This is a genomic window from Actinoplanes philippinensis (assembly GCF_900113015.1).
GTDB classification, from domain to species: Bacteria; Actinomycetota; Actinomycetes; order Mycobacteriales; family Micromonosporaceae; genus Actinoplanes; species Actinoplanes philippinensis.
The window spans coordinates 285,266-341,149 of the sequence record NZ_FONV01000001.1 but is presented as its reverse complement, the minus strand read 5'-3'; the positions used below and the strand labels follow the sequence as shown (position 1 = coordinate 341,149).

Here is a 55,884-nt window from a genome sequence, read left to right as displayed (position 1 = left end):
CGTCACCGGCAAGGTGGAGCGTGGCGAGCTGCGCGCCGGCGAGCCGGTCGAGGTGGTCGGCCTCGGACCGACCGTCGCCAGCGTCGCCACCGGCCTGGAGACGTTCGGCAAGGTGCTGGAGTCGGCGCAGGCCGGCGACAACGCCGCCGTCCTGCTCCGCGGGGTCAAGCGCGAGCAGGTGCAGCGCGGCCAGGTCCTTGCCGCGCCGTCCAGCGTGCGGCCCCACCGGGTCTTCACGGCACGGGTGTACGCCCTGACGAGCGCCGAGGGCGGCCGGCACACGCCGTTCGCCGCCGACTACCGTCCACAGTTCTACTTCCACACGACCGACGTGTCCGGCGGGATCGACCTGGGCGGCCTCGACCTCGTCATGCCCGGCGACACGCTGGACGAGGTGACCGTCACCCTCGGCAAGCCGATCGCCCTGGAAGCGGGCATGGGCTTCGCGGTCCGTGAGGGCAATCGCACGGTCGCCGCCGGCACGGTGCTCGCCGTGCTGGACTGATCCGGTGTGGAGGGGTGTGCCCGGGCTCCCGGGCACACCCCTCTCAGACGGTGGCCGGCCGCCGGGTCCGGGGCGCCAGGACGCGGTGGACGATGAAGTACTCGGCGACGGCGATGTTGCCGGCCAGCGACAGCCACGCGCTGGACGTGTAGATCTCCGCATACTCCAGGTCCGGCATCAGCGGCCACACCTGCAGCAGGATCAACTGGTAGATCCGCAGCGTCACGGCCGCGAACGTCAGCGTGTAGTTGCGGATCATCCACACCCGGTGCGCCTTCACGTCCCGGCGGCGGATGGTCCGGTACGCCTGCGCCGCCGTGTACAGCCAGGCCGCGATCAGGGCGAAGAACGCCACCTGCAACGCGAAGCCGCTCCTGGTGACCGCCGCCGACCAGGTCGCGGCGAGCGACGCGACGACGACGGCGATCAGGTAGACCCGCCCGGCGATCCGGTGCGCGCGGGGGAACCGGGTCCGTAGCCGGGTCACGAACTGGAACGGCCCGATCGCCAGCGCGGTGCCGGCCGGCAGAGCGTGGATCACCAGGCTCGTGTAGTAGCCGGGGATGCTCCGGTCGAGCCCGGGCACCGTGGTGCCGCCGACCAGGTACGGCGGCACGAAATAGGCGGTGATGCCGAGTGCCGAGACGGTCAGCAGCACCCAGAGGAACCGCTTCACCGGCCGGCCGCCGGCAGGGCCGCGACCAGGGCGGCGAGCTCGGGGTCGGCGGCGTAGCGGCGGTGGTGCAGGGCGGCGATCCGCGGGCCGAAGTCCGGGTCCTCGTCGTCCGACACGTCGTACGTCTCGATCCGCTCGGCCAGCGGCAGGCCCACCCGGTCGGTGTGGGTGTGTGCCGGGTGGATCAGGTACTCCCAGTAGCCGTCCAGGTCCTCGATGACGAACACGGCGCCGAAGTCGAAGCCGGTGCCGTGCTCCCGGCCCACGGTGAACGACGTCACCGCCGGGATGACCCGGCCCTGTTCACGCAGGCACGCCAGCACCTCGTCGATCTGTTCCGGTGTCACGTCCGCCTTGGGCTTCATCCGGACGATGTGGTGGATCATCGGTTTCTCCTCGATCTGCGGTTGCGGCACCGATCCTGTCCGGGCGGCGGGCCGCGTCCATCGGCACTCGTTGCCTAACCGCCGCGCCGCCCGCGATTAGGCAACGAGTGCCGACGCGGGCGGCGGCCGCCCGGATCGACAGTGGTGCGGTGTACGAACCACAACATTCGAGGAGTGCGGGGATGACCGTCACCGCGACGCAGATCGTGATGCCCGGCCCCGTCGAACCGCACGGGCTCCAGCAACGCGAGATCGACCTGCCGGCCCCGTCGGCCGGGCAGGTGACGCTGCGGATGGAGGCGACCGGCGTGTCCTTCGCCGAGCAGCAGATGCGCCTCGGCCGCTACTACGACCAGCCGCCGTTCCCGTTCGTGCCCGGCTACGACGTCGTCGGCACGGTCGTCGCGACCGGGCCGGGCGTCGACCCGGACCTGACCGGCCGGCGGTTCGCCGCGGTCACCAAGACCGGCGCGTGGGCCAGCCACCTGCTGCTGGACGCCGCCGACCTGGTCGCGGTGCCGGATGGCCTGGACCCGGCCGAGGTGGAGACCGTCCTGGTCAACGGGATCACCGCGTGGCAGATGCTGCACGGCCTGGCGAAGGTGCGCCGGGGCGGGACGATCGTCGTGCTCGGCGCCAACGGCGGGGTCGGCTCGACGCTGCTGCAACTGGCCCGGCACGCCGGGATCACGGTGATCGGCACCGCGGCGGAACGCCATCACGCCCTGGTGCGCGCGCTCGGCGCCACCCCGGTCGACTACCGGGACCCGGACATGTACGAGAAGATCCGGGCGCTCGTGCCGGGCGGCGCGGACGCGGTCTTCGACCACGTCGGCGGGCCGGGCCTGAAACAGTCCTGGCAGACGCTGCGACGCGACGGCACGCTCGTGTCGTACGGGGCGGCGTCCGCGAAGAACGACGACGGCAACGCCCGGCTGCCGTTCCTGACCGCCTACGCCCGGATCAAGCAGTGGCACTACTCGCCCAACGCGCGCCGCGCCCACCTCTACAACTTCTGGGACGGCGTCAAGCAGCGCGACACGTTCCGGGCCCGCCTGCGTGACGACCTCACCGCGGTGCTCGGGCTGCTGGCCGAGGGCGTCCTGGTCCCGCAGATCGCGGCCCGTCTGCCGCTCGGCCGGGCCGCCGACGCGATGGTGCTGGCCGAGTCCCGTACGGTGGCCGGCAAGGTCGTCCTGATCCCGGACGGCCGCTCATGACGCTCGCGCTCGTCTCCGTGCCCGGCGCCGGCGAACCCGTCCTGCGCGACGTGACAGTGCCCGCGCTGCGCCCCGGCGAGCTGCGCATCCGCGTGATCGCCGCCTCCGTCGACCCGATCGACCTGTTCCTCGCCGGCGGCGCCGGGCACGCGGCCTTCGGGCTGGCCGGCCCGGTCGGCCTGGGCGCGTCGCTGACCGGGACGGTCGTCGAGGTGGCCGCCGGCGTGGACGGGTTCGCGCCCGGTGACACGGTGGCCGCCGCGCATCCCGACTTCACCGCCGAGGCCCGCGCCCATGCCGAGGAGACGGTGGTCCCGGCGACGGCGGCCGCGCTGCTGCCGCTCGTGCTGGACCCGGTCGACGCGGCGTCGCTGCCGCTCAACGGCCTCACCGCGGCCCAGCTGCTGGACCGGCTCGGCCCGGCCGCGGGCCGGTCGCTGCTGGTGACCGGGGCGGCCGGCGGGGTCGGCGGGTTCACTGTCGCGCTCGCCGCCCGGGCCGGCTGGACGGTCACCGCTCTGGCTCGCGACGCCGACCGCGGCTTCGTGCTCCGGGCCGGCGCCCGCGACCTGCTCACCGTGCTGCCGGACCGGTCGTTCGACGCGGTGGTGGACGCCGCCGTGCTGGGCGGCGCGGCGCTCGGCGCGGTCCGCGACGGTGGCGCGCTGTCCGCTCTGACCTCGGCGAACCCCGCGTCCGCCGAGCGGGGCGTCACGGTCACCCACACCGGTTCCCAGCCCGACGGGGTACGCCTGGCGCAGCTGCTCACCCTGGCCGCCGAAGGCGTGCTGGAGCTGCGGGTGGCCGGCCGGCTGCCGCTGGCGCGGGCCGCGGCCGCCTACGCGAACGTCGCCGCGGGCGGGCACCGAGGTCGCTGGCTGCTGCTGGCATAGATCCTGGTGACGGTCGTGCGAGGGCGGCCGCTATCGTCACGACATGTCCGCATACGCCCCTGACCCCGGTCGCCTCGTCGGCCGGGCCGCCGAGAGCGGTCGGGTCACCGCCCTGGTCGAGACCGCCCGGTCCGGTCAGGGCGGGGCGCTGCTGCTCACCGGCGAGGCGGGCATCGGCAAGAGTGCCCTGCTGGAGCACGCCGCCCGGGCCGCCGCCGGGTTCCGGATCGCGGAGGCGTCCGGGTCGGAGTTCGAGCGGGAGTTCCCGTTCGCCGGGCTGCACCAGATGTGCGTGCCGATCCTGGGCCTGCTGGACGCCGTGCCCGCCCCGCACCGTGATGCGCTGCGGGTGGCGTTCGGCCTGACGACCGGCGCCCCCGACCTGCTGCGCATCGGCCTGGCCGCGCTGGAGCTGGCCACCGCGGCGGCCCGCGAGCAGCCGCTGCTGTTCCTGGTCGACGACGCGCAGTGGCTCGACCCGGCCTCGGCGCGGGTGCTCACGTTCCTGGCCCGCCGGCTGGCCGCCGACCCGATCGCGCTGATCGTCGCCGCCCGTCCTTCGCCCGCGCCGTATGTGGGAGACGGGATCCCGGCCGAGCTCGCCGGTCTGCCGGTCCTGACCGTCGCCGGGCTCAGCGACGACAGTGCCCGGGAGCTGCTGTCCGCCCGCAACCCGCTCCCCCTGGACGAGCGGGTCCGCGAACGACTGGTCGCCGAGGCCTCCGGCAACCCCCTGGCGCTGCTCGAACTGCCCCGCGCCGGCGGTTTCGCGCCCCCCGCCACCTCCTCCGCGCCCACCCTGGTCGAACGCGGCTTCCAGGCCCGGCTGGCCGACCTGACCCCGGGCGCGCGCCTGCTGCTGACCGCCGCGGCCGCCGACCCGACCGGCGACCCCGGCCTGCTCTGGACGGCCGCCGCCGAGCTGGGCGCCGACGTGTCCCGGGCGAGCGCGGAGGCCGCCGCCACCGGGCTCGCCGAGTTCACCACCCGGATCCGGTTCTGCCATCCGCTCGCCCGGTCGGCGGTCTACCGGGCCGCGCCCGCCGATCAGCTGCGCACCGTGCACGCCGCGCTGGCCGCCGCCACCGACCCGGCCGTCGCACCGGACCGCCGGGCCTGGCACCGGGCGCTGGCCTGCGGCGGCCCCGACGACGACGTAGCCGAGGAGCTGGAGCGCTGCGCCTCCCGGGCACAGGCCCGCGGCGGGGTCGCGGCAGCCGCGGTGTTCCTGGAGCGGGCTGCTGCGCTGTCGCTGGACCCGGAGCGGCGTGTCGCGCGCACCCTGGCCGCGGCCCAGGCACACGCCGACGCCGGACACCCGGACACCGCCGCGGAACTGCTGAGCACCGTCGACACCGCAGCCCTCGACGACCGGCGGCATGCCGAGGCCGACGTGCTGCGCGGCCGGATCGCCTTCACCCGGTCCGAGGACGACACCGGCCCGGCACTGATGGTGCGCGCCGCCCGCCGGCTGGCCGGAGCCGACCCGGACCGGGCCCGCGAATGTTTCCTCGACGCGGTCGAGATGGGCCTGGTCATCGGCCGGGCGGGCGGCCTGATCGGCCAGATCATGACCACGGTACGCGCGGAGGCGCCGGAGCCCACCGCACCGGACGTCCTGGAGGCGCTGATCGTGCTGGCCACCGAGGGCCACCGGGCGGCCGAGCCGCTGCTGCGGGCCGCCCTGGACGGGCTGTGGACCCGGCGGCCGGCGCTGGCCTCGATGATCGCCGCCGAGCTGTGGGACGTGCCGACCCTCACCACGATCGCCGACTGGCTGGTGGCGACCGGCCGGGAATCCGGCTCCCCGGCGGCTCTGCGGCTGGGCCTCGGGCAGACGGTGGTCACCGCGACCCTGGCCGGCGACCTCGGGCGGGCCCTCGCCGCGACGGCCGAGGAGCAGGCGATCGCCGAGGCGACCGGCGGTACCCCGCTGCTCTACCACCGGCTGCACCTGGCCGCCCACCGCGGCCGGCGCGACGAGATGCTGGCCCTGGCCGGCGCCGCCACCCGGGGCGCCGGGCACGTCACCAACCTGCACTGGACCCTGGCGCTGCTGCACAACGGCCTGGCCGACCACCCCGCCGCGCTGGCCGCGGCCCGCCGCACGGACGCCCACGGCGACCGTTTCCTCAGCGTGCCGGTGCTGCCGGAGCTGATCGAGGCGGCGGTCCGCTGCGACGAGCGGGCACTCGCCGCCGATGCCCTCGACGACCTGACCGAACGGGTACGCGCGACCGGCACCCCGTCCGGCCTCGGCGTCGCGGCATCGGCGCGGGCCCTGCTCACCGGGGTGGAGGACCACCACCGGGAGGCCGTTGAGCAGCTCGCCGACAGTCCGCTGATCCTGTACCGCGCCCGGGCCCACCTGCTCTACGGCGAGTGGCTGCGCCGCCGCAACCGCCGCCGCGACTGCCTGGTGCACCTGCGTGCCGCCCACGACATGTTCGCCCGGTCGGGCGCCGAAGGTTTCACCCGCCGGGCCGCCACCGAGCTGCGCGCCACCGGCGAGCGGGTGTCCGCCCGCCCGGCCGGGGCCGCCCACGAGACGCTGACCATGCAGGAGATCGCGGTGGCCCGGCTGGTCGCGGCCGGCGCCACCTCCAAGGAGGTGGCGATCCAGCTGTTCATCAGCAAACGGACGGTCGACGCACACCTGCGCACGATCTTCCGCAAGCTGGGCGTGACCGCGCGGTCCCAGCTGCGTGGCCATCCCGGCCTCTAGCCCAACCGGGCCGGCCCGCGCCGGCAAGCGATCGCCGTGGGCGGAAGGGGTTCCGCCGGCGCGGCACTGCCGAAGCCGGATGACCTCCTCCTCGCCCACTGCCGCCCGGCTGACCGTGGCCCGCCCATGGGACCATGTCGATGTGAAGAGTGACGAACTGCAGCATAGGTTCACCATTCCGGCAACGCCCGAGGCGGTTGTGTCCCATTTGATGCAACCGCAGAGCTATGTCGGGCTCAACGGCTTGGTGGTCGCCGTTCGTGACATTCGTGAGGAGGATGGTGCCACCGCGTACACCGCGATCGAGCGCCTGCCGTTGCTGGGCTTCCATTTTCACAGCCCGCTCAAGGTCCGCGTGCGCAGTGAAAAGGACGGCAGCCGGTTCATCATGGAGGTCGACACCCGCGGCGGAGTGCAGGTGCGGATCGTCACCGATCTGAGCCCGGCGCCCGAGGGGGCGACGGCCGACGACACCATTACGCTGACTGCTGCCGCGCCGGTGCGCTGGTACGCCCGTAAGCAGGCACGCGCTGGTCAGCTGCACCGGGCGCGGACACTGGCGGCCCGGTTCGCCTGAGCCGCACGCACGGTCGGTAATGACTCCTCAAGGCTCGTCGAGGCCGGCGCTCAAGGGACCGGTACCCGTGACCGCCGGCACGGCGCGTTCGTCCGTGCAGTTCCGCTCACTCCTCGGATGAGGCGATCATGAACCTGAGAGGGTGCCGGGTGGCCCGGTATCCCCTGCCTTCGGTTGGCTCGACGGTGATGGGGCGTCGTGTGGACGTCCGGAAGGGCCGCGGGCCCGCGGCCCTTCCGGAACGGGCGCTACTCCGGCGCGTGCTCCTCGGTGTACGGCGTGGTGACGCCCCGGTAGGCGAGGTGCATGATCATCCCGTTGGCGCCGTGCTGGAAGTTGTGGCAGTGGTCCATCCAGATGCCCGGGTTGTCGGCGCGGAAGACGACCTCGTAGACGTCGCCGGTGCTGATGTTGAGCGTGTCGGTCCACCACGGGCTGCCGGTGGCCGGCTCGCCGTTGCGGGCCAGCACCCGTACCCGGTGGCCGTGCAGGTGGAACGGGTGCTCGACGACGCTGCGGCTGGCGATCCGCATCCGGACGAGCTCACCCTCGGCGACCTCCAGCGTGGGCACGGCCGGGTAGAGCCGCCCGTTGATGAGGCTGCTGACGTAGGACAGCCGTCCCTGGCTGAACCCGAAGCCGTCGTCCAGCCGCAGGTCGTAGGTCCGCTGGTACGCGCCGGTCTCCGCGGCCGGGCCCGCGCCGTAGGTGAGCGGGTCGAAGCGCCCGCCCGCGTCCGCGGTCACCGGCCCGGACGCCCCACCGGGGCTGAGCGTGAGCGTGGCGCCGGGGGTGTCACCGACGGCGGCGGTGACCGGCCCGTCCGGCATGGTGAACGTGACGTCGTGACGGCCACCCGCGGCGAGCGGCAGCTCGGTGCCCGGCGCGAGCGGTGTGGCGCCCTGGACCTCGTTGCCGTCGATGGCGGCGACGGTGAACGGGGTGCCGGACACCTGGATGGTCTGCGGCTCCGCGGAGCTGTTGACCAGGCGCAGCCGCACGGTGCGCCCGGCGGCGGCGTCCTGCCGGGCCGGCCGGTCGTCGCGGTCGAGGGCGACGACCTCGGCGCCGCCGGCCGGCCAGGCGTGCACGAACGCCGTACGGTCCACCTGCTCGGCCACCGCGCCCGGCTCCTCGACGATCAGCGCGCCGAACAGGCCGCGCTCGACGTTGCGCAGGGCGTCCCGGTGGGTGTGGTACCAGAAGGTGCCGGCCCGGGTCGGGACGAACCGGTAGACGTGCCGCCCGCCCGGCGCGACGGCGTCCTGGGTGACGCCGGGCACCCCGTCCTCGGCGTTCGGCACGTCGACGCCGTGCCAGTGCACCGTCACACCCTCCGCGACATCGGTGTTGACCAGTGTCACCTCGAGCAGTTGTCCGCGGACCGCGCGGATCTCCGGGCCGGGGGAGGAGCCGTTGAAGGTCAGCGCGTCCACCGTCCGCCCGGAGGCGAGCGTCACCGTGGACCGGGCGGCGGTCAGCGTCACCCGTACCGCCGGGATCTGGTTCTGCGGCCCGGTGAGCTGAGCGACGCTGATCCGGCCGGCGTCGCCGTGCCGGTGTCCGCCCGCCGTCGCGTTCGCGCGACCGGCGACGACCAGGGTGACCGCCGGGACCAGCAGGAACGCGGCGGTCAGCCACGGCAGGCGGGCCGCCCGGGACCCGGTGTCGCGGCGGGCGGTGACGGTCGTGGACAGCGCGGCGACCACCCCGAGCGCCGCCGCCGACCCGGCGAGCACCGGCACGGTGTCCTGTGGCGCGAACGGCGCGAGCAGCCACCACACCGACAGCGCCGAGCCGGCCGCGGCCACGTGGGCGGCGGTGCGGCCCGGGCGCACGGCAGCCCCGGCGGCCGGGAGCAGCGCGAGCGGGATCTGCACGCTCAGCCGCGCGTCGGCCAGCAGCAGCCCTCCGGTCAGCAGCAGCAGCGCGGCGGCGAGGCGGGCCACGGCGAGCGCGGCCAGCGAGTACAGCCAGGGGCGGGTGGCCCGGACCCCGGCGACGGGCGCGACGATCAGGGTCGCGACGGCCAGGGTGAGATCGGTGAGGATGAGGATTCCGTACACCGTCTCACGATGTGCCGGAGGGCCGGTCGCGCGCGTCGGCACCGATTGCCTACTTCGGCACCTGCTGGTCCAGTACGGCCCGGACGGCGCGCATGGCGAAGAACAGGTCCGACTTGATTCGCGCGATCGGGACGCCCCGGCCGGCCGCCAGCTCCGCCAGGGAGGCGCCGCCGTAGTAGGTCCGCACGATGAGCTCCCGGTCGGCGGGGGCGAGTTCGCGCATCGCCGCGACGACGGCGGCGGGAGGCATGGTGGCCCGGCGGTTCCCGCCGCGGAGCACGGTGCGGGCGGTCAGCAGCAGCCACGGCCGGACCCCGAGGTCACGTCGCGGCTCGCGCGCGGCCCGGGACAGGGTCTCGTCGAGAACCTGTTCGGTGGCCGTCTCGTCACCGCCGGTGTGGCGCAGCACGTAGGCGTGCAGGGCCGGCAGGTGCGGCCGGACCATCCGTTCGAACTCCTCCGCCGCACGGTTCGACGCGGCGGCGTGGCGGCCCATGCCGGACTCCTTCAGCGATCGAGGACGCGTGCAGCCGCCCATGATGCTCGACCGGTCCCGCCGGGAACACGGGGAAACTACCCGGATCACTACGTGGATCTCCCCGGCCGACCCACTACCGTGCCTCTATGGGCACCGCCACGTCCGCGCGCGGACCGGCCGGAAACCTCCCCGCCGAACTGACCAGTTTCGTCGGCCGGCGGCAGGAGGTCGCCGGGATCCGGCGCATGCTGTCCACCAGCCGGCTGGTCACGCTGACCGGTCCCGGCGGCGTCGGCAAGACCCGCCTCGCGCAGCGGGCCGGCGCCGATCTGCGGCGCGCCTTCCCCGACGGGGTGTGGTTCGTCGGGCTCGCCGAGCTGCACGACCCGGACCTGGTCGCGGTGACCGTCGGCGAGACGCTGGGCCTGCACGAGGACATGACCGGCCTGGACCCGGCCGGGCTGGCGCGTTTCCTGGCCGACCGGCAGGCGCTGCTGATCCTGGACAACTGTGAACACCTGGTCGCCGCCTGCGCGAGCCTGGCCGAGACGCTGCTGCGGGCCTGCCCCGACCTGCGGATCCTGGCCACCAGCCGGGAGGCGCTGCGCGCCGACGGCGAGTCGGTCCGGACCGTGCAGCCGCTGTCGGTGCCCGGCCCCACCGACGCCTGTACCCCCGGCGACCTGCAGAGATACGAGTCGGCGGGGCTCTTCGTGGACCGGGCTGCCGCGGTCCTGCCGGATTTCCGGGTCACCGAGGACAACTGCGCGACGATCGTCCGGCTGTGCCGCGCCCTGGAGGGGGTGCCGCTGGCGATCGAGCTGGCCGTGGCCCGGCTGCGGGTGCTGTCGCTGGAGCAGATCCTGGAGCGGCTGACCGACCGGTACCGTCTGCTCACCACCGGCGCCCGGACCGCTCCGCCGCGGCAGCAGACCCTGCGCGCGCTCGTCGACTGGAGCTGGGACCTCTGCTCCGAGCCCGAGCGCATCCTCTGGTCGCGGGTGTCGGTCTTCTCCGGCGGTTTCGAGCTGGACGCCGTCGAGGCGGTCTGCGCCGACGACCGGCTGCCGGTCGACACGGTCCTCGACGTGCTCGGCTCGCTGGTGGAGAAGTCGGTGCTGATCCGGGCCGGGACCGGGACCGCCCGCTACCGGATCCTCGAGGTGACCCGCGAGTACGGCGCCGCCGAGCTGTCGGCCGCCGGGGAGGCCGCGGAGATGGCCCGCCGGCACTGCCGGTGGTTCGCCGAGCTCGCCGCGCACGCCGACCGGATCTGGGTCGGCCCGCAGCAGACCGCCGTGATGGAACGGCTGCGCCACGAGCGCGCCAACCTGCGGGTGGCGCTGGAGCACGCGACCACGCAGGGCCCGCCGGAGACGGCGCTGCGGTTCGCCGCCGACCTGCAGAACCACTGGTTCGTCCGCGGCTACTTCTCGGAGGGCCGGCACTGGCTCGACCGGGCCCTGGCGATGCCGGCGCCCCGGCACTGGACGCGGGTGAAGGCGCTGCGGGTGGCCGCGTGGATCGCCGGCATCCAGGGCGACGCCGACCGGGCCGGCCCGCTGCTGGCCGAGGCGGCCGCGCTGGCCGGCACGCTGCCCGCGTCACCCGAGCGGGCGTACCTGCCGCTCATCGAGGGGGTCTTCCACCTGTGGCCCGGCGACTACGGGCGGGCGCTGCCGCTGCTGGAGCGGGCGCTCGTCGCGTTCCGGGAGCTGAACATCCGCAACGGCGAGCTGTGGACGCTGATCGTTCTGGGCCTGTGCCGTGGCCTCGCCGACCGGCCGTCCAGCGGCTATCCGGACCTGATCGCGGCGAAGGACCTGGGCGCGGCCACCGGCGAGGTGTGGTGGCAGTCGTTCGGGCTGTGGGCGCTGAGCGTGCTGCGCTGGCGCGACGGCGACCACGCGGGCGCGACCGCCGCCGCCAAGGAGTGCCTGGCGGTCGGCGAGGCGGTCGACGGCGAGCAGTTCGCGGTCGGGCTGGGCGTGGAGTCGCTGGCCTGGATCGCCGCCCACCAGCACCGCGACGAGCGGGCCGCCACACTGCTGGGCGTGTCCCGGCGGATGTGGCAGGAGATGCACACGTCGCTGGCGCCGTTCCGGGTCCTGCAGGAGTGGCACGACCAGGTGGTGGAGCAGGTGCGGTCGCGGCTCGGCGCGGACGTGTTCTCGGCGGCCGTCCGGCGCGGTTCCGGGCTCTCCACCGCCGACGCGATCACGATGGCGGTGGAGAGCCCGTCCCGGGCACAGGCGCCGGAGCCGGCGGCCGATGTCGCCGCCGGGGCCGGGCTGACCAGGCGGGAGCGCGAGGTCGCCGTGTTGATCGCCGAGGGGCTGAGCAACCGGGACATCGCGGCCCGCCTGGTGGTGGCGCAGCGTACCGCCGAGGGGCACGTGGAGAACCTGCTGAGCAAGCTCGGGTTCACCTCGCGCACGCAGGTGGCCGGCTGGCTGGCCGGGCAGCAGGGGCCACCCGCGGGCTGACGTCGCTCAGCGCAGGCCGGGCACGTCGATGACGATCAGCTCGGTGTCGTCGGCACGGCCCGGGATGCGGCCGTCGTTGCCGGGGAAGTTGTTGTCGTTGGCGACCAGCACCCGGTCCCCGCCGAGCGGCAGCACCGACTCGACCGACTGCAGCGGAAACGAGAACAGCTCGCCCACGCCGTACTCGCCGGGCCGCGCCGGGGTGGAGACGCTCTTCGGGTCGGCGATGCGCATCAGGTCGGCGGCGGTACGCCGGGGCAGTGTCCCGTCCGCGGCGGCCTTGTCGAGATCGGTGACGACCAGACGCTTGACCACCGACTGCTGCCCCATGCCGTTGTCGCGCTCGATCAGCAGCAGCCGCCGCCCGTCGAGCACCGCCGCGTCACCGACCAGCAGCGACGGGTCGTCGACCAGGAACGACCAGGTCCGGCCGGTGTAGCGGTTCTTGCGTACGTCGAACTCATACACGATCCGGCGGCGCTGGTTCGTGTCGTCGGTGCGGGCGCCCTCCAGGATCGGGTAGAGCGTCCGGCCGTCCCGGCTCGCGGCGAGCGCCTCGAAGCCGCGACTGGCCGGCACGGTCGCGGTCTCGCCGGCGGCCAGGTCCGGCGACTGCGGCGACTTCCCGCCGTCGGGCAGCGGGATCGGCGCCTGCAGCACCTTGCCGGTCCGGTCCACCTTGATCAGGTACGGCCCGAACTCGTCCCCGATCCACAGGTTGCCCCGCGCGTCCCGGGCCAGCGACTCGATGTCGAAGTCTGCGCCGGTCAGCAGCCGGTCCCGGGTGTTCTCGTTGACGATCGGGAACGGCACCCTGTGGTCCGGGTCGCGGAAGCTGACGAACCCGTTGACCGTCACCCGGTGGCGGCGGTGGTCGGGGGTGATGTCGTAGGCCCGGAGCAGGAAGTCCGCCGAGTTGTTCTTCGCGCCGAACCCGTTGTCCGGCATGGCGAGCAGCCGGTCGCCGGCGAGCGGCAGCACCGCCGAGAAACCGGGGACGGGCTGTCCCGGGAACGGGGCGGCGATCCCGTTGACCGGCGCGGTCGGCAGCTGGGTGCCGGAGACCGGCCCCCGCTGATAGGCGGTCGCCGGCAGGATGGCCCGGCTCCGCAGGGTCGCCTCCGGCCGGATCGTCACGGCGAGCGTGTAGAGCCGGGTGATCTGGGTGGCGCTGCCGTTGTCGTCGGAGAGCAGCCGCAGCACCCGGCGGCCACCGGGCAGCGTCGCGCCGAGCGCGGCCGCCTCGATGTTGTCGAGCAGCGGGTTCGGCTGCGGCTGCTTCGCCGTCGCGCCGGCCGGCGGGCAGTTCGCGATGTCGGCGATCAGCCGTTTGCCCAGCCACGTCCGCGGATCGGTGACCGCCGACAGCGACGCGACGCCGGTGACGTCCGGGGCGCCGGTCGCCGACACCTGGTAGACGCGGACGGTGTTGCCGGCGCCCGCGGTGAAGCCCCGCTCCACCGACAGCAGCTGGTCGCCGCCGAGCGCCACCAGCTCGACCAGGCCGAGGCCCGGGTCGGGGCGGTAGGCGAGCTGCTCGGCGACGGTGTAGGCGCCGCCGGCCCGGCCGGTGTAGCGCAGGATCCGGTTGTTGCCGGCCCCGTCGGCGGCGAGCGCGCCCTCCATGCCCGCGAAGATCACCCGATGGTCGGGCGTCGCGGTCAGCGCCTCGAAGGTCTGGTTGACGGCGGCCTCCCCGGCCGGGGTGACCCGGAAACGCGACGGCACCGGCAGCGAGGCGATCTCCCGCCCGTCGCTGAGCCGGAACCGCCGGATCGACGGCTCCTTCTCCGAGCTCGCCAGGACGGTCCGGCCGCCCGGTTCGGCGATCAGACCTTCACCGTCAAAATCGCCTCCGGTGTACGGCGTGCCGTCCGCCCTGGTCAGCAGGGTGACGCCGGTGACCGCCGGGGTGGCCAGGTTCACCGAGTAGAGCCGCGCCGGGGTGGTCCCGATGTTGTCGACGAGCGCCAGGGCACGGTCGGCGCCGGTGGGCGCCAGCGCCGACAGCCCGGCCACCGGGGTGCCCGCGAAGGTCGTCTTGTCGAGCGCGTCGGAGAAGCCGAGCAGCGACGCCTCGGTCGAGCAGGCCCGGTCGGCAGGGGGAGGTGTCGCGTGTGCCGGGACCGCCGGAGCCAGGAGCAGCGCGGCGGCCGCGGACGCGAGAATCGCTTTGTCAGCCACGCACCGCACCATGCGGTGCCGGTCCGAACAGGACATGAACACCACGCCCGCCGCAGGCGTCGGTTCAGCTAACCGGGTGAACGCGGTGATCTGTGCCATAACCACTTGTCCGGGCCGATCGGCGCCCCGAAGAGTGCGGACATGCCGCAGACCGCCCCGCTCGTCCTCGTGTCGCCCGCCATGGGCATCGGCTCGCGGTATTACCGGCCGCTCGCCGAGGCGTTCCGGGCCCGCGGCTGGTCGGCGCTGGCCCTGCCCCGGCGCGGGTTCGAGCCGGAGGACGCCCGCGCGTCCCGGGCGCACGACTGGTCGTACGCCGATGAGATCGCCGTGATCGCCGGCGCGGTGGCCGCCGCCCGCGCCGAGGCCCCGCACCGGCCGGTGATCCTTCTCGGCCACAGCCTCGGCGCGCAGCTCGCCGCCGGCCACCAGCTCCACCACCCGCCCGCCGACGGCCTGGTGTCGGTCGGCGGCTGCCTGCCCCACCACCGCGACTACCCGCTGGGCGGCCTGCCGCTGCTGATCCAGGCCGGCGTGATCGTCCCGCTGCTCACCGCCCTCTTCGGCCACCTGCCGAAACCGGCCTTCGGCGGCCCCGGCGCCCGCACCCAGATGCGCGAGTGGGCGCGGATGGCCCGCACCGGCCGGACCCCGTTCCCCGCCCCCGGACCGCAGGCGGAGTGCCCGCCGATCCGTACCCCGGCCCTCATGGTCGCCCTGGAAGGGGACCGGCTGGCGCCGGAGAGGCCGGTCCGGAGTTTCGCCGCCCGGTTCTTCGCGCCGGAGTCGGTGACGGTGTGGCGTTACGCCCACGCCGACGTGCCCGCCGGGGCCAGCAACGGCCACACCGGCTGGGCCCGCACACCGGAGCCGGTCGTCGACCGCATCGTCACGTGGTGGGCGGATGTCGAGGCGAACAGGTTTGAGGGCACCGCCGCTCCGGACACCATGCGGGGATGACCTTCACGGACGGGCGCGCCGGGATCGACGCGGCGCTGGTACGACGGCTGATCCGGGCGCAGTTCCCGCAGTGGGCCGATCGTCCGGTGACGCCGGTCGAGGTGGACGGGTGGGACAACCGCACCTACCGGCTCGGCGACGACATGACCGTCCGGCTGCCGACCGCGCCCGGCTACGTGCCCGCGGTCGACAAGGAGAACACCTGGCTGCCCCGGCTGGCGCCGCACCTGCCGGTCGCGGTGCCGCCGATCCTGGCCACCGGTGTGCCGGGGGAGGGGTATCCGTACCCCTGGTCGGTCCGGGGTTGGCTGCCGGGAGACACCGCCTTGCGGGCGCCGATCGCGGACCCGGACCGATTCGCGGAGTCGGTGGCCGGATTCATCCGGGCGCTGCAGGGGTGCGACGCCGGCGGCGGCCCGGCGGCCGGTGACCACAGCTGGCATCGGGGCGCGCCGCCGGTCTTCTACGACGACGAGACCCGCCACTGCCTGCGGCTGCTGGACGGCCGGATCGACACCGCCGGCGCCGCCGAGGTCTGGGGCGCCGCGCTGGTGATGGAGCACCGCGGCGATCCGGTGTGGTTCCACGGTGACATCGCCGCCGGAAACCTGCTGGTGGTCGACGGCGACCTGGCCGCGGTGATCGACTTCGGCACGTCCGGTGTCGGTGATCCGGCCTGTGACCTGGTGATCGCCTGGACCATGTTCTCCGGTCCGGCCCGCACCGCGTTCCGGCGGGCGGTCGGCCAGGACGAGGGCACGTGGGCGCGGGCTCGCGGCTGGGCGCTGTGGAAGGCGATGCTGATCCTCGTCGGCGCGATCGAGAAGGGCGACCGGCCGGGCGCCGCCGAGCAGGAGCGGGTGATCGGCGAGATCCTCGCCGACCACGACCGCCGGGGACCGTGGGCCGGCTGACCTGTCTCAGGCCGGCCCGTGAATGGGGGCGGTCAGCCCGGTGAGCGGCGAGCCCGAGCCGCCCCAGGACGACGCGACGATCTCGGCCGCGATCGCCACCGCGGTCTCCTCCGGGGTGCGCGCGCCGAGGTCCAGCCCGATCGGCGCCCGCAGCCGGGCCAGCGCCTCCTCGCCGACCCCGGCCTCGCGCAGCCGGCCGGCCCGGTCCTCGCAGGTACGCCGGCTGCCCATCGCCCCGATGTAGCGGGCCGGGGTGCGCAGCGCGACCTGGAGCAGCGGTACGTCGAACTTCGGGTCGTGGGTGAGCACGCACAGCACGGTGCGCTCGTCGACATCGGTGGACTCCAGGTAGCGGTGCGGCCAGTCGACCACCACCTCGTCCGCCTCCGGGAACCGGGCCGCTGTCGCGAACACGCCCCGCGCGTCGCAGACGGTCACCCGGTAGCCGAGGAACTTCCCGATCCGCGACACGGCGGCCGCGAAGTCGATCGCCCCGAAGACGATCATGCGGGCCGGGGCGGCCCACGACTGGACGAACACCTCCTGCTCGCAGGCCGTCACGATGGCGCTGCGGCCGTGCGCGAGAAGGCCCCGGGCCTGCTCACCGGCGATCCGGTCCAGCTCGTCGTCGCCGAGCGTGCCCTCGATCCGGTCCGGCCGGACCACCAGCTGCGCGTCCGGGAGGGAGACGGTGGCGACCGGTGAACCGGCCGATATGTCGGACAGCACCGAGTCGAGAAGAGGGAGGCCGGCGGATGGCTGGATCATGATCTCGATGGTTCCGCCGCACGTGAGCCCGACCGAGAGGGCGTCACCGTCGCTCACGCCGTACGTATGCGATTGCGGTTTGCCGGTGTGGAGGACCTCCAGCGCGGCCGCGTGGACGGCGCCCTCGACGCAGCCGCCGGAGACACTGCCGATGACCTCGCCGTGCTCGCTGACCGCCATCGCCGCGCCCGGCTGCCGGGGCGCCGACCGCCAGGTGTGCACCACCGTGGCCACGGCGAAGGACGTGCCGGCGGCCCGCCAGGCCAGCAGGCCGTCCACGATCTCGCGCATACCGGCACCTTCCGTGATCCGCATCCGGATCGTCAACGGTGAGTTAAGACATCGCTTAGGTCGCTGTTGACATTGGACCGTGACGGCGGGAGGGTCTGCGCGACTTCACGGGAGGTGCAGGGTGCAGGTGCCGGCTCCGTTCGAGTACGAACGCGCCACGAGCGTGGATCAGGCCATTGGACTGTTGGAGCGGCTGGGCAGCTCGGCAAGGCTGGTGGCGGGTGGTCACAGCCTGCTGCCGATGATGAAGCTCCGGCTCGCCAACTTCGAATATCTCATCGACATCAACGATCTGCACGCCGAACTCGGCTACATCCGGCTCAGCGACGACGAGGTGCGGATCGGCGCCATGACCCGGCATCGGGAGCTTCTCGAGTCGGACGTGCTGGCCTCCGTCCTCCCGATCTTCTCCGACGCCGAGAGGGTGATCGCCGACCCGATCGTCCGCAATCGCGGCACGCTGGGCGGATCGCTGTGCCAGGCGGACCCGTCGGAGGACCTGTCGGCGGTGTGCACGACCCTCGACGCCAGCTGCGTCATCCGCGGCCCCGGCGGCGCGGAGCGGGTCGTCACGATGGAGGAGTTCCACGTCGGGCCGTACGAGACGGCGGTCGCCGACAACGAGATCCTCACCGAGATCCGGATCCCCCGGAAGAGCTTCCGGACCGGCAGCGCGTACGCCAAGGTCGAGCGCCGGGCCGGTGACTGGGCGGTCGTGTCCGCGGGCGCGGCCGTCTGGCTCGACGAGGGCCGCATCGTCGACGCGCGGGTGGGCCTGGCCGCGGTCGGCCCCAACACCACCGGCATCCCGGAGATCTCGGCGGCCCTGCGCGGCCACGAGCCCGGCGAGAGCCTCTACGAACTGGCCGGCGCGATCGCGGCGCGCAGCTGTGACCCGGTCACCGACACCCGCGGCAGCGCGGACTACAAGCGCCACCTGGCGGACGAGCTGACCCGGCGCACCCTGCGCAAGGCTGTGGAACGGGCGAGGAGCTGAACTGATGCAGGTCACGATGACCGTCAACGGGACCGAGCACACCCGTGAGATCGAGGGCCGCATGCTCCTCGTGCACTTCCTGCGGGACGTCCTCGGCCTGACCGGCACCCACTGGGGCTGCGACACCAGCAACTGCGGCGTCTGCGTGGTGTGGCTGGACGGCGAGCCCGTCAAGTCGTGCACCGTGCTCGCCGCCATGGCGGGTGGCCACGAGGTCCGTACCGTCGAGGGCCTCGCCGAGGGCGCCGAGCTGGACCCGATCCAGGAGGGCTTCCGGCAGTGCCACGGCCTGCAGTGCGGTTTCTGCACGCCGGGCATGCTGATGACCTGCCGTGCGCTGCTCGACCGGAACCCCGACCCGACCGAGGGCGAGATCCGCGAGGCCATCTCCGGCCAGATCTGCCGCTGCACGGGCTACTCGTCGATCGTCCGCTCGGTGCAGTGGACGGCCGCGCACGAGGCGGCGGCGGCCGCGACGAAGGAAGAGGCGGTGGCGCCGTGACCCAGGTCTTCGAGAACAACGACCTCCAGCCCGTCGGTTACGGCCGGATGCTGCGCAAGGAGGACGCGCGCCTGCTCCGCGGCCGTGGCCGGTTCGTCGACGACGTCCAGCTGCCCGGCATGCTGCACCTGGCGATCCTGCGCTCGCCGTTCGCGCACGCCACCATCGTCAGCATCGACACCTCCGCGGCGGAGGCGTCGCCCGGCGTGAGGGCGGTCGTCACCGGCGAGACCCTCAAGGGCCTCGGCCTGGCGTGGATGCCGACGCTCTCCAACGACGTGCAGGCCGTGCTCGCCACCGACAAGGTGCGCTTCCAGGGCCAGGAGGTGGCGTTCGTCGTCGCCGAGGACCGCTACCAGGCCCGGGACGCGCTCGAACTGATCGACGTCGAGTACGACGTGCTCGAACCGGTCGTCGACGTGCGCAAGGCGCTGTCGCCGGACGCCCCGGTGATCCGTACCGACCTGGAGGGCAAGACCGACAACCACGTCTTCGACTGGGAGACCGGTGACGAGGAGGAGACCAACCGGGTCTTCGCCGCGGCCGACGTGATCGTCAAGGAGGACATCGTCTACCCGCGGGTCCACCCGGCCCCGATGGAGACGTGCGGCTCGGTCGCCGACTTCGACCCGGTCGAGGGCCGGCTGCGGCTCTGGTCGACCACCCAGGCGCCGCACGCGCACCGCACCCTCTACGCGATCGTCGCCGGGATCCCCGAGCACAAGATCCAGGTGATCGCGCCGGACATCGGCGGCGGCTTCGGCAACAAGGTGCCGATCTACCCCGGTTACGTGCACAGCATCGTCGGCTCCATCGTCACCGGCAGACCGGTGAAGTGGATGGAGGACCGGTCGGAGAACCTGATCAGCACCGGCTTCGCCCGTGACTACATCATGCGCGCGGAGATCGCCGCCACGAGCGAGGGCAAGATCCTGGCCATCCGTACGAACGTGCTGGCCGACCACGGCGCCTTCAACGGCACGGCCGCCCCGGTGAAGTACCCGGCCGGCTTCTTCGGCGTGTTCACCGGCAGTTACGACCTGCAGGCCGCGCACTGCAAGATGACCGCCGTCTACACCAACAAGGCGCCCGGCGGTGTCGCGTACGCCTGCTCGTTCCGCATCACCGAGGCCGTCTACCTGGTCGAGCGGATCGTCGACGCGCTCGCCTACGAGCTGCGGATGGACCCGGCCGAGCTGCGGCTGAAGAACTTCATCCGGCCCGAGCAGTTCCCGTACACCACCAAGACCGGCTGGGTGTACGACTCCGGCGACTACGAGCCCACCATGCGCCTGGCCATGGAGATGGCCGGCTACGACGAGCTCCGCAAGGAGCAGGCGGAGAAGCGCGCCCGTGGTGAGCTGATGGGCATCGGCATCGCGTTCTTCACCGAGGCGGTCGGCGCCGGCCCGCGCAAGAACATGGACATCCTCGGCCTCGGCATGGCCGACGGCTGCGAGCTGCGCGTCCACCCGACCGGCAAGGCCGTGGTCCGGCTCTCGGTGAAGACGCAGGGACAGGGCCATGAGACCACGTTCGCCCAGATCGTCGCCGAGGAGCTGGGCATTCCGCCGGCTGACATCGACGTCCTGCACGGCGACACCGACAACACCCCGTTCGGGCTGGGCACCTACGGGAGCCGGTCCACACCGGTCTCCGGTGCGGCCGCCGCTCTGGTGGCCCGAAAGGTGCGCGACAAGGCGAAGCTGATCGCCTCGGCGATGCTCGAGGTGTCGGTCGCCGACCTCGACTGGGTCAAGGGCTCCTTCCAGGTCAAGGGCGACCCGGGCCGCTCGGTGACGATCCAGGAGATCGCCTTCCGGGCACACGGCGCGGGCGACCTGCCGGACGGCGTCGAGGGCGGTCTCGAAGCGCAGATCTGCTACAACCCGTCGAACCTCACCTACCCGCACGGGGCGTACATCTGCGTCGTCGACATCGACCCGGGCACCGCCGAGGTCAAGGTCCGCCGGTTCATCGCGGTCGACGACTGCGGAACCCGGATCAACCCGATGATCATCGAGGGCCAGGTGCACGGCGGCCTCACCGACGGCGTCGGCATGGCCCTGATGGAGATGATCAGCTTCGACGAGGACGGCAACTGCCTCGGCGCGTCGCTGATGGACTACCTGATCCCGACCGCCCTCGAAGTTCCCGACTGGGAGACCGGCTTCACCGTCACCCCGTCGCCGCACCACCCGATCGGCGCCAAGGGCATCGGCGAGTCCGCGACCGTCGGCTCCCCGCCGGCGATCGTCAACGCGGTCGTCGACGCGCTCAAGCCCTTCGGGATCCGGCACGCCGACATGCCGCTCACCCCCAGCCGGGTGTGGGACGCCATGCGCGGCCGGGCCACCCCGCCGATCTGACCGACCCAGGGGAGTACGTGATGACGACGAGCACCGCCGAGCGGGCGCGGGAACTGACCGCCCTGCGCCGGCCCTTCGTGCACGCCACCGTGGTCCGGGCGCAGGAACCCACCTCCGCCCGGGCCGGCGACGACGCGGTGATCCTCGCCGACGGGTCCATCGAGGGCTTCGTCGGCGGGGTCTGCGCCGAGACGTCGGTGCGTGCCGCCGCCATGGAGACGCTGCGTGACGGCAACTCCATGCTGCTGCGGGTGCTGCCCGGGGACTCGGCCGAGTTCCCCGAGACGCCCGGCGCGCTCGTCGTCGTCAACCCCTGCCACTCCGGCGGGGCGATCGAGATCTTCCTCCGGCCGGTGCTGCCGAAACCGCTGCTCGCGGTGGCGGGGGAGAGCCCGATCAGCCGGGCCGTCGCCGAACTCGCCGCCTTCCTGGACTTCGAGGTGGCCGGCTCCTACGACGGCGTCACCGCTGTCGTCGTGGCCGGCCTGGGCCGCGACGAGGAACGCGCCATCCGGTCCGCCCTCGACGCCGGCGCCGGCCTCGTCGCGCTCGTGGCCAGCCACACCCGCTCGGCGATCCTGCTCGACGCCATGGGGCTCACCGCGGACGAGCGCGCCAGGATACGTCCGCATGCCGGCATCGACATCGGTGCTCGTACCCCCAAGGAAATCGCCCTGTCGGTCCTGGCCGAGATCGTCCGTGAGATGCGCACCGGCGGCCTCACCGCCACCCTCCCCCCGGCGGCACCGTCGGCCTCGGTCTCGTCCGCGGCCTCGTCCTCCTCCGCGGCCGCCTCGCCGGCCGTGTCCTCAGCCTCGGCCGCGCCGTCGGTCGCGTCTCCGGCACCGGCCGTGCCCTCGGCCGCCTCGCACGCCGAAGCCGCCGCCTTCGCGCAGGCCGAACCCGAGTTCGTGGCCGGCCCGGCCCTGCCCGTCGGGCCGGCCACGTTCACCGTCGAGACACCCGCCGCCACCGCGACCGACCCGATCTGCGGCATGACCGTCGTGGTGGGCCCGGACACCCACCACGCCGTCGTCGACGGCCAGGACTTCTGGTACTGCTGCCCCGGCTGCCTGAAGAAGCACACCCGCGGCCGCAACTCATGAGTGTCACCGGCCTGGTGCTCGCCGCCGGTGGCTCACGGCGGCTCGGTGAGGCAAAGCAGCTGCTGCCGTTCCGCGGCCGCACCCTGCTCGACGCCACACTCGACATGGCCCGGTCCTGCCACCTCGACGACCTGGTGGTCACCCTCGGCGGTTCGGCCAAGGAGATCCGCGACAACGTCGACCTCTCCGGCGTACGCGTCGTCGAGAACCGTTCCTACCAGGACGGATGCGGGTCGTCGATCCGCTCGGCGATGCCCCACATCGACACCGACCGGCTGGTGCTGCTCCTCGGCGACCAGCCGCTGGTGTCACCGTTCGACGTGCGGCGGGTGGCCCTGGTCGACACCCCGATCGGCGTGTGCCGCTACGCCGACGGTCTCGGGCATCCGTTCGTCTTCCACCGCCCGGTGTACGACGACCTGGCCACCCTGCACGGCGACAAAGCGGTGTGGAAGCTGCTGCACTCGGGCCGGCACCCGGTCCGCGAGATCGCCACCGCCGGCACCGTGCCGGTCGACGTGGACACCCCGGAAGACTACGAGCGGCTACTGGCGAATGAAGAGTCCTGAAGAGGTCGGCCGGCGTCTGGACGCCGTCGACTACCTGGCCGACGAGGGCCTCGCCATGGCCGTCTTCCTGGCCCTGCGTCTCGGCAAGCCGCTGCTGCTCGAAGGCGAGCCCGGAGTCGGCAAGACCGCCGCCGCGAAAGCCCTGGCCCAGGCCCTGGACACACCGTTCATCCGGCTGCAGTGCTACGAGGGCCTGACCGCCGGCGAAGCCCTCTACGAGTGGAACTACCAGCGGCAGCTCCTGCACATCCGGCTCGGGCAGGCCACCGACGACGCGTCCCTGTTCACCGAGGACTTCCTGCTGGAACGGCCGATCCTGCGCGCCGTCCGGCACGACGGCCCCACCCCGCCGGTGCTGCTGATCGACGAGATCGACCGGGCCGACGACGAGTTCGAGGCGCTGCTGTTCGAGTTCCTCGGCGAGGCCGCCGTCACCGTCCCCGAACTCGGCACGTTCGCCGCCACCCGCCCACCGGTCGTGGTGCTCACCTCCAACCGCAGCCGCGACCTGCACGACGCCCTGCGCCGGCGATGCCTCTACCACTGGATCGAGTTCCCGCAGCCGGTCCAGGCCGCGGCGATCGTGCGCCGGGCCGTGCCGGCCGCCTCCGCCCCGCTCGTCCGCGACGCCACCGAGTTCATCGGCCGGGTCCGCGGCCTCGACCTGGAGAAGGCGCCCGGCCTGGCCGAGACCATCGACTGGGTCTCCGCCCTGGCCGCGCTGGGCGCCACCGAACTGGTCGCCGGCGACACCCTGCGCACTCTGGGCACCATCGCCAAGACCCCCGACGACCGTCTCACGATCGCCGCGGCCGTACCCCAGGAGAGCCACCCATGAAGATCACCAACGAGTTCACCGTTCCGGTCCCGATCGACCAGGCCTGGAACCTCCTGACCGACCTCGAGGCCATCGCCCCGTGCATGCCCGGAGCCCAGCTGACCGGCGTGGACGGCGAGCTCTTCCAGGGCAAGGTGAAGATCAAGGTCGGCCCGGTGATCTCCGACTTCGCCGGCACCGCCCGGTTCACCACCAGAGACGAATCCACCTACCACGCCGTGATCGACGCCAAGGGCCGCGACGCCCGCTCCGCCGGCAACGCCTCCGCCACGGTGAGCGCTTCCCTGACCCCCGAGGGCCGGTCCGCGACAAGGGTCTCCGTGGACACCGACCTCAAGATCAGCGGAAAGCTGGCCCAGTTCGGCAGCGGCATGATCAAGGAGGTGTCCGCCAAGCTGCTGACCCAGTTCGTAGCCAATCTGGAAGCCAGACTCGCCCCCGACGCCGCCGCTGATCCCGTCCCTGCCGCTGCCGCTGCCGCTGCCGCTGCCGCTGCCGCTGCCGCTGCCGACTCTGCCGCGCCCGCTTCCGGTGCTGCTGCTCCCGCCGCTGTCGCGCCCGCTTCTGCCGCTGCCGCGTCGGCGGCCGCTTCCGCTGTGCCCACATCCGCTTCCCGCGTGCCGGCCTCGTCCCCCGATGCTGAGCCGTCCTCTCCTGCCGCGCCGGCCCCGCCGGTTTCCGAGGCTGCGGTAGCCACCGCCCCCGATGCCGCGACAGCCCTCGGCGAGGTAGCGCCCGCGGCCCCCGAGAGCGCCGCCACCGCCGCGCCCGCGATCGCACCGGACCCGTCCGCGGGCGAGGTGGAGCCGGCCGCCGGTCGCCTGGAGACCGCCGAAGGCACTCCCGAGCCGCTCTCTCCCCTCCGTGTCCCAGGGGCCGACCTTTCCGAGGCCACCACGGCCCTCGCCGCCACGTCCGGGCCCCCCACCTCCACGCCGGCGGCGGTCACGGAGCGAACCCTGCAGACGGAGGAACCGGAAGCGATCGACCTTCTCGCCGTCGCCGGCAGTTCGATCTACAAGCGAGTCATCCCGGTCGCCGTGGGCGCCGTCGTGGCCGCCGCCGTGATCGTCTGGTTCGTTGCCCGCGGCTGAACCCGCCCCGGTGCTGCTGCGCGGCACGGACCGGGCCGCGTTCGCCGTCGCGTTCGTGGCCCGTCTGCGCCGCGCCGGCCTGCGGGTCGGCATCACCGAGACCGACGACCTGGTCCGCGCACTCGCCGCAAGCCCGCCCACATCCCGGACCGTCCTCTACTGGACGGCCCGGGTGACCCTGGTGCGCCGCCACGCTGACCTCGCCGTCTTCGACCGTGTTTTCGCCACGGTGTTCGACGACACCCCACCGCTGCCGCTGAGCCGCTCAGCCGTACCCCCGAGAAGCCGCGACAACACCGTGCACGTCACGGTCCCCGGAACCGGCGACGAGGCCACCGCCGGAGGCGAGGGCTTGCCCTGGGCCACCTTGCCCGCCCCCGTGGCCACCGGTGACGACCCCGGCGACGAGGGCATCGATCTCCCCGAGCTACGCCCCAGCGCACTGGCCGCTCTCGCCGAAGCCCCTTTCGAAGAACTCGACAAGCACCAGACCGAGGCGCTCGGCGCAACACTGAGGGCAGCCCTGACCCACTGGCCGCACCGCCGCGGCCGCCGCCATCGCGCCGACCCGGCGGGCCGCCGGACAGCCCTGCGCGCCACGATCGCCCGCGCTCGCCGGACCGGCTGGGAGGCGATCACCGTGGTCCGTGAACGACCGCTCCCGAGACCACGCCGAGTCGTGATGCTCTGCGACGTGAGCGAGTCGATGCGGGCCCAGGCCGCCGCCTACCTCCAGCTGATGCGCGCGTTCACGACGGTCGCCGACGCCGAGGTCTTCGCCTTCGCCACCGGACTGACCCGCCTGACCGTCCCGCTGCGGCACACCTCCCCCCGGGAGGCGATCGACCGGGCCGGCGCTGCCGTCGACGACCGTTTCGGCGGCACGCGGATCGCCACCAACATCACCGCCCTCCTCGACTCCCACCACGGCGACATCGTCCGCGGAGGGGTGGTCATCATCGCCTCCGACGGTTGGGACAGCGACCCTCCCGAGGCGATGACCCCCGCGATGACCCGCCTGCGTCGCCGCGCACACCGGATCCTCTGGCTGAACCCCCGAGCGGGAACTCCCGGCTGGACCCCCCAGGTGGGCGCCCTGGCCGCGGCCCTCCCGTTCTGCGACCACCTCCTCCCGGCCGCCACGTTCAGCGACCTCACCGAAGCCGTTCACCTCCTACGCGATCTCACCCGCCCCACGACCTCCCGCACTCCCACCGCTTCCCTGGTCCGTTGCCGCTGCATCCGTTGTTCGTGAGCGTGCGCTGACGACCATTGACATGCGGCCTTCGGCGGCGTGGCCCATCGCGCGAATTCCTCCTCACCGCGGGGTCGCGTTCGTGAAGGACACCGGCGAATACTGCGGACATGCCACACCTCAGCCGGGCGACCGCCGCCGCTCCATCCCATAGCGGACTATTTTCGGGACGGCACCACGTTGGAGCTGCGCCCCGACGACCGGCAGCCGAACGGGACGTACGAGAAGAAGGTCCGCTGGCTCGGCGCCGGATACGCCGGTCCGGTCCTGGTACGTGCGGCCCGCATCGACGCCCCTGGTGCGGCCGGCGCCACCTTCTCCTACGTCGGCGAGGAACGCGACGGCGGCCACTATGCCTACCTGATCAGGGAGAACAACGACCTGCCCGCAAGGACGACAGTGGCGGGGCCGGGGTGCTACGCCTACCAGGTGGACGGCGCCACCTTCAGTGTCACGGTCGTCTTCCGGGCTGTCGCCTCGGCCGGGTGAACACCCGGGCCGGGGTGTCCCTGAGGGATCCCCGGCCATGCCGGCGGCACGGTGTCAGAGCGATCCGAAGAAGGCCCGCACGTCGTCGCTGAAGAGCTTCGGCTGCTCGGCGGGGAGGAAGTTGCCGCCGGAGGGAAGCTCCGTCCAGTGGGTGACCGGGGCGTCGCGCTCGGCATAGCGGCGGATCGTGACGTCGGTGACGCCGAGCGCGACACCGAGCGGGACCGTCGACTTCGGCTTGGGCGCCCATGCGGCCGGGTCGTGCGCCACCTCCCAGTAGAGGTTTGCCGATGACCCGGCCGTCCCGGTGAACCAGTACAGGCTGACGTTGGTGAGCAGCAGGTCCCGGTCGACGGCGTCCTCGGGCAGGGTCACGGCCGGGTCGGTCCACTCCTGGAACTTCTCGATGATCCAGGCGAGCTGACCGGCGGGGGAGTCGTGCAATCCGAACGCCAGGGTCTGCGGCCGGGTCGACTGGATGATGTTGAAGCCCATCTTGTCGTCGCGGAACTCCTGCAAGCGGCCAAGCCGGGCCTGCTCGGCCTCGGTCAGGCCGGCGAAGTCGGCAGGATCGTCGGACGGGATGGTGATGTGCCCGTTGACGTGCACGCCGATCACCTTCGCGGGCTCCTGCCGGCCCATCTCGACGGCGGTCGCGCCGCCTCCGCCGGTGCCCTGAACGCCATACCTCTCATAACCCAGCCGTGACATCACCTCGTGGAACGCCGCAGCGGTCCGCCCGGTCGTCCAGCCGGGAGCGGTGAGGGGCCCGGACCAGGCGATGCCCGGGTTGCTCATGAGCACCAGGTGGAAGTGCTCGCGCAGGGCCTCGACCACGGGCAGGTAGAGAGCGAACGAGGCGGGCCAGTCGTGAGTGATCAGCAGCGGGATCGCCGCCGGATCGGTGGATTCGACGTGCGCGAAGTGCAGGGTCTGACCGTCGACCTCGGTGAGGAACTGGGGCAGCGTGTTGAGCCGGGCCTCGGCTGTCCGCCAGTCGAACTCGTCCGCCCAGTAGGCGGCCAGGCCACGCAGGTAGTCCACGGGGACACCGCGCTGCCAGCCCTGGCCGGGGATCTCCGGGGTCCAGCGGGTCCGGGCCAGCCGGTCACGCAGGTCCTGAAGGTCGGCGTCGGAGATGTCGATGCGGAAGGGGCGGATCGCGGTCATGCCGGTTCCTCTCTGTCCTCGGAACGGAATGATTCGTTCCGCAATTAACGTAGCAGACTCCCGCGCCGAACGGAACAGATCATTCCGATCCGCTATACTCGGCGGCATGACGAGCCCGACGTCCGGCCGCGCCCGCCAGGCCGCACGCAACGACGTGACGATCCTGGCGGCGGCGAAAGAGGTCTTCCTGGCCGACAAGCGCGCGCCTGTCGCCGCTGTCGCCGAGCGCGCCGGTGTCGGCATCAGCGCTCTCTACCGGCGCTATGCCGGCAAGGAGGATCTGCTGCGCAAGCTCTGCCACGACGGGCTGCTGACCTTCATCGAGCAGGCCGAGCGCGCCTCCGCCGAGCGCGACGACTGGGCCGCCTTCGAGACGTTCGTGCTCGGCGTCGTCGAGGCCGACGTCCACTCGCTCACCGTGCATCTGGCCGGCACGTTCACACCGACCGAGGAGATGAGCGCCGACGCCGTCCGCGCCGACGAGCTGGCCACCGCCCTCTTCGAGCGGGCCCGGCCACGGATGCGCGCCGAGGTGGTCCCGGCCGATCTGACGATGCTGCTGGAGATGTGCGCGGCGGTCCGGGTGCCCGACCCGGCGCGCACCACGTCGCTGCGCCGGCGCTATCTGGCGATGCTGCTCGACGGGCTGCGGGCCGGCGTGAGTCTTCCCGGCCCCGCGCCCACCCGGGCGGAGCTCAGCTGGCGCTGGATGCCGAGGCCGGACGACCCTGGCGACGGTTCGGGTGGGTGAGGCGATCAGCCGGCGGCGCCGCCCGGGCCGGGCGGTTCCGCGTCAGCTCCAGAGGGTGACGTGGATCGACGGTTTGAAACGGGCCACGTTCACCCCGCTGCCACGCATCATCGCCTGGATGGCGCGGGGCGTCGACGCGAAACGGGCCAGTTCGGCGGCTGCCGACGGCTTCTCCGCCTCGGCCAGTGTCAGCGAGTGCCAGACCTCCTCCAGCGCTGCGTGCGGCCCACAGAATTGGATGAGATGCCCTTTGCGTACCTCGGGGGCAACGGTGAAGGAGAGTGCCGCAGCCACCCCCCGGCCGCGTTTGGCCTCCTCGATGGCGGCCGCGTGGCTTTGGAAGATCTGCTGCCGGTCGTCGGGCACCCCGAGCCGCCGCAGCAGCGTCGGGATGGCCCCGCGGTCGGCCGCGGCCGACGGCCCGAGCAGCCACGTCTGGTCGCGCAGCTGTCGCGGCGACGGCTGGGTCCCGGCCAGCGGATGGTCAGGTCCGGCCACGACGACGACCTTGTAGTGCATGACCGGCCGGCAGCGCACCGCCGGATCGGGGAGCGCCGGTGGCGGCCCGATCGCGATGTCGATGCTGCGCTCGATCAGCGCCTCGGCGAAGGAGCCCGGATTGCGTACGCTCAACTCGACATCCAGGTCGGCGGCCCGGCTCGCGAAGAGCTCGATCAACCCCGGCGCGGAGTGCTCGGCGAACAGCGACGACGCCCCCACCCGCAGCAGCCGCCGTCCCTGGCCGGCCGCGCTCACCTCGAGCACCGTGATGTCCTGCAGCCCGAGCAGTTCGGTGGCCCGGCTGGCGAGCCGCAGCCCGCCCGGCGTGAAGGTGAGCCCGTTCGCCGTGCGCGAGAAGAGCTGGTCGCCGAGCTCCTTGCGCAGTTGTCCGATGTGCAGGGACACCGCCGACTCGGAGACCTCGAGTTGCGCCGCCGCCTGCTTCACCGAGCCGCATCGGACGACGGCGGAATAGGCACGCAACTGTGTGGGGGTCACAGCCCGCAATGTATCGCGATCAACATCGATAGTGCCCCCCACGTCGCACATGGTGACCACACCGGCGATCTCACCGATACCGGGGGCGCGTTCCGCACATACGCTGTCGTGCGCCCGAGCCGAACCGGAGAGGAATCCGCCGATGCCGACCTTCGAGGCCACCGACGGTGTGGAGATCTACTGGGAGCAGTGGGACGGTGACGCCGATCTGCCACCCGTGCTGCTGCACCACGGTTTCATCGCCGACGGCCGGACCAACTGGGTCCTGCCCGGCATCGTCGCGGCGCTGACCGCGACGGGCCGGCGCGTGATCGCCATCGACGCCCGGGGGCACGGCCGCTCGGGCAAGCCGCACGATCCGGCGTTCTACGGCGAGACCCGGATGGCTCAGGACGTCATCACGCTGCTCGACCTGCTGAAGGTGAAGCGGGTCGACGTGGCCGGATACTCGATGGGCGCGATCGTCTCCCTCATCCTCGCCACCAGCGACCCCCGCCTGCGTCGTCTCGTCATCGGCGGCATCGGCTCGGCGGTCGTCGAGCTGGGCGGCGTCGACACCCGGATCATCCCGGCCGAGGCGTTCCGGGAGGCCTTCCGCACCGACGATCCGTCGACCATCACCCATCCGGCAGCGGCCGGTTTCCGTGCTTTCGTGGACGCGGTCGGCGGTGACCGCGCCGCCTTGGCCGCCCAGGCCGCCGCGATCCACGCCGGCCCTCTCCCGCTCGACACGATCGCCGTGCCCACGCTGTTGATCACCGGTCGTGACGACGTCCTGGCCACTCGGCCCGAGCTTCTCGCCAAGGCCATCCCCAACGCTCGCCTGAGCGTCATCGACGGCGACCACCTCGGCGCGGTACGGCAGCCGGCTTTCGCCGACGAGCTGATCACCTTCCTCAACACACGCTGACCCCGATCCGTCCCCGTCCGGGAGGCCGCCGGCCGGGTGGAGACAAGATCTCGCGCAAGATTGTCAACAAAGAAGTGACGGAGCGCGGCGAAGCTCGCAGATCTTGATGGCCCAAGCGCGGTATCGTTTCCGCACCGACGGGCCGGAAGGCCTGAACGTCAGCAGTCCAACGGCAATGGGCGACGGGATCACATGTCTGCGGAGAAGAACCTCACCAGCGTGCGGCGCGCACGGGACACCGGCGAGGGCAAGGACAAGGCGGCCGCGCGCGACGAGCTGCGCACGGCCATCCTGTCCGGGGAGTACATGCCCGGCGAGCGCCTGGTCGAGGCGCAGCTGATCGAGCGGTTCGGGGTGAGCCGGTTCAACATCCGGCTGGCCCTGCAGGATCTCTCCGGCGAGGGCCTGGTGGAGATTCAGCGCAACCGCGGCGCCCAGGTCCGCAAGATCTCGCTCGCCGAGACCATCGAGATCACCCAGGTGCGGATGGTGCTGGAGGGCCTGGTCGCCGCCCAGGCCGCCGAGCGGGTGACCGACGCCCAGGCCAGCGAGCTCGACGAGATCGGCCTGCTGATGCGCCGGGCCGTCGAGTCCGGCGAGTTCCGCCGCTACAGCGACCTCAACCAGCGCCTGCACGGCCTGATCCGGACCATCGCCGGCCACGCCACGGCCGACCGCCTGATCGGCACGCTGCGCGCCCAGCTGGCCCGGCACCAGTTCATGCTGTCCCTGCTGCCGGGCCGCCCGCAGACGTCGTTGCCGCAGCACGAGCGGATCATCACGGCGATCCGTGAGCGCGACCCGGCCCGCGCCGAGACGGCGATGCGCGAGCACATCGCCAGCGTCATCGAGGTCCTCAGGTCACTCGAGGAGACCGGCGGCCACCCTTAGGCGACCGGCGGGGTGCCGTGGGTGTGGAACGACTCGATCGTCTTCAGCCCCCATGCCTGACCCTTGGCCCGTTCGGCCTCGGTCCAGGTGATCACCTCATGGTCCGGGGCGAGCAGCAGGCGGGCGCCGGCGTTGCAGAGTTCGATGCGGTTGCCGCCGGGCTCCCACACGTACAGGAAGAAGGTCTGTTGAATGGCGTGTTTGTGTGGCCCGGTCTCGATGTGCACGCCGGCCTCGAGGAACACGTCGGCGGCCCGCAGGATGTCCTCGCGCGTGTCGGTGGCGAACGCCACGTGGTGCAGACGCCCCTCGGAGCCGGTCCAGTCGCGGGTGTAGACGAGGTCGTAGGACTTGTCGGTGAACGTGTACCAGACCGCGGCCTTCGTCCCGTCGTCGAGCACGATCTGCTCGCTGGCCCGCCCGGTCAGCGCCCCGGCCAGGAACTCCTCGTTGCGCGGCACGTCCCGGGCCAGGTAGTTCACGTGGTCGAGCCGCCGCACGTTGGCGCCCCGGCCGGGGAAGCGCGCGGCCTGGTTCTTCAGTGACGGCCGGGTCGCGTCCGACGCCACGTACCGCTTCGTCTCGTAGTACAGGCCGAACGGATGCCCGTCCGGGTCGGTGAAGTGGAAGACCGGACCGTACCCCGGCTCGTCCCTGCTCCACCCCTGCCCGAGGCCGGCGGCCTCGATGTCGCCGGCCCGCCGCTCCAGGGCCTCCGGGCTGCGGGCCCGCAGCCAGGTCCGGCCGATGCCGGACGTGCCCGCGCCGGTGACCTTGACGGTGAAGCTCTCGTAGTCGTCCCAGGCGTGCAGGTACGCGCTGTCGCCGCGGCGCTCGACGACCTCCATCGCCATCTGGTCGGTGAAGAACCGGACCGTGTCGTCGAGGACCGGCGTCAGCAGCTCCACCGCGGAGACGTGCGCGATGTCGCGGATCTTCTCAGCCATGGACGATGGCTCCTTCCGTGTTGCGACGGGGATGGACCCGCCCCTCCATGATCAGGCGGGCGGTGCTGACGATCGCCGAACGGCCCGCCTCGAGGTCGATGACCACGTCGGTGAAACCGGTCGGATGCTCCAGCCGGAACGTACCGGTGGCGCCGGTGTACGCGACGCTTCCCGGCATGGCGGCCGCGGCGCCGACGGTCACCGCGGCGAGAACGCCGATCGAGGCATGCACGCGACGAGGGATGAACATCCGCGTGGCGAGCGAGCCACCGTTCGCCGGCGGCGAGATCAAACACATTTTCGGTACGGTCGTCGCGCTCACATCGCCCAGTTGCATGAGCGTGCCGGCGGTCCTCCGCAACTGCTCCACCCGGCGGCACAGACGGGTGTCCGCCTCCAGCTCGGCCGGGGTCTCGCGCCCCGTGACTCCGAGCGACCTCGCGGACATCAGCACGACCGGCATCCCGTTGTCGATCAGCGTGGCCGGCACCCCGTCCAGGTCGTCGAGGACCCGCCCGGTCGGCAGCAGCCCGGGCGCGACCGACCCGGCCGTGTCCCGGAACTCCACCTCGATCCGCGCCGCCGTCCCCGGGACCCCGCTCAGCGCCGTGTCCCCGGCGTAGGTGACCCGCCCGTCCGGGGTGGGCACCGAGACGACGGCCAGCGCTCCGGTGTTGACCATGCGGACCCGGACCGGGGTGACGTCACCGGCGACCGGGACCAGGCCGCGCTCGATCGCGAACGGCCCGACCCCGGCCAGGATGTTCCCGCACGGCTGCTCGGCGCCGACCCGCGGCTGATCCACCTGCACCTGCAGGAACAGGTAGTCGACGTCCGCCTCCGGATCGCCGGACCGGCTGACCACCGCGACCTTGCTGGTCAGCGGGTGCCCGCCCCCGATGCCGTCGATCTGCCGCGGATCCGGCGAGCCCATCACCGACAGCAGCAGCGCGTCCCGGTCCGCCGTGCCGGCCGGCAGGTCCGAGGCCAGGAAGTACGCCCCCTTGGACGTCCCGCCCCGCATGATCACGACCGGGACGCTCACGGCTCGTCCACGTAGACGACGCCCAGCTCGGCCAGCAGCGGCCGCAGCCGGTACATGTCGAGCCCCAGCTCCCCGCCGGCCAGCCGGGCCCGCTTGGACGCCTCGTTCGCGATCCGGTCCCGCGCCGCCTCCAGCACGTCCGCGGCGCGCTCGTGCGGGACAACCACGACACCGTCGTCGTCGGCCACGATCGCGTCACCGGGACGGATCGTCTGCCCGCCCACCACGATCGGGATGTTGACGGACCCCGGGCTGGCCTTGACCGTCCCCTGGGTGCTGACCGCCCGGGACCACACCGGGAACCCCATCTCCCGCAGCTCGGCCACGTCCCGTACCCCGGCGTCGAGGACCACCCCGATCGCGCCGTGTGCCCGTAACGACGTGGCGAGCAGGTCGCCCAGCATCCCGTCGGCCGACCGTGACGTGGTCGTGACGACCACGACGTCACCGGGCCGTACCTGCTCCACCGCCGCATGGATCATCAGGTTGTCCCCGGGATGGCAGGACACCGTCACCGCGCTCCCGGCGATCCGCGCCCCCGCCTGGATCGGCCGCAGCCCGGGGGAGACCGCCCCGCGCCGCCCGTCCGCCTCGTGCACGGCCGACGCCCCGGCCTCGGCCAGCCCGGCCAGCACACCGGCCGGCACCCGCTTCGAGGTCCGGACCACCACGTGCCGCGCCGTCACGACAGCTCCCGCGTGACCTGCGGGTAGAGCCGCATGTACGCCTCCGCGTAGGTGTCGTTCGGCAGCCCCAGGTTCGGGCCGGAGTTGCGCGACGCCTGCAGGCCACGCCGGCTGCCCAGCTCGGTGTAGTACGTGTGCAGGTGCTTCTGGGCGGCGAGGATCTGCATCGCCGCCCGCTTGACCTCCCACACCGGGGTGATGTCGAGCAGCACGTTCGGCACGAAACCGCACTGCTCCGGCTGGTGCGGCTCGAAACTGAACACCGGCGGCGCCCCGATCACCTCGCCCGGCCCCTCGACACCGGGCGCCTGCGCCAGGACGCGGGCTTTCAGAGCGATGGCGTGGGCGAACGCGTGATCACCGTTGTACGGGTCGGCCGCCGCGTGGGTCAGCACCACACCCGGTTGCACCTCCCGGTACAGGTCGATCAGGCCCTGCAGCAGCTGCGGCGTCTCGACCAGCGGGTAGTCGTCGGCGTCGAAGAACCGGATCTCCGCGCCCAGCGCCTTCGCCGCCTGCTCGGCCTCGGCCCGCCGATGGTCCTTGACCTGCTGCAGCGTGTACCCCTTGCGCCAGAGCGAGGCCGACTCGCCGCGCTCGCCGAAGCTCATGCATCCGATCACCACGCGCTGACCACGGGACGCCGCGAGGGCGATCGCGCCGCCGGCACGCCAGACGAAGTCACCGGGGTGAGCGGTGAGCACCACTGTCGAATCGGTCATCGCGTCTTCCCATCCGATTTCCAGCAAAATTGTCGACGATCCGCGCGGAGGAGCATTGCCTGAGGCGCGGGTTCCGTGGCCGAGCGTAGGCCACCCCGGTCGTCGCGACAATTGTTGACAATCGTGTCGCCGCCTTGGAACACTCGCGACCGGCTCCCGGCGCCGCCACGGCACCACCCGACACCCGGCCGCCTGTCCCGGCGACGCGCCACCACGGGTGCCGGCCCGCCCCACGTCAGGAGGCTCCACCATGAAAGCCCTCACCCGGCCCTCCCGAGTTGACGGCCTCCTACCGGCAGAGCCTCCTGGTCGAGGCCCTTTCACGACGGGCTTCCGGCACGCGGGACGCTCTGCCGTGCCGGTCTCCGAGGCGCCGGGCGTTCCGGTGGAGGCGTTGTCATGACGGTCTCCGGAACTCCCGCCGGGCCGGTGATCGCCGTCCTCGGGCTCGGCGAGGCCGGCAGCCTGATCGCCGCCGACCTGGTGGCGGCCGGCGCGACCGTGCAGGGCCACGACCCGGCGACGCCGGCGCCGGCCGGGGTGCGAGCCGCGGACAGCGACGCCACCGCCGTGGCGGGCGCGTCGATCGTGCTCAGCGTCAACAGCGCCGCCGACGCCGTGGACGCGCTGCGTGACTCGCTGCCCGTACTGGCCCCCGGCGTGATCTGGGCCGACCTCAACACCGCGGCGCCCGGCCTCAAGGAACGACTCGCCGCACTCGGCGGCCGGACGGTACGGGTGGTCGACGTGGCCCTGATGTCCCCGGTCCCCGGCCGTGGCCTGCGCACCCCGATGACCGCCAGTGGCCCGGCCGCCACCGAGCTGGCCGGCGTGCTCGGCGGATACGGCGCGTCGGTGGAGGTGCTGGACGGCCCGGTCGGCGCGGCCGCCACTCGCAAACTGCTGCGCAGCGTCTTCTACAAGGGCATGGCCGCCGCCGTGATCGAGGCACTGGAAGCGGCCCGGGCGGCGGGGCTGGAGAAGTGGCTGCGCGACATCGTCCGCGACGAGCTGGTCCGCAGCGACGCCGGCACCCTGGACCGCCTGGTCGACGGCTCCCGCAAGCACGCCGTCCGCCGCCGTGAGGAGATGGCCGCCGCCACCGAACTCCTCACCGATCTGGGCATCCGGCCCCGCGTGGCCCCCGCCGCCCGGGACGTCCTGGAGTCCCTGATCCCCCGGCGCCCCACCCCCTGAGCCGCGGGGTGCACGGATCCGGCCGTCGGGGAGGTGGGCAGCAGCCCGGCGCGCGCGGCCGGGCCGCGAGGGGCCGCCCGTCTCGCGGTGTGGCTCACGGTTGTCCTAGTGGCCGTACCCCGCATGGGTCTCGGCGGCCATGTCCAGCAACGTCTCCACCGCGGCGGCGGGGTCCGGCGGAGGCGGGATCGGCGCCGGATCGGCGCAGCGGGCCAGCAGCAGGTCGATCAGGGCGGCCCGGTGGATGATCGCGGAGGCGTCGAGGGCGCCCGGCAGGATGCGTATCTCGACGGTGTCGCGGATCGGGGTGTCGGTCAGCACCTGGGTGAGGTTGACGTCGAAGAACTTGGTGAGGCCGCCGTCGGTGGCGGCTCGGCGCAACTCCTCGGTGGTCGGCCTGCCGGCGACGGCGGTGACCAGCGGCGCCGGGAGCGGCGCGAGCCGGCGGCAGGCCGGGTTGGTGGCCAGCACCTCGCGCAGCGCCTCCCGGTAGTGGGCGAACAGCCGCACCACGTTGGCCAGGGCGTCCGCCGCGCGGAACGGCGCGCCGTCGACGTGCAGGTGCACGGCCGCCTCATGAGGGACGGTGAAGCCGAGGTCGCGGGCGGGTTCGAGCAGTTCGGCGAGCGCGGCGTGATGGTTCGCGGCGATCGGTGGGGTGACGATCTCGCAGGGGCGTTCGCGTTCGCCGCCGGCGGGGGAGGCGAGGGCGACCGTCGCGCCGGCCGGGTCGTCGAGCCGGAAGATCCGGCCGTGCTGCTGGACCGTGGTGCCCCACAGGCGGGCCGCCGGTGCGAGCACGTCGGGCAGGTGGGCGCCGGGATCGCACTGCAGCGCGAGCAGGCGCAGCAGCCGGGTGTCGTCGGTGAGGATCCGGTGCCAGCCCGGGACGGCCGGGGACCGCGGGTCGAGACCGTGCAGCAGGGTGACGTCGTCGACGAGCGTGCAGAGCAGCTCCCCGCCCGGCCGGCGCACCTCGAAACCTTGCGTGAGATGCAGGAACCGTCCCAGCCCGGGAACCAGCGACGGCTCGCTGTCGTGGTGCCACACCGGCCGGACGCTGCCCCCGCAGCGTCCGGCCAGATCCATGGCCAGGGTGCGTCGGCTGACCCCGGGCGGGGCCATCAGCTCGATCTCGAAGCCGATCCGCCGGCGCAGCTCCGGGGTCACGGCTGGATCGGCAGCGTCTCGCCGGCCTGGATCCGTCGGCCGGCCTCGACCTTGGCGTCGTACGTGTCGTCGAGTTTCCAGAGTTTCGCCAGCTTCTCGGCGTCCTCGCCGTCGTAGCCGGCGTCCCAGAAGACGTTCGCCAGGCGGGCCTTGTTACCCTCCTCGACCTGCTTCGGGTCGGGCTTGACCCCGCCCGGCAGGGTCTCCCCGGCGAGCAGGCGCTTGCCCGCCTCGGCCTTGGCCGAGCCCGGGTCGTCGAGTTTCCACAGCTTCGCCAGCACGACCGCGTCGTCCCAGTCGTAGCCCTGCAGGAAGAACTCCTCGGTCTGCCGGGACAGCTCAGTGTCCTCCGGCTCCCCGGTGGTGGGCTCGTCGGTGTTGGGTTTGGCGGTGACCGGCAGTGTCTCGTTGGCCAGCAGCTTGCGCCCGGCGACGGCCTTGACCTGGGCGATCTGGTCACCCGGCAGGTTCCACAGCTTGGCCAGCTCGACCGCGTTGTCGTAGCCGAAACCGGCCTCGAAGTAGGCGGCGAGACCCGCCTTGGTCTCCTCGTCGGTGAGCGGCGCGGCCGGGTCGATCGTCGCGATCGGGGCGGCGACCTCGAAGGCGGGCGCGTTGGTCGCGGCCGGGGAGGCGGGCAGGATCGCCGGGAGCTGGGTGATGCCCGCGATGAGGCCGGCGCTCAGCGCCACCCCGCCCGCGGCCTGCACGCCGAACCGGCGCCACCGGTATTTCTTCGCCAGCTCCTCGACGCGGGCGTAGACCGCTGCGGGGTCCGGCGTCTCGGTCTCGTGCTTGGTGAAGGCTTCGCGCAGCCGGTCTCCGTGCTCGTTCACGACCTCTCCTCGGCGTGGACTCGAATCTCCGACTGCTGATCGAGCCGGAGGATCTGCAGTGCCCTCGACGCGTGGCTGCGCACCGTGGCGGGAGCGCACCCCAGCAGATCGGCGATCGCGTCGTCGTCCAGCTGCTCGTAGTAGCGCAACACCAGCACCGCCCGCTGCTTGCGCCCGAGGGCGGCAAGCCGGTGCCAGAGCGCGTCGGCCTCGACCACACCGTCGGCGTGGTCGCGGACCCCGCCGCGAGCGTCGTCGATCTCGATCAAGCGTTCCCCGGCCGCGTGGATGTGCCGCACCGCCCAGCTGCGCCGCCACGACAGGTACTCGTTGAGCACCATGCGCCGCACATACGCCTCGGGCGACTCCGCGTCGCTGATGCGTTTCCACCGGACCTGGGCCCGCGCCAGCACCTCCTGCACGACATCCTGGGCCAGATCCCGGTCGCCGGTGAGGACGACCGCGTACCGGAGCAGGCTTGGCAGGCGGGCCAACGCGAATTGCTCGAAGGTCACTCCCCATGGACGCATCCGGGCCACGATCTGTGCAGTCCCTTCCCGAGATTTTCCAACGAGCGTACGTGACGGCCGTCCCCGGACCTCCGGGATGTTCACGTACGGCCGCCGGCTGCCGATGAGAGAGGCCGACCCGACCAGCCGTGAACGGGCGTCCCGGAGAGGTGAATGATGAGCAACGGTGCAGCTGGAGTGATGTCGGTTCCAGGGGCCGGAGGTCTGGCCGGCGTCGAGCTGCCGGCGATCGGTGACCCCGTCTTCCTGGTCCTCGGCGACGGAGTGAACCTCCGGTCGAAGCTCGAGTCGATCGACGGCGACACGTTCAGCGTGGCCGCCCCGCTGGAGACCACCGGCCTCGCGATGTTCGAGCCCGGCCAGGAGTTCGAGATCTTCTGGGCGCCGCCACGGACCCGCGTGGTGCTGCCCTGCCGCCTCGTCGTGGTGTCCGGCAGCGCCCCGCTGCGCTGGATCCTCACCCCGTCGGGCGCCGCCCGGCACGACAACCGCCGGGAGTTCGTCCGTGGCGGCGCCGGCGCCGTCGTGCACCTGGACGCCGAGGTCAGCGGCCAGCCGGCCGAGGGTGTCCTGCTGGACATCAGCGAGGGCGGCCTGCGCTGCTGGATCGACGAGGCCACCTCGCTCACCCAGGGCGACCGGGTCGAGGCGACGGTGTGGCTGGGCACCGCCGAGGCGAAGCTCAGCGGTGTGGTCCACAACGTCCGGGACGCTCCGCACGGCGACCCCGGCCAGCACCTGATCCTCACGTTCGACACCAAGGAGGAGCTGGCCCGGACGATCCGCCAGTACATCCTGGCCTGGGAGATCGGCGAGCGCCGCCGCAACAAACGAACCGCCTGAACAGCCGGACGCCGCCGGGTCCGGGCCGGACCCGGCCCGGGTTCAGCGGCGGCGGCGCAGGGCGGTGCCGATGACCAGGATGGCGGCGAGGCCCAGCAGCTGCCCACCCGCGACGATCCGGTTGACGTCGAGCGCCGGACGCCAGTGCGCGTCCCCGTCGCGGATCACGAACACCCCGGCCGGGCGTGCGGTGAAGCCGAACCCGCCGCCCGAGCCCTCCCCGTCGACCTTGTCGCCGCCCTCGGGGGAGCCGCTGCCGGCGCCCCCGCCCCCGCCGCCGCGGATCACCGCGACCGGGACGACGGTGACGCCGTCCCGTTCGATCGGCTCGCCGAAGACACGTCCCGCGGTGGAGGTCCCGGTCCGCGCGTGCTCGAGAATCTCGGTGGCGCTGGGCTTGAACGGCATGGTGAACACCCTTCGTGTCGAAGTCCTCCACCCAGGGTCCGTCAGCCGGTCAACCGGCGCAGCCCCGATCACGACCCGACCGGCCCCGTGCTCCCGCGAATCACCAGCCGGGTGGCGACCAGATCGGTGCCGGCGCCCGTCGGCTCGTCGTGGATCTGGCGCAGCAGCGCGTCCACGCAGCGCCGCCCGACCTCGGCGAAGTCCTGGTGGACGGTGGTAAGCGGGGGCAGATAGGACCCGGCGTCGGCGATGTCGTCGAACCCGACCACGCTGACGTCGGCCGGCACCCGCCGGCCACGCTCGTGCAGGGCCCGCAGCACGCCGAGCGCCATCTGGTCGTTGGCGGCGAAGATGGCCGTGCAGTCCGGGTCGGCGGCGAGCCGCAGCCCCGCGTGATAGCCCGAGTCGGCCGACCAGTCCCCGCGCTCGGGGGCCGGGACGGGCCGCCCGGCCTCCTCGAGGACCCGGCGCCAGGCGCCGGCGCGCCGCTCGGCGGCGAACGACTCGGCGGGGCCGGCGACGTGCCAGACGGTACGGTGCCCGAGCGCGAGCAGATGCCGGACGGCCTGCCGCGCCCCGTCGGCCTGGTCGGTGTCGACGACCGGGTAGCGGTCGCCCGCGTCGGAGTCGACGACGACCACGTGCACGCCGGGCGGGATGGCGACGGCCGACGCGTCGAGCAGGTGCACCTCGATGATCAGGACGACCCCGTCGACGGCGAGCTCACCCATCCTGGTGAACGCTCCCATGACGTTGTCCTGGGTGGCCGCGCCGACCGGGATGAGGGTTATCGCGTAGCCCTCGGCGGCGGCGTGGGTGGCGATCGCCTCGACCGTGCGGCTGTTGCCGATGGACGACAGCCCGAACAGGATGACGCCGATCGTGTTGAAGCGCCCGTAGCGCAGCGACCGGGCCGCGCTGTTGGGCCGGTAGCCGAGCTCGCTCATGGCGGCGAGCACGTGCTCACGGGTGGTGTCGACGACGCCGGCCGCGCCGTTGGCGACGCGCGAGACGGTCTGCGAGGAGACTCCGGCGAGGCGGGCCACGTCGGCCATGGAGACGCGCTGCTTGCGACGCCCGCCGGGGACGTCCGAGGCGGCACGGAGCCGGGGCGGTTCGATCGTGATCATCTCCTTGACCGTGATTTGTGGCCCGTGCCACTATACGGCAGTCATGTTTACGTAAACATGACGCTCATGTTTACGTAAACATCCTCGGGAGGGGGCAGGCGTGACCCGTCGTTCATGGATCGGGTGGCAATTCACCGGTCCGTTCCTCGCGGTCTTCGGACTGGTCTTCCTGGCGCCCATCGCGTATGCGGCTTACCTCAGCGTCTTCCGCACCAGACTGGTCGGCGGCACCAGCTTCGTCGGCTTCGAGAACTACACCAAGGTTTTCGGCGACCCGCAGTTCTGGGAGGCGCTCACCCGCGTCTCGCTGTTCCTGCTGGTCCAGGTGCCCATCATGCTGGGACTCGCCCTGCTGGTGGCGCTGGCGATCGACAGCGGCCGGCTCTACGGGGCCGGGTTCTTCCGGGTCGCGATCTTCCTGCCGTACGCCGTGCCGGCCGTGGTGGCCGCCCTGATGTGGGGCTTCCTCTACGGCACCCGGTTCGGGCTGGTCGGCAACATCAACGAGCTGTTCGGGATCACCCTGCCCGACCCGCTGTCGCCGGACCTGATCCTGGCCAGCATCGGCAACATCGTGACCTGGGAGTTCGTCGGCTACAACATGCTCATCCTGTACTCCGGCCTCCGGGTCGTGGACACCGCGCTCTACGAGGCGGCCGCCATCGACGGGGCCGGGCAGTTCCGGATCATCCGGGCCATCAAGCTGCCGGCGCTGCGGGGTCCGCTGGTGGTGGCCACCGTGTTCTCGATCATCGGCAGTTTCCAGCTGTTCAACGAGCCGCAGATCCTGGACACGCTGGCGCCCAACTCGATCACCACCTACTTCACCCCGAACATCTACGCGTACCAGCTGTCCTTCGCCGGGCAGCAGGTCAACTACTCGGCGACGGTCGCCCTGGTGATGGGTCTGGCGACCATGGTCGTGGCGTACCTGTTCCAGGGACGTGCCTTGAAGGGGGCGGCCTGAGTGTCCACCACGCCCACCGTCCGGGCGGCGGCGCAGAGCCCGGGCCGCTCCCGCAAACCGGTCACCGTACGGGCGTCGGTCAGCAGGCCACGCCGCAGCGTGACCCTCACGATCGTCACCGGCCTGATGCTGGCGTACACCCTGTTGCCGTTGATCTGGCTTCTGATCAGCTCGACCAAGACGCAGTCGGATCTGCTCGGCACGTTCGGCCTCTGGTTCTCCGGCGACTTCGCGCTGTTCGACAACATCGGGCGCGCGTTCACCTACCAGGACGGCATCTTCGGCCGCTGGCTGCTGAACACCGTGCTCTACGTGCTGGTCGGCGCCGGGGGAGCGACCCTGCTGGCGGCCCTGGCCGGCTACGGGCTGGCGAAGTTCGACTTCCTCGGCCGCCGGGCGGTGTTCGCCCTGATCCTCGGCGGCATCGCGGTCCCGCCGACCGCGCTGGCCGTGCCGACGTTCCTGATGTTCGCGAAGATGGGGCTGACCGACACCCCGTGGGCGATCATCATCCCGTCGCTGGTGTCGCCGTTCGGCCTCTACCTGATGTGGACGTACTCCAGCGAGGCCGTGCCCAACGAGATCCTCGAGTCCGCCCGGGTGGACGGCGCCGGCGAGTTCCGCAGCTTCTTCAAGCTGTCCCTGCCGTTGCTCGCTCCCGGCCTGGTCACGGTGCTGCTGTTCAACATCGTCGCGACCTGGAACAACTTCTTCCTCCCGCTGATCATGCTGAAGGATGCCGACCTCTACCCCCTCACGCTGGGTCTCTACCAGTGGAGCAGGCAGGCCACCACGGTCGGCGGCGACGTCGTCTACGACCTCGTGATCACCGGTTCGCTGCTCACCATCGTCCCCCTGACCGTGGCGTTCCTGCTGCTCCAGCGTTATTGGCAGTCAGGTCTGGCCGCGGGCAGCGTCAAGCAATAACGGAAGGGATTGCGTCAATGTCGATCACCCGCCGGCGCGCGCTCCTCGGCGCCGCCATGTCGATAACCCTGCTGGCCACCGGCTGTTCGAGCTCCGATGAGGGCACGGACGGCACGGCGGCCCCGACCAGCGTCTCCGAGGCCGACATCAAGGCCGCGCTGGACGCCGGGGGCACCATCAACGTGTGGGCGTGGGACACCACGATCACCAAGGTCGCCGCCGACTTCCAGACCAAATACCCCAAGGTCAAGGTCAACCTCACCAACGCGGGTACGGGCAACGACCAGTACACGGCCCTGCAGAACGCGATCACGGCCGGCACCGGTGTTCCCGATGTGGCGCAGATCGAGTACTACGCGCTCCCGCAGTTCGCGCTGGCCAAGTCGGTCGTGGACCTGAACACGTACGGCGCCGCCGCGCTCAACGGCACGTTCACCCCGGGCACCTGGAACGCGGTCCACGCCGGCGACAAGATCTACGGCTTCCCGATCGACTCCGGGCCGATGGCGCTCTTCTACAACAAGGAGGTGTTCGACAAGCACCAGATCGCGGTGCCGACCACCTGGGAGGAGTACGCGGCCGCCGCCGAGAAGCTGCACACCGCCGACCCGAAGGCGTACATCACCAGCGACTCCGGTGACGCCGGCTTCACCACCAGCCTCATCTGGCAGGCCGGCGGCAAGCCGTACCAGGTCAACGGCACCGACGTCACGGTCAACTTCGCGTCCGACCCGGGCGCCCAGAAGTTCGCGGCGCAGTGGCAGAAGCTGATCGACAAGAAGCTTCTCTCGCCGGTCCCGGGCTGGACCGACGAGTGGTACAAGGGCCTCGGCGACGGCACCATCGCCACCCTGGTCACCGGCGCGTGGATGCCGAGCAACCTGGAGAAGGGCGCGGCGCCCGCGAACGGCAAGTGGCGGGTCGCCCCGATGCCGCAGTGGGAGGCCGGCGGCAAGGCGACCGCGGAGAACGGCGGCAGCTCGCTCGCCATCCCGGAGAAGGGCGCCAGCAAGACCCTGGCGTACGCGTTCCTGAAGTACGCCGCGGTCGACGAGGGCGCGCAGACCCGCATCGACGACGGCGCGTTCCCGGCCACCACCAAGCACCTCGCCGCCCCGGAGTTCCAGAACAAGGAGTTCCCGTACTTCGGCGGCCAGAAGGTCAACGAGGTGCTCGCCGCCTCCGCCGGGCAGGTCGTCACCGGCTGGTCGTACCTGCCCTTCCAGGTCTACGCCAACAGCATCTACGGCGACACCGTCGGCAAGGCGTACATCGGCCAGGGCAGCCTGACCGACGGTCTGAAGGCCTGGCAGGACGCGTCGGTCAAGTACGGAACCGAACAGGGCTTCACAGTTAAATGACGCAAAGCAACGAGACGACCCGGCGCTGGCTTCGCCGCGCCGGGTCGGCGCGTCTGGAGTTCGGCGCGGACTACAACCCCGACCAGTGGCCCCGCGAGGTCTGGGACGACGACGTACGGGCGATGCGCGAGGCCGGCGTCACCATCGTCTCCCTCGCGATCTTCTCCTGGGCCCGGCTCGAGCCCCGCGACGGCGAGTACGACTTCGCGTGGCTCGACGAGGTGATGGACCTGCTGCACGCCGGTGGGATCGCCGTCGACCTGGCCACCGCCACCGCCTCGCCGCCGCCGTGGCTGACCCGCAAGCACCCGGAGATCCTGCCGGTGACGCGGACCGGCGAGACGCTCTGGCCGGGCGGCCGTCAGCACTGGCGGCCCACGTCGCCGGTCTTCCGGGAATACGCTCTCCGGCTGGCCGGTGAGCTGGCCGGTCGGTACGCCGCCCACCCGGCGCTGGTGGCCTGGCACGTCAGCAACGAGCTGGGCTGCCACAACGTCTACGACTACTCCGACGACGCGGCGGCCGCCTTCCGCCACTGGCTGCGGGCCCGCTACGGCACCGTCGAAGCGCTCAACCAGGCGTGGGCGACCGCGTTCTGGTCGCAGCGCTACGACGACTTCGAGGAGGTGCTGCCGCCACGGCTGGCCGCCTCGTACCCGAACCCGACCCAGCAGCTGGACTTCAAGCGGTTCTCCTCGGACGCGCTGAAGGACCACCTGATCGCCGAACGCGACCTGCTCCGGCGGTTCACCCCGGACGTGCCGGTCACCACGAACTTCATGGTGATGGGCGAGACGAAGGGGATGAACTACGCCGACTGGGCCGCCGAGCTAGACTTCGTCTCCAACGACCACTACGTGCTGCCCGGCCCGCAGGCCCGCGACGAGCTCTCCTTCTCGGCCAACCTGACCGGCAACATCGCCGGCGGGCGCCCGTGGTTCCTGATGGAGCACTCGACGAGCGCGGTCAACTGGCAGCCGGTCAACGTCGCGAAGAAGCCGGGCGAGCTGGAACGGGACTCGCTCACCCACGTCGCGCACGGCGCCGACGCGGTCTGCTACTTCCAGTGGCGCCAGTCGCGGGCCGGCGCCGAGAAGTACCACTCGGCGATGCTGCCGCACGCCGGAACCGACAGCGACGTCTTCCGCGACGTGGCCGCGCTGGGCGAACGGCTGCGGCAGCTGGCCCCGATCGCCGGCTCGCACCGGGCCCGGGCGGCCGTCGGCATCGTCTTCGACTGGGAGTCGTGGTGGGTGGCCGAGCACGACTCGCACCCCACCGAGCGGCTGCGCTACCGGCAGGAGGCGCTGGACTGGTACACGGCGCTGCTCGACGCCGGGATCCGGGTGGACGTGCTCCCGGCCGGCGGGCCGCTGGAGGAGTACCGGATGCTGATCGCCCCGATCCTGCACGTCGTCCCGGCCGCGCTGGCCGGCCGGCTGCGGGACTGGGTGAACGGCGGCGGGCACCTGGTCACCACGTACTTCTCCGGGATCGTCGACGAGAACGACCACGTCTGGCTCGGCGGATACCCCGGAGCGCTGCGTGAGCTGCTGGGCATCCGGATCGAGGAGTTCGGGCCGCTGCTCGACCACGAGAGCGCCGAGCTGGACAACGGCACGACCGGCACGATCTGGACCGACCGGATCGACGTGACCGGGGACGGGGTGGAGGTGCTGGCCCGGTACAAGACCGGGGACCACGCGGAACGGGCGGCGGTGACCCGGCGGCGGGTGGGACCCGGGTCGGCGGCGTACGTCTCCACCCGTCTCGGCCCGGACGGGATCGGCGCGCTGCTGCCCGGCCTGCTCGGCCCGGCCGGGGTGCGCAGCGAGCTGCCCGCCGGGCTGGGCGGCCGGGTCGAGCTGGCGGTCCGCGGCGACCACTGGTTCCTGATCAACCGCACCGATGAGCCGGTGGATCTCGGCGACCTGCCGGGCGCCGGGATCCTCCCGCCACGTGGGGTGACAGTCATCGGCAAGCAGTGAGGGGCCTGACCGGCCCCGGCCGGATGGGCCGGCCGGGGTCGGTCAGAGCGCGTTCCGCGGGATGAAGGCCGTGGCCTGTTCCGCGGCGGTCTGGACGATCTTCAGCAGACCGTTGTCGGCGACCACGTGGTGGCGCGGATAGTTCGTCGACCGGAGCACCAGTGCGGCGCCCTGTCGAATCGTCACGGGACAGAAAGTCGCGTCCTGGCGGAATAGCGCGGAGCCGTCGTTCCTGTCTAGCCGTATTTCGAAATTTCGATGGCGCAGATAATACCCGGGAAAGTTTACGGATTCGAGCGAGACACAGCTTCCGTCGCCGAGTCCGGTGCGTACCCGGAAGGCCGAGTCGGCGCTGCCGGACGCGCTCACCGCCTCCAGCCGGCCGCGGAAGTCACGGTGCCGCACCCGGTGCCCGGGCCGGTCGGCCGCCTCCAGCCCGACCGTCGATCCGACGCTTAGCCGGACCGGCGGCGGGGCCGGCGGCCGTGTCGTGGGCTGCGTCGTGGCGGGTGGTTTCGTGGTGGTTCGCGTCGCCACCGGCGACGTCTCCGGCGGTGCCGGATCAGGCGGTACGACAGTGTCCGGCGGCGTCGTGCTCGTGATCGACGGCTGCACGCTGACCGGCACCTCTGCCGAGGCCGGAGGCGGTGGGAAGGCCGGCAGGCCGTCATCCGGGGCGGACGGGACGGTGAACTCGGCGGCGACCGGCTCGGTGCCCCGGGAGGCGTCCAGGACCACGGCTATCGCGGCGGTCGCCGCGCAGGCGAGACAGAGGGCGGCGGCGAGGACGAGGCGGGGCCGCCACGTGCCCTCGCCACGCAGGCGGGGGAAGGGGTCGCGGGCGTACGGGGCGCTGGTGTGGGGGCGGGCGGTGGGCCGGATCGGCCCGGCGGCGCCGCCGCCGGGTGAATAGGGCGGAATCCAGCCGCCGACCCGTAGACCGTTACGGGCGTCGTCTTCCGGCATCAATTTCGCTTCCGTGGGGGATCGTTCACAGAGAATCACTTAAGGATTCGATAAGGATCTACACGCTCGGGGCATCTGAGGGCAAGAGGAAACGATGTCCTAATTTGTTGGGAGCGCTCCAATCGAACCGAACGGGCCGCACATCCGTATCACCGGCGTGGAGTCCTGCCGTGCGCCTCGAGGAGAGCTACGTGGACAGTCCTGCCGTCTCTGACACCGACCGCCCGGGTGGTGACGACCCAGCGGTCGTCGAGCTGGTCATCACCGGACCCTCCGAGAGCGGGCCGAGCCTGCCCGACATCTCCGAGTACTGGCCCGACGCGCCGCACCGGGTGGGGCCGCCCGCCGACCACTACGAGCCGGAGGGCGCCGAGGCGGTCCGTACCGAGCCGGCCTGGGCGCCCCGCGCCGCGACGCGCCCCGCCGAGCGTCCCACCGTCGAGCGGCCCACCATCGAGCTGCACCTGGCCGAGAGCCGCCGCCGTGCCGCCTCCGGCAAGCCGATCGCCGCCCTGGCCGCCGCGATTCTGCTGGCCGGCGGCCTGGCCTGGTACGCGACCCGCCCCACCGACCCGACCGCCGCCCCGGTGCTGACCGTCCCGACCGCGACCGGGCCGGCCGCCGAGGCCCCGGCCAACCCGCCGGTCTCCATCGGGACCAGCGCCCCGGCCGCCCCCGCCCCGGCCGCGGCCACCTTCGAGCTGGCCGACGGCACCACCGCCCTCGACGTGCGGATCGGCGACACCGGCGACGACTGGTTCCGGGTGTCCAGCCCGGTCGGCAGCGGCATCACCACCCGGACCGAGGTGCAGGGCGATCGGGTGCGGGTCTTCGTCACCGACGGCGCCGACCCGGGGACCGCCGAGGTCAACGTGGTGCTCAGCCCGGAGGTCACCTGGTCGGTGCTGATGCTCGGCGGCGTGCGTACCGCCGCCATCGATCTCTCCGGCGCGAAGGTCGGCCGGGTCGACCTGATCGGCGGCGCGGCCGCGATCGACCTGGCGCTGCCCCGGCAGAACACCGTCGTGCCGATCGCGATGACCGGCGGCGTCCGTGACTGGCGGGTCAGCACCGGCGGCCGCGCCCCGGTCCGGGCCGTCCTGGAGCGCGGCGCCGGTGTCGTCGACCTGTACGGCGACCGCAGGCAGGGCGTCAACCGGGGCAGCCGGTTCACCGCGGGCTCCGGTGGTGGCGGCATCAACCTGGTCGCGGAGAACGGCGTCGGCACCCTGACCGTGGCCGAGGGCCGGGACGGGGGCACAATCGCCGGGTGACACGAGCAGCAGGCGACGCGGCGCCACCCGAGACCTCCGTCTCCCTGGACCACTTCATCGGGCTCTACGAGGCCAAGGACGACCCGTGGGACGTGGCCACCAAGTGGCACGACCGGCGCAAGTTCGCGGTCACCGTGGCCAGCCTGCCGCGGGAGCGCTACCGCCGCTGCTACGAGCCGGGCGCGTCGATCGGCACGCTCAGCCGGATGCTCGCCGCCCGCTGCGACGAGGTGCTCACCACCGACAGCGTCCCCGAGGCCGTCGAGCTGGCCCGGCAGAACACCGCGGACCTGCCGAACGTGCGGGTCGAGCGGGCCGAGCTGCCGGCCGACCTGCCGGACGGCGTCTTCGACCTGGTCGTCATCGGCGACCTGCTCTACTACCTGTCCGGCGATGACCTGACCGCCACCCTGGACGGCCTGACCCGGCGCCTGGAGCCGGGCGGCGACCTGGTCTCGGTGCACTTCCGGGACCGTGCCGGCGGCAGCTACGACGGCTTCAACGCGCACCAGGCCCTGCTCGCCACGGCCGGTCTCGAGCACGTCGTGCACCACGAGGACGAGTGGTTCGTGCTCGACGTGATGCGCCGTTCGGACGACGCGGCGTAGCGGCGGGTCCGTCCCGGACGGGGGAATCCGGACACCCGATGAGGCGATTGCGGTGATCCGGCCGGTGCGCTGAGCCGCGATCGGATATGCGCGGTCGGTACCGTTCGTCCGGATGAGAAAGCTTGCCGCACTCGGCTGCCTGGCGACGGTCGTCGTCCTCGGTGGCTGCACCTCCGCCCCGTCCCGTCCCGCGCCGGCCCCGTCGGCCGGTCCGTCGGCGATCGGCTCGTCCACGTTCTACGTGGAGCCGGACGCGCCGGCCGTGCGGCAGGCGCGGGCCTGGCAGGCGCAGGGCCGCACCGCGGACGCGGCGGCGCTGCGGCGGATCGCCGAGGAGCCCAACGCGGTCTGGTTCGCCGACGCCGTCCCCGGCTACCAGAATCGGGTCCGGCGGCTGATCATGGCGGCGGGGGCGGCCGGGCGGACCGCGGTGCTGGTGCCCTACTGGGTGCCGCAGCGTGACTGCGGCGGCCACTCCGGCGGCGGCGCGCCCGACGCCGGGGCGTACCGGGCGTGGATCGCCGAGCTGGCCGCGGCCGTGCGCGGGCGCCCGGCGATCGTGGTGCTGGAGCCGGACGCCGTCCCGCACGTGCTGGACGGCTGCGTCACCGGTCCGGCCGCGCAGGAGCGGCTCACCCTGCTGCGCGAGGCGATCACGGCGTTCAAACAGGGCGAGGGGGTACGCGTCTATCTCGACGCGGGCCACCCGGGCTGGATCAAGGACGTGGACCGGGTGGCGTCGGCGCTGGCGGACGCCGGGGTGCACGACGCCGACGGGTTCAGCCTCAACGTGTCCAACTTCGAGACCACCGCGGACAACATCACCTACGGCACCGCGATCTCCGACCGGCTCGGCGGGAAGCCGTTCGTCATCGACACCAGCCGCAACGGCAACGGGCCGGCGCCGGTCGACGAGCGCGACGACGAGGGGCACTGGTGCAACCCGCCGGGCCGCGCCCTCGGGCCGGCGCCGACCGAGGACACCGGGGTGCCGCGCGTCGACGCGTACCTGTGGGTGAAACGGCCGGGGGAGTCCGACGGGGCGTGTCTTCCGGACGCCCCGCCGGCCGGCCAGTGGTGGCCCGAGTACGCCCTCGGGCTCGCCACCAACTAGCCGCCACCACCCGCTGTCATTCGACCCGGACCCAGCGGGCCTTCGAGGGCCGGGCGTCGCCGTCGACCAGGAACAGCATGTACCAGCCGGACGGCACGAGGCCGGGCTCGTCCGGCACGGACACCGTCACTCCGCCGGGCGTACGCCGTACCCCCAGCTCGATGGACCTTTGATCGACATCGGTGCCGTGGGTGACCGCGCTGGGCCGGACCAGCCGGGCCCCGGTGATCCGGTCGGCGTCGGTGGTCGCGTAGGCGGCGCTGCGCCCCCGCTTCACCGTCCGCGGCCCGCCACCGACCACCGGCCGTTCGCCCCGGAACAGGTACGGCGGACTGTAGATCTCGATCCGCTGCTCGAAGGTGCCCGGGTTGACGCCGGTGGTGTCGTAGATCGGGTCGCTGCCGAGCGTGACCACCCGGCCGTCCGGCAGCAGCAGCGCCTCGGAGTGGTAGTTGCGGCCCACGGTGGGCGCCGCCGCCTCGTGGAACACCTCCCGCCGCGGGTCGTAGAGCTGCGTGGTCAGCAGGTCGCTGCGGGCGCGCCCCTGGTACGGCCCGCCCCGGTACCCGGACGAGCCGCCGCTGGTGAACACCGAGTCGTCCGGCAGCACCACCGAGCTCAGGTACCGGGTGGGGGCGGGCAGGTCCGGGCCGGGCCGGTAGCGCGGCTCCTTCTCGTCGAGGTCGGCGATCGCGGTCCGGGCCGTGGCGACCGGCGAGTCGCCGACCTCGCCACCGCCCATGATCATCACTTTCTGGTCCTGGGCCGGCGGGAGCAGCACCGACGCGCTGGTCTCGGTCATCTGCGGATCCTCCAGGCCGGGCACGACCGCGAACTTGTTCTTCTCCACGTCCCACAGCCCGGGGGTGCGGCCCTCGGTGTCCGAGCCGTAGCCGGCGTTCGAGCCGGAGAAGAACAGCCGCTCGTCGCGGGTCAGGAACAGCGCCGGATAGGTGGGGAAGACCCGCTGCAGCTCGGGCGCGGCCACCCACTTGCGCTGCGCGACCTTGTAGCGCTCGTTGACGCCGGGCAGCATCCGGCCGAACTCGTCCAGCCCGGACACCGCCATCACGTCGCCGTTCGGCATCGTCGACAGGGTCGGGTACCAGCGGTGCTCGGTCATGTCGCCGGTACGGACGTAGCGCTCGGCGATCGGGTCGAACTCGTACGACGTCCGGTCCCCGCCGTACTCCTGCTTCTCCCGAGTGATCTTGTCGGAGATGCCGTAGAGGTTGCGGCTGTCGGCGCCGGTCAGCCCGGCGATCGAGTACTGCGCCGGCTGCGTGACGATCGGCAGGTCGCCCTCGTCGGCCGCGTCCACCCACACCTCGACCTCACCGGCGTGCACCATCGTCTGGCCGCCGTGCGACATCTTCGCGGCGGCCGGCACCGTCACGTCGGCCCGGGTCAGATAGGCGCGGCCGTTCCCGCCGAGCAGCCGGGTGCCCTTCGGGAAGGTGCGCGAGCCGTTGTCCGGCGACTCGTTCTTGATCTTCATGACGCCGGCGGCGTGCGTGATGTCCGCTTCCAGCACCTCGTACGACTTGGTGCCGCCCGCGACCAGCAGATTGCCGTTCGGCAGGAAGGTGTGGCCGCCGCAGAACAGGTCGGTGGGCGTCGGGATGTTCGTGAACGCGTCGGTGCGCGGGTCCCACAGGACCGTGCGGAACGTGCCGGCCTCGAAGTTGTCCCGGTTGTTGCCGGACCCGGCGACGATCAGGACCTTTCCGGTACGCAGCAGCGCCGCGTGGATGGCGTTGATCCGGAACTTCGCCGGCACGTCCAGGAGCGACCAGTGGCCGTACTGCTGCTTGTAGGACGGCCGGTTGATGCTGAACTCGTGGAAGCGCTCGGCGGCGAACACCACGATCGGCTTGTTGACCACGGCCACCGCCGCCATCAGGGGCAGCGACACCGCCATCGTGAACAGCCGGCGTGCCAGGGTGGGACGTCGTCGCGCAGTCATGCCGCGATTTCCATCATTATCGATTCCTTGTCGTCGTCGGTGACGGCCGGGGGAGTGCGGCCGAGCGCCTGCAGCGCCCAGATCGCCGGCGGGGTCAGGCAGAGGGCCAGGTTGAGCGAGGGCCACAGCCACATGAACCCGTGCGCGTGGCCGGTCACCGCGGCCACGGCCAGCAGAGCGGCATGGAAAACCGCCCACCGCAGATGGGTACGGAAGGTGAGCAGCCGGTCCGGGCTGGCCGAGTCACCCTTCGGCGTCACCACGAAACCGGCCCGCCGGCGGAGCACGGCCTGCAGGAACGAGGTGACGTAGATCGGCGCGCACAGCGTGGACAGCAGCATGCCGGTGAGACCGGACGAGCCGGCCTCCTCGTGCGGGCTGACGTTGTGCCGCCGGTTCCACAGATAGAGGCCGACCTGGAAGAGGGCGGCGTCGACGTAGAGCATCAGCCACACCTGCTGCGGCACCTGGACGCCCTGCACGCCCAGCACCACGTGCAGGGTCGCGGTGGCGGCGCCGAGCAGCCAGGCCACGGCGGTCAGCGGGTAGTACGCCATGAGCAGCGAGTAGTGCAGCGTACGGAGCAGGCCGAGCCGCGGGACCATCCGGGCGAACCCGGCCACGAACACCTCGTCGGTGCCCCGTGACCAGCGGTGCTGCTGGCTGAAGTAGTCGGTCCACGACGACGGTCCCTCGCCGACGGCCAGCACGTCCGGCGTGTAGACGGACCGCCAGCGCCGCCCGGTCGCCGGGTTGCGGCGCGCGTGCTGGGCCAGGCTGGTCGCCATGTCCTCGGTGATCGAGTCCTGCAGGCCGCCGATCGACCGGAGCGCGGCGATGCGGACCGCGTTGTTGGTGCCGACCAGCATCGGGATGCCCAGCCGGTTGCCGGCCCGCTGCAGCAACGAGTGGAACAGGTACTGCTGCGACTCGGCCCACCGGGTGATCACGTTGTCGTAGTTGCCGTAGATCTGCGGGCCGATCACGAACGCCACGTCCGGGTCGCGGAAGTAGCCGAGGAGCCGCTCGCAGAAGTTCTCCAGCGGCACGTGGTCCGGGTCGACCGAGACGAACACGTCGTACCGGTCGCCGTGCCGGTCCATCCAGGAGTTGTAGTTGCCGTGCTTCGTCTTCGCCTTGAACGCTCCGGCCGCGGTGTTCCAGTCCGGGACGCCCTTGCGGCTGAAGTGGTACGCGCCCACCCGCCGGCACATCGCCCGGACCTCGGGGTCGTCGCCCTCGTCGAGCAGCCACACGTCGAACGGGCCGGGATGCCGGATCCGCATGGCCGCCCGCAGGGTCTTCTCCACCATCTCGATCGGCTCCTTGCCGGGCACGATCGTGGTCAGGAAGGCCACTCGCAGCCGCTCGTCCGGCGGCACCGGCACCGGGTCCCGGGCCTGCAGCGTGGCCAGGCACAGGGTCACCACGTTGACCAGCCGGAACAGTTCGATCAGCGCGATCGCGCCGATCATGAACCCGGTGGTCAGGAACAGCCCGGTCTGCATCCGCCGGTCCGGCAGCTGGACCGCGGCGAGCAGCCATCCGAAGAAGGTGGCCTCGAAGGCGAACGCGAAGACCGCGATCAGCAGCGAGCGGACCGGGCGGCGACGGGACAGCGGGCGCAGCCGGACCCGGTAGCCGTCGCCGTCCGGGACGGGTTCGGCGTCGCCGGCGAGCCGGCTGAAACCGGGATAATCCGGCAGACGGGATACAACACTCTTTCCGGGCACAGAGGCAAGATAGCTAGAATTCGTAAAATCCGGGCATACCGTGTACCTCGTTCGTGTCGTGTCATAGCGGTCGCAGGCCCGGAACTTCGTTGCGGTCAGTGACAGAAATCGTCGAACCGACACGCCCTGTGATCCGTTCTCTCTGTCAGGCGGGGCACGAACGTCCCGCGATGACCCGACAAGGCGGTGGCAATGCTGATCCTGTCCCTGCTCATCCTGGTCCTGGCCGCCGCCTGCGTGCTCGCGGTGCGCGGGGTGCGTGCGGACGCTTCCGCCGAGGCGGAGCCGCTGACCATCCCGGAGGCGCTCTTCGCTCCGCAGAGCCTCGAAGGGGTGCTCTGCGCCCAGCTCATGGACGGGGAGATCACCCGGCGGCAGTACGTGCGCTCGATGGCCGGCATCGCCGCGCGCGACGAGGAGCGGCACCCGCTCACCGTGCCGGGCTACGACGACTGACCCATCCGGCTTCCGCCCATGACGTTTGTCATGGGCGGAACGTGACGGACGGCGGGGGAGGGGACACCCGGGGCGGGCGAGGATTCATCCATGACGCTCACCGCTTCAAGCGATACCGCGGCCACCGGTACGGGGCAGTTGGCCGTGGATCTGGACGGCGTGGTCAAGAGATTCGGCACGGTCACCGCCGTGGACGGAATCGACCTGCGCATCCGCCCCGGAGAGGTGGTCGCCCTGCTCGGCCCGAACGGCGCCGGCAAGACGACGACGGTCGACATGCTGCTCGGGCTGTCCAAGCCGACCAGCGGGACCGCGAAGATCTACGGACTGCCGCCGCAGGACGCGGTCGCGCTCGGCCGCATCTCCGCGGTCATGCAGACCGGCGGCCTGCTCAAGGACTACACGGTCGAGGAGACGGTCCGGCTCACCGCCGTGCTCTTCGGCAAACCACGCTCCGCCGTCGCCGCCGCCCTGGAGCGGGCCGGCATCGCCGAGATCGGCGGACGGCTCGTCGGCAAGTGCTCGGGCGGCCAGCAGCAGCGCCTGCGGTTCGCCATGGCCCTGCTGCCCGACCCCGACCTGCTCATCCTCGACGAGCCGACGACCGGGATGGACGTCGGCGGGCGGCGCGAGTTCTGGGACGCGATCCGCCAGGACGCGGAGGGCGGGCGGACGGTCATCTTCGCCACCCACTACCTGGAGGAGGCCGACGCGTACGCGGACCGGATCGTCCTCGTACGCCGCGGCAAGATCGTCGCCGACGGCACGGCCGCCGAGGTGAAGGCGCTCGCCGCCGGCCGGACCGTCCGTGCCACCGTGGCCGGCGCGTCGCTCGTCGACTGGTCGCAGGTGCCCGGCGTCGAGTCGGCCGAGGTCCGCGGCGACACCGTCCTGCTGTCCGGGCGTGACTCCGACGCGATCGCCCGGCACCTGCTCACCCGGACCGAGGCCCGGGACCTGGAGATCACCTCCCGCAACCTCGAGGACGCGTTCCTCGCCCTGACCGCCGAGGACGCCGCATGACCACCACCGCTCTGCCCCGCCTCGGCGGCTTCAGCCCCGGGATGATCGCCCTCGAACTGCGCCGGCTGATGCGCAACAAGCGCACCGTCATCTTCACGCTCGTCATGCCGGCCGCGTTCTTCCTGCTCTTCGGCACCAGTTCGGCGTACAAGGACGAGCGGGCCGGCGACGGCAACGTCACCGCCTACGTCCTGATCAGCATGGCGGTGTACGGCGCGATGCTCGCCACCACCTCGGGCGGCGCCATGGTGTCGATCGAGCGGGCCGCCGGATGGAGCCGGCAACTGCGGCTCACCCCGCTCAAGCCCGCGGCGTACGTCGCTGTCAAGATCATCATCGCGATGGTGATCGGCGCGGTCTCGGTCGTCGTGGTCAACGTGGTCGGCGCGTTCGCCGGAGCGGACATGCCGGTCGGCGCCTGGATCGGCTGCGCTCTGCTCTCCTGGGCGTGCGCGCTCGTCTTCGCCGCCTTCGGGCTGTTCATGGGCTACCTGCTGCCCAGCGAGAACGTGATGCAGATCCTCGGCCCGGTGCTGGCCGTCCTGTCCTTCGCCGGTGGCCTGTTCGTCCCCGCCGATCAGCTCGGCAGCACCTTCGCCACGATCGCCAAGTTCACCCCGGTCTACGGCGTCGGCGAACTGGCCCGCTACCCGCTCACCCACAGCGGCGACGTGTGGCTGGCCGTTCTCAACGTCGCCGCCTGGACGGCGCTCTTCGCGGCCGGCGCGATGTGGCGGTTCCGCCGCGACACCGCACGGGTCTGACCGGCCGGTACGGTTCGGCACATGACATCGGCACCCGGGACACCCCGTCGTGGCTTCCGTCACGGCTGGGTGTTCCCGGCGATCTGGCTGTTCTACCTCGGCGAGAGCCTCAACGCGCTGCTCCAGCACCGGCCCGGCCCGTGGCGTGACGTGG

Annotated in this window: 53 protein-coding genes (2 of these 53 only partly in view); 33 read left to right on the top strand and 20 right to left on the bottom strand. The window is 72.3% G+C overall.

Annotated features, from left to right (window positions below; genetic code table 11):
- Positions 1-505: the 3' end of an elongation factor Tu gene (tuf, locus tag BM290_RS01530; RefSeq protein ID WP_093609130.1), read on the top strand. It extends 686 nt beyond the left edge of the window; the window shows 505 of its 1,191 coding nt (coding positions 687-1,191); its start codon lies off the left edge, out of view; it ends in the stop codon at positions 503-505.
- A 43-nt stretch (positions 506-548) separates the two neighbouring features.
- Here the strand turns inward: tuf and BM290_RS01525 are convergent, their stop codons facing one another.
- Positions 549-1,181: a DUF2306 domain-containing protein gene (locus tag BM290_RS01525; RefSeq protein WP_093609128.1), complete on the bottom strand. Its 633-nt coding sequence runs from the start codon at positions 1,179-1,181 to the stop codon at positions 549-551.
- Positions 1,178-1,567, bottom strand: a complete 390-nt coding sequence (locus BM290_RS01520; RefSeq protein ID WP_093609854.1) for a Dabb family protein — start codon at positions 1,565-1,567, stop codon at positions 1,178-1,180. Before BM290_RS01520 ends, BM290_RS01525 begins: the two co-directional genes overlap by 4 nt.
- Before the next feature lie 182 nt (positions 1,568-1,749).
- Between BM290_RS01520 and BM290_RS01515 the strand changes: the two genes are divergently transcribed.
- The 4 genes from BM290_RS01515 (at position 1,750) to BM290_RS01500 (ending at position 6,982) form a co-directional block, all read left to right on the top strand.
- Positions 1,750-2,787, top strand: coding sequence for a medium chain dehydrogenase/reductase family protein (locus BM290_RS01515; RefSeq protein WP_093609126.1), 1,038 nt, complete (start codon positions 1,750-1,752; stop codon positions 2,785-2,787).
- Positions 2,784-3,680, top strand: a complete 897-nt coding sequence (locus BM290_RS01510) for an alcohol dehydrogenase catalytic domain-containing protein (RefSeq protein WP_093609124.1) — start codon at positions 2,784-2,786, stop codon at positions 3,678-3,680. Before BM290_RS01515 ends, BM290_RS01510 begins: the two co-directional genes overlap by 4 nt.
- Before the next feature lie 43 nt (positions 3,681-3,723).
- On the top strand, positions 3,724-6,405 hold the full coding sequence (locus tag BM290_RS01505; protein ID WP_093609122.1) for an ATP-binding protein: 2,682 nt from the start codon (positions 3,724-3,726) through the stop codon (positions 6,403-6,405).
- A 142-nt stretch (positions 6,406-6,547) separates the two neighbouring features.
- Complete coding sequence (locus BM290_RS01500) at positions 6,548-6,982, top strand: hypothetical protein (protein ID WP_093609120.1); 435 nt, start codon at positions 6,548-6,550, stop codon at positions 6,980-6,982.
- 248 nt (positions 6,983-7,230) lie between these two features.
- Here BM290_RS01500 and BM290_RS01495 read toward each other — a convergent pair whose 3' ends face one another.
- Together BM290_RS01495 and BM290_RS01490 are read right to left on the bottom strand one after the other, a co-directional pair.
- On the bottom strand, positions 7,231-9,048 hold the full coding sequence (locus tag BM290_RS01495) for a multicopper oxidase family protein (RefSeq protein WP_177319529.1): 1,818 nt from the start codon (positions 9,046-9,048) through the stop codon (positions 7,231-7,233).
- Positions 9,049-9,097: 49 nt separating this feature from the next.
- On the bottom strand, positions 9,098-9,544 hold the full coding sequence (locus BM290_RS01490) for a sigma factor-like helix-turn-helix DNA-binding protein (RefSeq protein ID WP_177319528.1): 447 nt from the start codon (positions 9,542-9,544) through the stop codon (positions 9,098-9,100).
- A gap of 128 nt (positions 9,545-9,672) precedes the next feature.
- Between BM290_RS01490 and BM290_RS01485 the strand changes: the two genes are divergently transcribed.
- Positions 9,673-12,012 (top strand): ATP-binding protein, encoded by a 2,340-nt coding sequence (locus BM290_RS01485; protein WP_093609114.1) that lies wholly within the window; start codon positions 9,673-9,675, stop codon positions 12,010-12,012.
- Positions 12,013-12,018: 6 nt separating this feature from the next.
- Here the strand turns inward: BM290_RS01485 and BM290_RS01480 are convergent, their stop codons facing one another.
- Positions 12,019-14,196 carry an esterase-like activity of phytase family protein gene (locus BM290_RS01480; protein WP_239143320.1) on the bottom strand — a complete coding sequence of 726 codons (2,178 nt, stop codon included), beginning with the start codon at positions 14,194-14,196 and terminating at the stop codon, positions 12,019-12,021.
- A gap of 141 nt (positions 14,197-14,337) precedes the next feature.
- Here BM290_RS01480 and BM290_RS01475 point away from each other — a divergent pair, with 141 nt between their 5' ends.
- Positions 14,338-15,156: an alpha/beta fold hydrolase gene (locus BM290_RS01475; protein ID WP_093609112.1), complete on the top strand. Its 819-nt coding sequence runs from the start codon at positions 14,338-14,340 to the stop codon at positions 15,154-15,156.
- Positions 15,153-16,070, top strand: a complete 918-nt coding sequence (locus tag BM290_RS01470) for an aminoglycoside phosphotransferase family protein (protein WP_093609110.1) — start codon at positions 15,153-15,155, stop codon at positions 16,068-16,070. The genes BM290_RS01475 and BM290_RS01470 overlap by 4 nt, the downstream gene beginning before the upstream one ends.
- A 6-nt stretch (positions 16,071-16,076) precedes the next feature.
- Here BM290_RS01470 and BM290_RS01465 read toward each other — a convergent pair whose 3' ends face one another.
- The gene (locus tag BM290_RS01465; protein WP_093609108.1) at positions 16,077-17,129 is read right to left on the bottom strand and encodes an XdhC family protein; all 1,053 of its coding nucleotides are present in this window, start codon (positions 17,127-17,129) and stop codon (positions 16,077-16,079) included.
- A gap of 127 nt (positions 17,130-17,256) precedes the next feature.
- On the opposite strand from BM290_RS01465, the gene BM290_RS01460 reads away from it, so the two are divergent.
- From BM290_RS01460 to BM290_RS01420, 9 genes are all read left to right on the top strand, one after another.
- Positions 17,257-18,126, top strand: a complete 870-nt coding sequence (locus BM290_RS01460; protein WP_239143321.1) for an FAD binding domain-containing protein — start codon at positions 17,257-17,259, stop codon at positions 18,124-18,126.
- Positions 18,127-18,130: 4 nt separating this feature from the next.
- A complete protein-coding gene (locus BM290_RS01455) occupies positions 18,131-18,628 on the top strand; it encodes a (2Fe-2S)-binding protein (RefSeq protein WP_093609104.1) in 498 nt (165 codons plus the stop codon).
- Positions 18,625-20,997, top strand: a complete 2,373-nt coding sequence (locus BM290_RS01450) for an aerobic carbon-monoxide dehydrogenase large subunit (RefSeq protein WP_093609850.1) — start codon at positions 18,625-18,627, stop codon at positions 20,995-20,997. The genes BM290_RS01455 and BM290_RS01450 overlap by 4 nt, the downstream gene beginning before the upstream one ends.
- A gap of 20 nt (positions 20,998-21,017) precedes the next feature.
- Positions 21,018-22,103, top strand: coding sequence for an XdhC family protein (locus tag BM290_RS01445; protein WP_093609848.1), 1,086 nt, complete (start codon positions 21,018-21,020; stop codon positions 22,101-22,103).
- The gene (locus BM290_RS01440) at positions 22,100-22,672 is read left to right on the top strand and encodes a nucleotidyltransferase family protein (RefSeq protein WP_093609102.1); all 573 of its coding nucleotides are present in this window, start codon (positions 22,100-22,102) and stop codon (positions 22,670-22,672) included. Before BM290_RS01445 ends, BM290_RS01440 begins: the two co-directional genes overlap by 4 nt.
- On the top strand, positions 22,659-23,510 hold the full coding sequence (locus tag BM290_RS01435; RefSeq protein WP_093609100.1) for an AAA family ATPase: 852 nt from the start codon (positions 22,659-22,661) through the stop codon (positions 23,508-23,510). The genes BM290_RS01440 and BM290_RS01435 overlap by 14 nt, the downstream gene beginning before the upstream one ends.
- Positions 23,507-24,604 carry an SRPBCC family protein gene (locus BM290_RS01430; protein ID WP_093609098.1) on the top strand — a complete coding sequence of 366 codons (1,098 nt, stop codon included), beginning with the start codon at positions 23,507-23,509 and terminating at the stop codon, positions 24,602-24,604. The genes BM290_RS01435 and BM290_RS01430 overlap by 4 nt, the downstream gene beginning before the upstream one ends.
- A complete protein-coding gene (locus BM290_RS01425; RefSeq protein ID WP_093609096.1) occupies positions 24,591-25,859 on the top strand; it encodes a vWA domain-containing protein in 1,269 nt (422 codons plus the stop codon). Before BM290_RS01430 ends, BM290_RS01425 begins: the two co-directional genes overlap by 14 nt.
- 180 nt (positions 25,860-26,039) lie before the next feature.
- Complete coding sequence (locus tag BM290_RS01420; RefSeq protein ID WP_093609094.1) at positions 26,040-26,348, top strand: hypothetical protein; 309 nt, start codon at positions 26,040-26,042, stop codon at positions 26,346-26,348.
- Positions 26,349-26,402: 54 nt separating this feature from the next.
- Here BM290_RS01420 and BM290_RS01415 read toward each other — a convergent pair whose 3' ends face one another.
- On the bottom strand, positions 26,403-27,518 hold the full coding sequence (locus tag BM290_RS01415; protein WP_093609092.1) for an epoxide hydrolase family protein: 1,116 nt from the start codon (positions 27,516-27,518) through the stop codon (positions 26,403-26,405).
- Between the two features lie 106 nt (positions 27,519-27,624).
- On the opposite strand from BM290_RS01415, the gene BM290_RS01410 reads away from it, so the two are divergent.
- Positions 27,625-28,269, top strand: a complete 645-nt coding sequence (locus BM290_RS01410; protein WP_093609090.1) for a TetR/AcrR family transcriptional regulator — start codon at positions 27,625-27,627, stop codon at positions 28,267-28,269.
- A 42-nt stretch (positions 28,270-28,311) separates the two neighbouring features.
- Here the strand turns inward: BM290_RS01410 and BM290_RS01405 are convergent, their stop codons facing one another.
- Positions 28,312-29,268, bottom strand: a complete 957-nt coding sequence (locus BM290_RS01405) for a LysR family transcriptional regulator (RefSeq protein WP_093609089.1) — start codon at positions 29,266-29,268, stop codon at positions 28,312-28,314.
- Between the two features lie 142 nt (positions 29,269-29,410).
- On the opposite strand from BM290_RS01405, the gene BM290_RS01400 reads away from it, so the two are divergent.
- Positions 29,411-30,178: an alpha/beta fold hydrolase gene (locus tag BM290_RS01400; RefSeq protein ID WP_093609088.1), complete on the top strand. Its 768-nt coding sequence runs from the start codon at positions 29,411-29,413 to the stop codon at positions 30,176-30,178.
- 192 nt (positions 30,179-30,370) lie between these two features.
- On the top strand, positions 30,371-31,069 hold the full coding sequence (locus tag BM290_RS01395; protein WP_093609087.1) for a GntR family transcriptional regulator: 699 nt from the start codon (positions 30,371-30,373) through the stop codon (positions 31,067-31,069).
- On the opposite strand, the gene BM290_RS01390 is transcribed toward BM290_RS01395, so the two are convergent.
- From BM290_RS01390 to BM290_RS01375, 4 genes are read right to left on the bottom strand one after another with little or no spacing between them, the layout of a single operon-like run.
- Positions 31,066-32,016, bottom strand: coding sequence for a VOC family protein (locus tag BM290_RS01390; RefSeq protein ID WP_093609085.1), 951 nt, complete (start codon positions 32,014-32,016; stop codon positions 31,066-31,068). The two genes, BM290_RS01395 and BM290_RS01390, sit on opposite strands and share 4 nt — an antisense overlap.
- Positions 32,009-33,061, bottom strand: a complete 1,053-nt coding sequence (locus tag BM290_RS01385; protein WP_239143322.1) for a 4-oxalomesaconate tautomerase — start codon at positions 33,059-33,061, stop codon at positions 32,009-32,011. The genes BM290_RS01390 and BM290_RS01385 overlap by 8 nt, the downstream gene beginning before the upstream one ends.
- Positions 33,058-33,747 carry a 4-carboxy-4-hydroxy-2-oxoadipate aldolase/oxaloacetate decarboxylase gene (locus BM290_RS01380; RefSeq protein ID WP_093609083.1) on the bottom strand — a complete coding sequence of 230 codons (690 nt, stop codon included), beginning with the start codon at positions 33,745-33,747 and terminating at the stop codon, positions 33,058-33,060. The genes BM290_RS01385 and BM290_RS01380 overlap by 4 nt, the downstream gene beginning before the upstream one ends.
- On the bottom strand, positions 33,744-34,469 hold the full coding sequence (locus BM290_RS01375; protein WP_093609081.1) for a PIG-L deacetylase family protein: 726 nt from the start codon (positions 34,467-34,469) through the stop codon (positions 33,744-33,746). The genes BM290_RS01380 and BM290_RS01375 overlap by 4 nt, the downstream gene beginning before the upstream one ends.
- Before the next feature lie 399 nt (positions 34,470-34,868).
- Between BM290_RS01375 and BM290_RS01370 the strand changes: the two genes are divergently transcribed.
- On the top strand, positions 34,869-35,666 hold the full coding sequence (locus BM290_RS01370; RefSeq protein ID WP_093609079.1) for a DUF1932 domain-containing protein: 798 nt from the start codon (positions 34,869-34,871) through the stop codon (positions 35,664-35,666).
- A gap of 105 nt (positions 35,667-35,771) precedes the next feature.
- Here the strand turns inward: BM290_RS01370 and BM290_RS01365 are convergent, their stop codons facing one another.
- The 3 genes from BM290_RS01365 to BM290_RS01355 are packed head-to-tail and all read right to left on the bottom strand — an operon-like array spanning position 35,772 to position 38,202.
- The gene (locus BM290_RS01365) at positions 35,772-36,836 is read right to left on the bottom strand and encodes an amidoligase family protein (protein WP_093609077.1); all 1,065 of its coding nucleotides are present in this window, start codon (positions 36,834-36,836) and stop codon (positions 35,772-35,774) included.
- On the bottom strand, positions 36,833-37,672 hold the full coding sequence (locus tag BM290_RS01360; protein WP_093609075.1) for a hypothetical protein: 840 nt from the start codon (positions 37,670-37,672) through the stop codon (positions 36,833-36,835). The genes BM290_RS01365 and BM290_RS01360 overlap by 4 nt, the downstream gene beginning before the upstream one ends.
- Positions 37,669-38,202 carry a SigE family RNA polymerase sigma factor gene (locus tag BM290_RS01355; protein ID WP_093609844.1) on the bottom strand — a complete coding sequence of 178 codons (534 nt, stop codon included), beginning with the start codon at positions 38,200-38,202 and terminating at the stop codon, positions 37,669-37,671. The genes BM290_RS01360 and BM290_RS01355 overlap by 4 nt, the downstream gene beginning before the upstream one ends.
- Positions 38,203-38,382: 180 nt before the next feature.
- On the opposite strand from BM290_RS01355, the gene BM290_RS01350 reads away from it, so the two are divergent.
- Positions 38,383-39,045 (top strand): PilZ domain-containing protein, encoded by a 663-nt coding sequence (locus tag BM290_RS01350; RefSeq protein ID WP_093609073.1) that lies wholly within the window; start codon positions 38,383-38,385, stop codon positions 39,043-39,045.
- 42 nt (positions 39,046-39,087) lie between these two features.
- Here the strand turns inward: BM290_RS01350 and BM290_RS01345 are convergent, their stop codons facing one another.
- Both BM290_RS01345 and BM290_RS01340 read right to left on the bottom strand, forming a co-directional pair.
- Positions 39,088-39,453 (bottom strand): sporulation protein, encoded by a 366-nt coding sequence (locus BM290_RS01345; RefSeq protein ID WP_203779122.1) that lies wholly within the window; start codon positions 39,451-39,453, stop codon positions 39,088-39,090.
- 68 nt (positions 39,454-39,521) lie between these two features.
- Entirely contained in the window at positions 39,522-40,583 is a 1,062-nt protein-coding gene (locus tag BM290_RS01340; RefSeq protein WP_239143323.1) for a LacI family DNA-binding transcriptional regulator, read from the bottom strand.
- Between the two features lie 100 nt (positions 40,584-40,683).
- On the opposite strand from BM290_RS01340, the gene BM290_RS01335 reads away from it, so the two are divergent.
- The 4 genes from BM290_RS01335 to BM290_RS01320 all read left to right on the top strand — a co-directional run bounded on the left by BM290_RS01335 (position 40,684) and on the right by BM290_RS01320 (position 45,826).
- On the top strand, positions 40,684-41,550 hold the full coding sequence (locus BM290_RS01335) for a carbohydrate ABC transporter permease (RefSeq protein WP_093609071.1): 867 nt from the start codon (positions 40,684-40,686) through the stop codon (positions 41,548-41,550).
- 126 nt (positions 41,551-41,676) lie between these two features.
- Entirely contained in the window at positions 41,677-42,477 is an 801-nt protein-coding gene (locus BM290_RS01330; RefSeq protein ID WP_093609838.1) for a carbohydrate ABC transporter permease, read from the top strand.
- A 17-nt stretch (positions 42,478-42,494) separates the two neighbouring features.
- Positions 42,495-43,838, top strand: coding sequence for an ABC transporter substrate-binding protein (locus BM290_RS01325; RefSeq protein WP_093609069.1), 1,344 nt, complete (start codon positions 42,495-42,497; stop codon positions 43,836-43,838).
- Positions 43,835-45,826: a beta-galactosidase gene (locus BM290_RS01320; RefSeq protein ID WP_093609067.1), complete on the top strand. Its 1,992-nt coding sequence runs from the start codon at positions 43,835-43,837 to the stop codon at positions 45,824-45,826. Before BM290_RS01325 ends, BM290_RS01320 begins: the two co-directional genes overlap by 4 nt.
- Before the next feature lie 42 nt (positions 45,827-45,868).
- On the opposite strand, the gene BM290_RS01315 is transcribed toward BM290_RS01320, so the two are convergent.
- Positions 45,869-46,792, bottom strand: a complete 924-nt coding sequence (locus BM290_RS01315) for an AbfB domain-containing protein (protein ID WP_093609065.1) — start codon at positions 46,790-46,792, stop codon at positions 45,869-45,871.
- 170 nt (positions 46,793-46,962) lie between these two features.
- On the opposite strand from BM290_RS01315, the gene BM290_RS01310 reads away from it, so the two are divergent.
- The 3 genes from BM290_RS01310 to BM290_RS01300 all read left to right on the top strand — a co-directional run bounded on the left by BM290_RS01310 (position 46,963) and on the right by BM290_RS01300 (position 49,788).
- Positions 46,963-48,066 (top strand): hypothetical protein, encoded by a 1,104-nt coding sequence (locus BM290_RS01310; RefSeq protein WP_093609063.1) that lies wholly within the window; start codon positions 46,963-46,965, stop codon positions 48,064-48,066.
- Positions 48,063-48,674 (top strand): class I SAM-dependent methyltransferase, encoded by a 612-nt coding sequence (locus BM290_RS01305; protein WP_093609061.1) that lies wholly within the window; start codon positions 48,063-48,065, stop codon positions 48,672-48,674. Before BM290_RS01310 ends, BM290_RS01305 begins: the two co-directional genes overlap by 4 nt.
- Positions 48,675-48,786: 112 nt before the next feature.
- On the top strand, positions 48,787-49,788 hold the full coding sequence (locus BM290_RS01300; protein WP_093609059.1) for a glycoside hydrolase family 6 protein: 1,002 nt from the start codon (positions 48,787-48,789) through the stop codon (positions 49,786-49,788).
- A gap of 16 nt (positions 49,789-49,804) precedes the next feature.
- On the opposite strand, the gene glxA is transcribed toward BM290_RS01300, so the two are convergent.
- Both glxA and BM290_RS01290 read right to left on the bottom strand, forming a co-directional pair.
- A complete protein-coding gene (glxA, locus tag BM290_RS01295) occupies positions 49,805-51,754 on the bottom strand; it encodes a radical copper oxidase GlxA (protein ID WP_093609057.1) in 1,950 nt (649 codons plus the stop codon).
- Positions 51,751-53,487: a glycosyltransferase family 2 protein gene (locus BM290_RS01290; RefSeq protein ID WP_239143325.1), complete on the bottom strand. Its 1,737-nt coding sequence runs from the start codon at positions 53,485-53,487 to the stop codon at positions 51,751-51,753. Before BM290_RS01290 ends, glxA begins: the two co-directional genes overlap by 4 nt.
- A gap of 192 nt (positions 53,488-53,679) precedes the next feature.
- Here BM290_RS01290 and BM290_RS01285 point away from each other — a divergent pair, with 192 nt between their 5' ends.
- The 4 genes from BM290_RS01285 to BM290_RS01270 form a co-directional block, all read left to right on the top strand.
- On the top strand, positions 53,680-53,943 hold the full coding sequence (locus BM290_RS01285) for a hypothetical protein (RefSeq protein WP_093609055.1): 264 nt from the start codon (positions 53,680-53,682) through the stop codon (positions 53,941-53,943).
- 90 nt (positions 53,944-54,033) lie between these two features.
- Positions 54,034-54,966 carry an ABC transporter ATP-binding protein gene (locus BM290_RS01280; protein WP_093609053.1) on the top strand — a complete coding sequence of 311 codons (933 nt, stop codon included), beginning with the start codon at positions 54,034-54,036 and terminating at the stop codon, positions 54,964-54,966.
- The gene (locus BM290_RS01275; RefSeq protein WP_093609051.1) at positions 54,963-55,730 is read left to right on the top strand and encodes an ABC transporter permease; all 768 of its coding nucleotides are present in this window, start codon (positions 54,963-54,965) and stop codon (positions 55,728-55,730) included. The genes BM290_RS01280 and BM290_RS01275 overlap by 4 nt, the downstream gene beginning before the upstream one ends.
- 21 nt (positions 55,731-55,751) lie before the next feature.
- A protein-coding gene (locus BM290_RS01270; protein ID WP_093609049.1) for a sensor histidine kinase crosses the window boundary here: on the top strand, positions 55,752-55,884 show its 5' portion. 983 nt of this gene lie beyond the right edge of the window; only the first 133 of its 1,116 coding nucleotides appear in the window; the start codon lies at positions 55,752-55,754; its stop codon lies beyond the right edge, outside the window.

What these genes read in the sequence shown, in the direction of transcription:
- BM290_RS01390 (WP_093609085.1), bottom strand. Translation starts at nt 32,016, where the DNA reads ATGGCTGAGAAGATCCGCGACATCGCGCACGTCTCCGCGGTGGAGCTG.
- BM290_RS01395 (WP_093609087.1), top strand. Translation starts at nt 30,371, where the DNA reads ATGTCTGCGGAGAAGAACCTCACCAGCGTGCGGCGCGCACGGGACACC.
- BM290_RS01340 (WP_239143323.1), bottom strand. Translation starts at nt 40,583, where the DNA reads ATGATCACGATCGAACCGCCCCGGCTCCGTGCCGCCTCGGACGTCCCC.
- BM290_RS01505 (WP_093609122.1), top strand. Translation starts at nt 3,724, where the DNA reads ATGTCCGCATACGCCCCTGACCCCGGTCGCCTCGTCGGCCGGGCCGCC.
- BM290_RS01465 (WP_093609108.1), bottom strand. Translation starts at nt 17,129, where the DNA reads ATGCGCGAGATCGTGGACGGCCTGCTGGCCTGGCGGGCCGCCGGCACG.
- BM290_RS01510 (WP_093609124.1), top strand. Translation starts at nt 2,784, where the DNA reads ATGACGCTCGCGCTCGTCTCCGTGCCCGGCGCCGGCGAACCCGTCCTG.
- BM290_RS01330 (WP_093609838.1), top strand. Translation starts at nt 41,677, where the DNA reads ATGCTGGCGTACACCCTGTTGCCGTTGATCTGGCTTCTGATCAGCTCG.
- BM290_RS01455 (WP_093609104.1), top strand. Translation starts at nt 18,131, where the DNA reads ATGCAGGTCACGATGACCGTCAACGGGACCGAGCACACCCGTGAGATC.
- BM290_RS01415 (WP_093609092.1), bottom strand. Translation starts at nt 27,518, where the DNA reads ATGACCGCGATCCGCCCCTTCCGCATCGACATCTCCGACGCCGACCTT.
- BM290_RS01515 (WP_093609126.1), top strand. Translation starts at nt 1,750, where the DNA reads ATGACCGTCACCGCGACGCAGATCGTGATGCCCGGCCCCGTCGAACCG.
- BM290_RS01280 (WP_093609053.1), top strand. Translation starts at nt 54,034, where the DNA reads ATGACGCTCACCGCTTCAAGCGATACCGCGGCCACCGGTACGGGGCAG.
- BM290_RS01470 (WP_093609110.1), top strand. Translation starts at nt 15,153, where the DNA reads ATGACCTTCACGGACGGGCGCGCCGGGATCGACGCGGCGCTGGTACGA.
- BM290_RS01490 (WP_177319528.1), bottom strand. Translation starts at nt 9,544, where the DNA reads ATGGGCCGCCACGCCGCCGCGTCGAACCGTGCGGCGGAGGAGTTCGAA.
- BM290_RS01475 (WP_093609112.1), top strand. Translation starts at nt 14,338, where the DNA reads ATGCCGCAGACCGCCCCGCTCGTCCTCGTGTCGCCCGCCATGGGCATC.
- BM290_RS01400 (WP_093609088.1), top strand. Translation starts at nt 29,411, where the DNA reads ATGCCGACCTTCGAGGCCACCGACGGTGTGGAGATCTACTGGGAGCAG.
- BM290_RS01300 (WP_093609059.1), top strand. Translation starts at nt 48,787, where the DNA reads ATGAGAAAGCTTGCCGCACTCGGCTGCCTGGCGACGGTCGTCGTCCTC.
- glxA (WP_093609057.1), bottom strand. Translation starts at nt 51,754, where the DNA reads ATGACTGCGCGACGACGTCCCACCCTGGCACGCCGGCTGTTCACGATG.
- BM290_RS01445 (WP_093609848.1), top strand. Translation starts at nt 21,018, where the DNA reads ATGACGACGAGCACCGCCGAGCGGGCGCGGGAACTGACCGCCCTGCGC.
- BM290_RS01275 (WP_093609051.1), top strand. Translation starts at nt 54,963, where the DNA reads ATGACCACCACCGCTCTGCCCCGCCTCGGCGGCTTCAGCCCCGGGATG.
- BM290_RS01285 (WP_093609055.1), top strand. Translation starts at nt 53,680, where the DNA reads ATGCTGATCCTGTCCCTGCTCATCCTGGTCCTGGCCGCCGCCTGCGTG.
- BM290_RS01355 (WP_093609844.1), bottom strand. Translation starts at nt 38,202, where the DNA reads ATGCGTCCATGGGGAGTGACCTTCGAGCAATTCGCGTTGGCCCGCCTG.
- BM290_RS01410 (WP_093609090.1), top strand. Translation starts at nt 27,625, where the DNA reads ATGACGAGCCCGACGTCCGGCCGCGCCCGCCAGGCCGCACGCAACGAC.
- BM290_RS01315 (WP_093609065.1), bottom strand. Translation starts at nt 46,792, where the DNA reads ATGCCGGAAGACGACGCCCGTAACGGTCTACGGGTCGGCGGCTGGATT.
- BM290_RS01485 (WP_093609114.1), top strand. Translation starts at nt 9,673, where the DNA reads ATGGGCACCGCCACGTCCGCGCGCGGACCGGCCGGAAACCTCCCCGCC.
- BM290_RS01520 (WP_093609854.1), bottom strand. Translation starts at nt 1,567, where the DNA reads ATGATCCACCACATCGTCCGGATGAAGCCCAAGGCGGACGTGACACCG.
- BM290_RS01325 (WP_093609069.1), top strand. Translation starts at nt 42,495, where the DNA reads ATGTCGATCACCCGCCGGCGCGCGCTCCTCGGCGCCGCCATGTCGATA.
- BM290_RS01430 (WP_093609098.1), top strand. Translation starts at nt 23,507, where the DNA reads ATGAAGATCACCAACGAGTTCACCGTTCCGGTCCCGATCGACCAGGCC.
- BM290_RS01375 (WP_093609081.1), bottom strand. Translation starts at nt 34,469, where the DNA reads ATGACCGATTCGACAGTGGTGCTCACCGCTCACCCCGGTGACTTCGTC.
- BM290_RS01370 (WP_093609079.1), top strand. Translation starts at nt 34,869, where the DNA reads ATGACGGTCTCCGGAACTCCCGCCGGGCCGGTGATCGCCGTCCTCGGG.
- BM290_RS01345 (WP_203779122.1), bottom strand. Translation starts at nt 39,453, where the DNA reads ATGCCGTTCAAGCCCAGCGCCACCGAGATTCTCGAGCACGCGCGGACC.
- BM290_RS01320 (WP_093609067.1), top strand. Translation starts at nt 43,835, where the DNA reads ATGACGCAAAGCAACGAGACGACCCGGCGCTGGCTTCGCCGCGCCGGG.
- BM290_RS01435 (WP_093609100.1), top strand. Translation starts at nt 22,659, where the DNA reads ATGAAGAGTCCTGAAGAGGTCGGCCGGCGTCTGGACGCCGTCGACTAC.
- BM290_RS01440 (WP_093609102.1), top strand. Translation starts at nt 22,100, where the DNA reads ATGAGTGTCACCGGCCTGGTGCTCGCCGCCGGTGGCTCACGGCGGCTC.
- BM290_RS01350 (WP_093609073.1), top strand. Translation starts at nt 38,383, where the DNA reads ATGTCGGTTCCAGGGGCCGGAGGTCTGGCCGGCGTCGAGCTGCCGGCG.